The 44,349-nt window shown below is 36.1% G+C and carries 41 protein-coding genes, 8 tRNA genes, 1 rRNA gene and 3 riboswitches; of the genes, 16 read left to right on the forward strand and 34 right to left on the reverse strand.

Features of this window, described 5'->3' with window-relative positions:
* Nucleotides 1–35: 35 nt before the first annotated feature.
* Nucleotides 36–983: a helix-turn-helix transcriptional regulator gene (locus DN394_RS14470; RefSeq protein WP_097918264.1), complete on the reverse strand. Its 948-nt coding sequence runs from the start codon at nucleotides 981–983 to the stop codon at nucleotides 36–38.
* 190 nt (nucleotides 984–1,173) lie between these two features.
* Here DN394_RS14470 and modA point away from each other — a divergent pair, with 190 nt between their 5' ends.
* The 7 genes from modA to DN394_RS14510 all read left to right on the forward strand — a co-directional run bounded on the left by modA (nucleotide 1,174) and on the right by DN394_RS14510 (nucleotide 9,743).
* The gene (gene modA, locus DN394_RS14475) at nucleotides 1,174–1,980 is read left to right on the forward strand and encodes a molybdate ABC transporter substrate-binding protein (RefSeq protein ID WP_098705631.1); all 807 of its coding nucleotides are present in this window, start codon (nucleotides 1,174–1,176) and stop codon (nucleotides 1,978–1,980) included.
* Between the two features lie 5 nt (nucleotides 1,981–1,985).
* A complete protein-coding gene (gene modB, locus DN394_RS14480) occupies nucleotides 1,986–2,660 on the forward strand; it encodes a molybdate ABC transporter permease subunit (RefSeq protein ID WP_097918265.1) in 675 nt (224 codons plus the stop codon).
* 300 nt (nucleotides 2,661–2,960) lie between these two features.
* Nucleotides 2,961–3,812: a GRP family sugar transporter gene (locus DN394_RS14490; RefSeq protein ID WP_070140575.1), complete on the forward strand. Its 852-nt coding sequence runs from the start codon at nucleotides 2,961–2,963 to the stop codon at nucleotides 3,810–3,812.
* 212 nt (nucleotides 3,813–4,024) lie between these two features.
* Nucleotides 4,025–4,828: a pyrroline-5-carboxylate reductase gene (gene proC / locus DN394_RS14495; protein WP_098084909.1), complete on the forward strand. Its 804-nt coding sequence runs from the start codon at nucleotides 4,025–4,027 to the stop codon at nucleotides 4,826–4,828.
* Between the two features lies 1 nt (nucleotide 4,829).
* On the forward strand, nucleotides 4,830–5,663 hold the full coding sequence (locus DN394_RS14500) for an aldo/keto reductase (protein WP_060486400.1): 834 nt from the start codon (nucleotides 4,830–4,832) through the stop codon (nucleotides 5,661–5,663).
* A gap of 153 nt (nucleotides 5,664–5,816) precedes the next feature.
* A riboswitch (SAM riboswitch) is annotated at nucleotides 5,817–5,921 on the forward strand.
* A gap of 132 nt (nucleotides 5,922–6,053) precedes the next feature.
* On the forward strand, nucleotides 6,054–7,694 hold the full coding sequence (locus DN394_RS14505) for a peptide ABC transporter substrate-binding protein (protein ID WP_097918268.1): 1,641 nt from the start codon (nucleotides 6,054–6,056) through the stop codon (nucleotides 7,692–7,694).
* 408 nt (nucleotides 7,695–8,102) lie between these two features.
* The gene (locus DN394_RS14510) at nucleotides 8,103–9,743 is read left to right on the forward strand and encodes a peptide ABC transporter substrate-binding protein (protein WP_149293902.1); all 1,641 of its coding nucleotides are present in this window, start codon (nucleotides 8,103–8,105) and stop codon (nucleotides 9,741–9,743) included.
* 42 nt (nucleotides 9,744–9,785) lie between these two features.
* Here the strand turns inward: DN394_RS14510 and DN394_RS14515 are convergent, their stop codons facing one another.
* The 3 genes from DN394_RS14515 to DN394_RS14525 are packed head-to-tail and all read right to left on the reverse strand — an operon-like array spanning nucleotide 9,786 to nucleotide 11,232.
* The gene (locus DN394_RS14515) at nucleotides 9,786–10,133 is read right to left on the reverse strand and encodes an ABC-2 transporter permease (RefSeq protein ID WP_097918270.1); all 348 of its coding nucleotides are present in this window, start codon (nucleotides 10,131–10,133) and stop codon (nucleotides 9,786–9,788) included.
* Nucleotides 10,130–10,321: a hypothetical protein gene (locus DN394_RS14520; protein WP_060486396.1), complete on the reverse strand. Its 192-nt coding sequence runs from the start codon at nucleotides 10,319–10,321 to the stop codon at nucleotides 10,130–10,132. Before DN394_RS14520 ends, DN394_RS14515 begins: the two co-directional genes overlap by 4 nt.
* Nucleotides 10,322–10,332: 11 nt before the next feature.
* Complete coding sequence (locus DN394_RS14525) at nucleotides 10,333–11,232, reverse strand: helix-turn-helix transcriptional regulator (protein WP_097994273.1); 900 nt, start codon at nucleotides 11,230–11,232, stop codon at nucleotides 10,333–10,335.
* Between the two features lie 172 nt (nucleotides 11,233–11,404).
* Here DN394_RS14525 and DN394_RS14530 point away from each other — a divergent pair, with 172 nt between their 5' ends.
* On the forward strand, nucleotides 11,405–11,872 hold the full coding sequence (locus DN394_RS14530; RefSeq protein WP_001221563.1) for a YusW family protein: 468 nt from the start codon (nucleotides 11,405–11,407) through the stop codon (nucleotides 11,870–11,872).
* Nucleotides 11,873–11,888: 16 nt separating this feature from the next.
* Here the strand turns inward: DN394_RS14530 and DN394_RS14535 are convergent, their stop codons facing one another.
* The 5 genes from DN394_RS14535 to DN394_RS14555 are packed head-to-tail and all read right to left on the reverse strand — an operon-like array spanning nucleotide 11,889 to nucleotide 17,189.
* Nucleotides 11,889–13,499: a peptide ABC transporter substrate-binding protein gene (locus tag DN394_RS14535; protein ID WP_098705633.1), complete on the reverse strand. Its 1,611-nt coding sequence runs from the start codon at nucleotides 13,497–13,499 to the stop codon at nucleotides 11,889–11,891.
* Between the two features lie 13 nt (nucleotides 13,500–13,512).
* Nucleotides 13,513–14,286 carry an ABC transporter ATP-binding protein gene (locus tag DN394_RS14540; RefSeq protein WP_000205652.1) on the reverse strand — a complete coding sequence of 258 codons (774 nt, stop codon included), beginning with the start codon at nucleotides 14,284–14,286 and terminating at the stop codon, nucleotides 13,513–13,515.
* Complete coding sequence (locus DN394_RS14545) at nucleotides 14,283–15,293, reverse strand: ABC transporter ATP-binding protein (RefSeq protein ID WP_097918273.1); 1,011 nt, start codon at nucleotides 15,291–15,293, stop codon at nucleotides 14,283–14,285. Before DN394_RS14545 ends, DN394_RS14540 begins: the two co-directional genes overlap by 4 nt.
* Nucleotides 15,250–16,254, reverse strand: a complete 1,005-nt coding sequence (locus tag DN394_RS14550) for an ABC transporter permease (protein WP_097918274.1) — start codon at nucleotides 16,252–16,254, stop codon at nucleotides 15,250–15,252. The genes DN394_RS14545 and DN394_RS14550 overlap by 44 nt, the downstream gene beginning before the upstream one ends.
* 17 nt (nucleotides 16,255–16,271) lie before the next feature.
* Nucleotides 16,272–17,189 carry an ABC transporter permease gene (locus DN394_RS14555; protein ID WP_000289321.1) on the reverse strand — a complete coding sequence of 306 codons (918 nt, stop codon included), beginning with the start codon at nucleotides 17,187–17,189 and terminating at the stop codon, nucleotides 16,272–16,274.
* A 137-nt stretch (nucleotides 17,190–17,326) separates the two neighbouring features.
* A riboswitch (SAM riboswitch) is annotated at nucleotides 17,327–17,432 on the reverse strand.
* A 168-nt stretch (nucleotides 17,433–17,600) separates the two neighbouring features.
* On the opposite strand from DN394_RS14555, the gene DN394_RS14560 reads away from it, so the two are divergent.
* A complete protein-coding gene (locus DN394_RS14560; protein WP_048567286.1) occupies nucleotides 17,601–17,789 on the forward strand; it encodes a DUF3951 domain-containing protein in 189 nt (62 codons plus the stop codon).
* 45 nt (nucleotides 17,790–17,834) lie between these two features.
* On the opposite strand, the gene DN394_RS14565 is transcribed toward DN394_RS14560, so the two are convergent.
* The 6 genes from DN394_RS14565 to DN394_RS14590 all read right to left on the reverse strand — a co-directional run bounded on the left by DN394_RS14565 (nucleotide 17,835) and on the right by DN394_RS14590 (nucleotide 24,608).
* A complete protein-coding gene (locus DN394_RS14565; RefSeq protein ID WP_000756533.1) occupies nucleotides 17,835–18,338 on the reverse strand; it encodes a hypothetical protein in 504 nt (167 codons plus the stop codon).
* A 251-nt stretch (nucleotides 18,339–18,589) separates the two neighbouring features.
* Nucleotides 18,590–19,840 (reverse strand): multidrug effflux MFS transporter, encoded by a 1,251-nt coding sequence (locus tag DN394_RS14570; protein WP_080377454.1) that lies wholly within the window; start codon nucleotides 19,838–19,840, stop codon nucleotides 18,590–18,592.
* A 127-nt stretch (nucleotides 19,841–19,967) separates the two neighbouring features.
* Nucleotides 19,968–21,686 carry a DUF3981 domain-containing protein gene (locus DN394_RS14575; RefSeq protein ID WP_097918276.1) on the reverse strand — a complete coding sequence of 573 codons (1,719 nt, stop codon included), beginning with the start codon at nucleotides 21,684–21,686 and terminating at the stop codon, nucleotides 19,968–19,970.
* Nucleotides 21,687–21,764: 78 nt separating this feature from the next.
* Complete coding sequence (locus DN394_RS14580) at nucleotides 21,765–22,298, reverse strand: MFS transporter (protein ID WP_046960229.1); 534 nt, start codon at nucleotides 22,296–22,298, stop codon at nucleotides 21,765–21,767.
* Nucleotides 22,295–23,731, reverse strand: coding sequence for an FAD-binding oxidoreductase (locus DN394_RS14585; protein ID WP_098705634.1), 1,437 nt, complete (start codon nucleotides 23,729–23,731; stop codon nucleotides 22,295–22,297). Before DN394_RS14585 ends, DN394_RS14580 begins: the two co-directional genes overlap by 4 nt.
* Nucleotides 23,732–23,843: 112 nt before the next feature.
* Nucleotides 23,844–24,608: a hypothetical protein gene (locus tag DN394_RS14590; RefSeq protein WP_000720089.1), complete on the reverse strand. Its 765-nt coding sequence runs from the start codon at nucleotides 24,606–24,608 to the stop codon at nucleotides 23,844–23,846.
* 145 nt (nucleotides 24,609–24,753) lie between these two features.
* Here DN394_RS14590 and DN394_RS14595 point away from each other — a divergent pair, with 145 nt between their 5' ends.
* The 4 genes from DN394_RS14595 (at nucleotide 24,754) to DN394_RS14610 (ending at nucleotide 28,451) form a co-directional block, all read left to right on the forward strand.
* A complete protein-coding gene (locus DN394_RS14595) occupies nucleotides 24,754–25,662 on the forward strand; it encodes an NAD(P)-dependent alcohol dehydrogenase (RefSeq protein ID WP_098128079.1) in 909 nt (302 codons plus the stop codon).
* Nucleotides 25,663–25,742: 80 nt separating this feature from the next.
* Nucleotides 25,743–25,857, forward strand: a riboswitch (SAM riboswitch).
* An 85-nt stretch (nucleotides 25,858–25,942) separates the two neighbouring features.
* Nucleotides 25,943–26,755: a MetQ/NlpA family ABC transporter substrate-binding protein gene (locus DN394_RS14600; protein ID WP_046956629.1), complete on the forward strand. Its 813-nt coding sequence runs from the start codon at nucleotides 25,943–25,945 to the stop codon at nucleotides 26,753–26,755.
* Between the two features lie 12 nt (nucleotides 26,756–26,767).
* Nucleotides 26,768–27,808 (forward strand): methionine ABC transporter ATP-binding protein, encoded by a 1,041-nt coding sequence (locus tag DN394_RS14605; RefSeq protein WP_097918278.1) that lies wholly within the window; start codon nucleotides 26,768–26,770, stop codon nucleotides 27,806–27,808.
* Nucleotides 27,783–28,451 (forward strand): methionine ABC transporter permease, encoded by a 669-nt coding sequence (locus DN394_RS14610; RefSeq protein ID WP_000527133.1) that lies wholly within the window; start codon nucleotides 27,783–27,785, stop codon nucleotides 28,449–28,451. The genes DN394_RS14605 and DN394_RS14610 overlap by 26 nt, the downstream gene beginning before the upstream one ends.
* A 37-nt stretch (nucleotides 28,452–28,488) precedes the next feature.
* Here DN394_RS14610 and DN394_RS14615 read toward each other — a convergent pair whose 3' ends face one another.
* Nucleotides 28,489–29,265, reverse strand: a complete 777-nt coding sequence (locus tag DN394_RS14615) for an SDR family oxidoreductase (RefSeq protein ID WP_141545467.1) — start codon at nucleotides 29,263–29,265, stop codon at nucleotides 28,489–28,491.
* 386 nt (nucleotides 29,266–29,651) lie between these two features.
* Between DN394_RS14615 and DN394_RS14620 the strand changes: the two genes are divergently transcribed.
* The 3 genes from DN394_RS14620 (at nucleotide 29,652) to DN394_RS14630 (ending at nucleotide 31,807) form a co-directional block, all read left to right on the forward strand.
* Nucleotides 29,652–30,143 carry an RNA polymerase sigma factor gene (locus DN394_RS14620; RefSeq protein WP_000514142.1) on the forward strand — a complete coding sequence of 164 codons (492 nt, stop codon included), beginning with the start codon at nucleotides 29,652–29,654 and terminating at the stop codon, nucleotides 30,141–30,143.
* Nucleotides 30,143–31,060: a sigma factor regulator N-terminal domain-containing protein gene (locus tag DN394_RS14625; protein WP_097994267.1), complete on the forward strand. Its 918-nt coding sequence runs from the start codon at nucleotides 30,143–30,145 to the stop codon at nucleotides 31,058–31,060. The genes DN394_RS14620 and DN394_RS14625 overlap by 1 nt, the downstream gene beginning before the upstream one ends.
* Nucleotides 31,061–31,300: 240 nt before the next feature.
* Nucleotides 31,301–31,807 (forward strand): DoxX family membrane protein, encoded by a 507-nt coding sequence (locus DN394_RS14630; RefSeq protein WP_097994266.1) that lies wholly within the window; start codon nucleotides 31,301–31,303, stop codon nucleotides 31,805–31,807.
* A 73-nt stretch (nucleotides 31,808–31,880) separates the two neighbouring features.
* On the opposite strand, the gene DN394_RS14635 is transcribed toward DN394_RS14630, so the two are convergent.
* The 18 genes from DN394_RS14635 to rrf form a co-directional block, all read right to left on the reverse strand.
* Nucleotides 31,881–32,447: a DUF4256 domain-containing protein gene (locus DN394_RS14635; protein ID WP_097994265.1), complete on the reverse strand. Its 567-nt coding sequence runs from the start codon at nucleotides 32,445–32,447 to the stop codon at nucleotides 31,881–31,883.
* A 151-nt stretch (nucleotides 32,448–32,598) separates the two neighbouring features.
* Nucleotides 32,599–34,563, reverse strand: coding sequence for a S9 family peptidase (locus DN394_RS14640; RefSeq protein ID WP_097994264.1), 1,965 nt, complete (start codon nucleotides 34,561–34,563; stop codon nucleotides 32,599–32,601).
* A gap of 286 nt (nucleotides 34,564–34,849) precedes the next feature.
* Nucleotides 34,850–36,652, reverse strand: coding sequence for a glutamine--fructose-6-phosphate transaminase (isomerizing) (gene glmS, locus DN394_RS14645; protein WP_000334153.1), 1,803 nt, complete (start codon nucleotides 36,650–36,652; stop codon nucleotides 34,850–34,852).
* A gap of 12 nt (nucleotides 36,653–36,664) precedes the next feature.
* Nucleotides 36,665–36,850 carry a hypothetical protein gene (locus tag DN394_RS14650; protein WP_001208183.1) on the reverse strand — a complete coding sequence of 62 codons (186 nt, stop codon included), beginning with the start codon at nucleotides 36,848–36,850 and terminating at the stop codon, nucleotides 36,665–36,667.
* 286 nt (nucleotides 36,851–37,136) lie between these two features.
* The gene (glmM, locus tag DN394_RS14655; RefSeq protein WP_000521485.1) at nucleotides 37,137–38,483 is read right to left on the reverse strand and encodes a phosphoglucosamine mutase; all 1,347 of its coding nucleotides are present in this window, start codon (nucleotides 38,481–38,483) and stop codon (nucleotides 37,137–37,139) included.
* A complete protein-coding gene (locus DN394_RS14660; protein WP_097994262.1) occupies nucleotides 38,476–39,945 on the reverse strand; it encodes a CdaR family protein in 1,470 nt (489 codons plus the stop codon). The genes glmM and DN394_RS14660 overlap by 8 nt, the downstream gene beginning before the upstream one ends.
* A complete protein-coding gene (gene cdaA, locus DN394_RS14665; protein WP_001115707.1) occupies nucleotides 39,938–40,759 on the reverse strand; it encodes a diadenylate cyclase CdaA in 822 nt (273 codons plus the stop codon). Before cdaA ends, DN394_RS14660 begins: the two co-directional genes overlap by 8 nt.
* Before the next feature lie 248 nt (nucleotides 40,760–41,007).
* Nucleotides 41,008–41,901: an arginase gene (gene rocF, locus DN394_RS14670; protein ID WP_097918285.1), complete on the reverse strand. Its 894-nt coding sequence runs from the start codon at nucleotides 41,899–41,901 to the stop codon at nucleotides 41,008–41,010.
* Nucleotides 41,902–42,110: 209 nt separating this feature from the next.
* Nucleotides 42,111–43,256 carry a glycerate kinase gene (locus DN394_RS14675; protein ID WP_098705636.1) on the reverse strand — a complete coding sequence of 382 codons (1,146 nt, stop codon included), beginning with the start codon at nucleotides 43,254–43,256 and terminating at the stop codon, nucleotides 42,111–42,113.
* A gap of 105 nt (nucleotides 43,257–43,361) precedes the next feature.
* Nucleotides 43,362–43,437: transfer RNA gene (locus DN394_RS14680), tRNA-Ala, on the reverse strand.
* Nucleotides 43,438–43,528: 91 nt separating this feature from the next.
* A tRNA-Lys gene (locus tag DN394_RS14685) sits at nucleotides 43,529–43,604 on the reverse strand.
* A gap of 5 nt (nucleotides 43,605–43,609) precedes the next feature.
* A tRNA-Gln gene (locus DN394_RS14690) sits at nucleotides 43,610–43,684 on the reverse strand.
* 65 nt (nucleotides 43,685–43,749) lie between these two features.
* Nucleotides 43,750–43,833: transfer RNA gene (locus DN394_RS14695), tRNA-Tyr, on the reverse strand.
* Between the two features lie 17 nt (nucleotides 43,834–43,850).
* Nucleotides 43,851–43,926 (reverse strand) — tRNA-Val (locus tag DN394_RS14700).
* A gap of 5 nt (nucleotides 43,927–43,931) precedes the next feature.
* Nucleotides 43,932–44,006 (reverse strand) — tRNA-Glu (locus tag DN394_RS14705).
* A 22-nt stretch (nucleotides 44,007–44,028) separates the two neighbouring features.
* Nucleotides 44,029–44,101, reverse strand: a tRNA-Thr gene (locus tag DN394_RS14710).
* Nucleotides 44,102–44,105: 4 nt separating this feature from the next.
* Nucleotides 44,106–44,180 (reverse strand) — tRNA-Asn (locus DN394_RS14715).
* Between the two features lie 9 nt (nucleotides 44,181–44,189).
* Nucleotides 44,190–44,305, reverse strand: a 5S ribosomal RNA gene (rrf, locus tag DN394_RS14720).
* Nucleotides 44,306–44,349: the final 44 nt, after the last annotated feature.

Below are 44,349 nucleotides of genomic sequence, written 5' to 3' on the forward strand. Positions count from 1 at the left end.
CGTTTTCAGGGTTCACTTCATAGACAAGCAGCTTTTTAGTTTGTTTCATATATAATTTGACCTGTTTTCGTCATATCGTATCCGCCAATCGCTTTTAATTCATTATGAAATTCTTCCGATTGCAAAATATCTTTCACGACATCAATCAGCTCTTCATTTTCTTTATTCTTCAAAATCACTAAATCATACTGTTCCTTCATGATTGGAATAAAGTCTACATTTACAATCTGTGAAACCTTTTCTGAACCTACTCCTACATCAGCTTTTCCATTTGCGACTTGCGTGGCAACACCAAGGTGATTTGATTCTTCCCATTCATATCCACTAATACGTTCTTTATTTAACTTTTGAATTCGCAATTGTTCATCCACTAATACCCTAATACCTGAACCTTTTTCTCGATTTACAAATCGTATAGATGATTGAGATAAATCATCCCATGTTTTTATATTTTTCGGATTTCCCTTTTGCACATAAAACCCAACGTTCCTTGCTAATAAATTAATCATCGTACATGGTTGTCCAACTAAAATACGTTTTACATACGGAACATTATATGTACCCGTTTCGCCATCAAACAAATGAAGACTAACAATACTTCCTTCTCCTTGATACATTTTTATTAAACTCGTTAAACTACCTTGATATGCCCGTAATATATTTGAACCTATCAGGCGATTTTCTATACGTTTTGCCAACATATCTAACGTTAGTTCTTGTCCGCTAATAATACATGTATCCAAGCCCCTACTATCTTCGCTCTTTACAGGAGTCCCTTGTATTTTCCCTGTTTTCATTTGCTCTATATATTGTTCTAAATCCGTTGCATCAATGCGCATCTGTCTACCAATTCTATAAGAAGGTAGTTCTCCTTTTTTAATTAGATCGTATACAGTTAATTTTGATACTTTTAATCGCTTCGCTACTTCTTCCGTTGTGTAGGAATGATGATCCATAGACGATTCCTCACTTTCTTCCTTCATTGTAACAAAGAAAAGAATATTTCTCCTATATTAAAAAACAACTACATCGTTCAAATTATATTCAATTATAACTAATTGTTATCTATATTTAAAAAGGAATAATTCAATATGACAAAACGAAATTATAACTAATTATATCTAGTTATAATTAGTTATAATTGAATATGTCAAAACGAAAGGGGATTTTTTTATGAACAAGTTTACATTACGATCCATCGGAGCACTTATACTTTCTTTTCTTCTTATATTTAGTGCTGCATGTACAAGCGGCGAAAAGAAAGAGAAATCAACTGCTAAAGAAGGAAAAGCAGTAGAACTTACTATATCAGCTGCTGCAAGCTTACAAGATGCACTAAAAGAAATTGAAACAAAATATAAAGAAAAAGAACCTAATATTAAACTTTCTTTTAACTTCGGTGCTTCTGGTGCACTTCAACAACAAATTGAACAAGGCGCGCCTGCTGATTTATTCTTCTCAGCAGCCGAAGATAAATTCCAAACCCTTGTTAAAAAAGGATTCATTAATAAAAAAGAAGGGAAAAATCTTCTTGGAAATGAACTCGTTCTAATTGTCCCAAAAGATAGTTCTCTTACGAAAATTCAAGATTTAAAAGATGAAAAAATTAAGAAAATCGCGCTTGGTACACCTGAATCAGTACCTGCGGGAAAATACGCAAAGGCTTCTCTCACGCATGAAAATCTATGGAATGACATTCAAAATAAAATCGTATTTACAAAAGATGTTCGCCAAGTGTTAACATATGTAGAAACAGGTAATGTCAATGCTGGTATTGTATACAAAACAGATGCTCTTATTTCAAACAAAGTAAAGATTGGTGAGACAGCAGCAGCTACTTCTCATGAGCCAATTCACTATCCTTTAGGTGTTATAAAAGAATCTAAGCACAAGAAAGAGGCGACTTCATTTTATGAGTATTTGCAGTCAAAAGATGCACAATCTATCTTTAAAAAATATGGATTTACAGTCCTGTCATAATTGCCATGAGCTTTGATGCTATTTTGTCACCAATCTTTCTATCTATACGAGTAGCTGCATGCGCCACCATTATCGTTACAATTTTAGGGACGATTATCGGACGGGCGTTAGCACGCTCCTCATGGAGATATAAAGTACTATTAGAAACTATTTTCTTATTACCAATGGTACTTCCACCAACTGTAATCGGCTTTTTTCTCATTATCATTTTTGGAAATAATAGTCCCATTGGAATGTGGATAGAATCAATATTGCAGCAGTCCATTATGTTCACATCTACTGCTGCAATCATCGCTTCTACAGTTGTTGCATTTCCGCTCATGTACCAATCAGCAAAAACAGGATTTTCTATTGAGAATGTACAAATTGAAGAAAGTGCTCGTGACCTTGGTGCCAGTGAATATCAAGTTTTTCTACACGTCACACTTCCGCTTGCATTTCCCGCCTTACTAAGCGGAATGATTTTGAGCTTTGTTCGTGCGCTCGGTGAGTTTGGTGCTACACTCATGTTTGCTGGGAACATTCCTGGTAAAACACAGACTATCCCAACTGCAATTTATATGGCGATTGATGCAAGTAATATGCAACTCGCTTGGACACTAGTAGTTATCACTATTAGTATGTCACTCCTATTTCTGCTATGTATTCAGCTTATTAATAAAAGAATTACTAACTCTTAAAGCAGCTTTTGTCGAAGCTGCTTCTTTATTTCTTAGGAAATAAAATATACCATCGGGAAATAACAGAATTTTACCTTTTATTAAAATATACATTTTATTTGAATTCACTTTCTAAAATAGGCAATTTCCTGTTATTATATGGAGGTGTTTCAAAAAATGAAGAAATGAAAACGCATTTATATCGTGAATTCTTCATCCTGTTTTAGCGATCGGTAATCTTCTACTCTAGTAGTGGGGCATTACCGATCGTTAGAACGATATGTAATTATATTGGTATAGAAAACCGAAGGGAGTCTTGTAATGGACATTTTATTAGCGCTTCTTCCTGCAATTGCATGGGGAAACATCTTATTAGTAAGCGTAAAAATGGGCGGTGGTGCATATAGCCAAACGGTAGGTATGACAATCGGTGCTCTATTCTTCGCAACAATTATGTATGTATTTACTCAACCAACTTTAACAATGACAGTCTTAATTGTTGGTTTTATTTCAGGTTTATTCTGGGCATTAGGACAAGTAAACCAATTAAAAACAGTTGAAAAACTAGGTGTTTCAACTACTGTAACAATTTCTACTGGTATGCAACTTGTTGCAACTTCTATCTTTGGGGTTATCGCTTTCCGTGAGTGGACTACTACAACAACGATTGTTCTGGGAACGATTGCAATCCTATTAATCGTAGTTGGTGTTGTATTCACATCACTAGATGACAAAGAAAATGCACAGCCACCAGGACAATTGAAAAAAGGACTTCTTACTTTAATTGTTTCTACTTTCGGCTACCTTGTATATGTAATTATTATTCGTTGGTATAATATCGATGGTTGGTCTGCTATTTTACCACAAGCAGTTGGTATGTTTGTTGGTGCGGTTGTATTGACATCTAAACATAAACCATTTAACAAATATGCAATCCGTAATGCTTTATCTGGTTTACTATGGGGAACTGGAAACTTATTCTTACTTCTTTCATTACCACGTGTCGGAGTAGCAACAAGCTTCCCATTATCTCAAACTGGAATCGTTATCTCAACATTCGGTGCGATTGTCTTCTTAGGTGAAAAGAAAACAAAACGTCAATTGATCTTTATTGCACTAGGTAGTGTTTTAATTATCGGCGGTGCTGTATTGTTAGGTATGACAAAAGCATAAACTTATAATCTATTAAGCCCTGAAGCAGTTATGCTTCAGGGCTTTTTTATTACAACTATTTTTTAAGTATAATAATTTTTATAACCTTATTTATATTAACCCTCCTCCCTACATTTCCATCCTTTTCACAATAAGTCTTTTCTTTTTACAAAATTCTCTTAAAAATGGTATCGTTTTTTATAACATATCTCCACTAGAAAGGAATAAAGGATATGCTAACTAAACATCGAATTTTATTTATTGGTGCTGGTCGTATGGCAGAAGCTATATTTTCCGGATTACTTAAAACAAGCAAAGAATACATCGAAGAAATTATCGTTTCTAACCGAAGCAACGTAGAAAAGCTAAAGGAATTACAAGGGCGATATAATGTGTCTACTACAACAGATTGGAAGCAGCATGTTTCATCTGTTGATACGATTGTTTTAGCAATGCCGCCTTCTGCACATGAAGAATTATTAGCAGAATTATCTCCGTTACTATCGAATCAACTTGTCGTAACGGTAGCTGCTGGCATTGGTCCATCTTATTTAGAAGAAAGACTTCCCGAGGGGACACCTGTTGCTTGGATTATGCCAAATACAGCTGCTGAAATTGGCAAGTCTATCTCCTTATATACAACGGGACAATCAGTAAACGAGATGCATCAGGAAACCTTGCAACTCCTTTTAAGAGGCATTGGTACTTCGCAACTTTGTACTGAAGAAGAAGTTCATCAGCTTACTGCAGTTACTGGAAGTGCACCAGCTTTCCTTTATTACTTTGCTGAAAGCTTAATTGAAGCAACAAAAGGTTATGGAGTCGATGAAGCAACTGCAAAACACCTTGTCATTCAAATGATTTCTGGCTCTGCTTCTATGCTTGAACAAACGCAAGATCCAGCTAACCTCCGCGAACAAGTAACAACACCAGGTGGTTCCACAGCTGAGGGTCTCAAAGCTTTATATGAATATAATTTTTCAGAGGCAATTCAAAAAGCAGTAGAAGCAACAAACAAAAAAGCTAGGGGGAAATAATATGAATTTAACAAGTTTAAAAGACTATACAACATTACATAACGGTGTAAAAATGCCTTGGTTCGGTTTAGGTGTTTTTAAAGTAGAAGATGGTTCAGAAGTAATTGAATCTGTAAAAGCAGCAATTAAAAATGGCTACCGCAGCATCGATACTGCAGCAATCTATCAAAACGAAGAAGGCGTTGGACAAGCGATCCGTGAAGCAGGTGTTTCACGTGAAGAATTATTTATTACATCAAAAGTATGGAATAGCGATCAAGGATATGAAACAACACTTCAAGCATTTGAAACTACATTAGAAAAATTAGGTCTAGAATATTTAGATTTATATTTAGTACATTGGCCTGTAAAAGGGAAATATACTGAATCATGGAAAGCGTTAGAAAAACTTTATAAGGATGGCCGTGTTCGTGCTATCGGTGTGAGTAATTTCCACATTCACCACTTACAAGACGTATTTGAAATCGCTGAAATTAAGCCAATGGTCAATCAAGTGGAATACCACCCACGTTTAGCACAAGAAGAATTACACGCTTTCTGTAAAGAACATAACATCCAGCTTGAAGCTTGGTCACCATTAATGCAGGGACAACTACTGGATAACTCCACATTACAAGACATTGCGACAAAATATAATAAATCAACTGCACAAATTATTTTACGCTGGGATTTACAAAATGAAGTTGTAACAATCCCTAAATCTATTAAAGAACATCGCATTATTGAAAATGCAAATATATTCGATTTTGAATTAAGTGCTGATGACATGAAAGCAATTCAAGCTCTAAATGAAGATCGTCGCGTCGGTCCAGATCCAGATAACTTTAACTTCTAGTAGAAAAACCACTGCCATATGCAGTGGTTTTTCTCGTTAAATAAAACTGAAAATTTAAACTATATTCCAATTGGTTGACACTTCATCATCCAAGGTGTAAGATTTTGAATTATCAAAGAAACACAAAAATTAATAAAATTTATTCGTTTACTCATTGTATCAAGAGAGGTGGAGGGACTGGCCCTTTGAAACCTCGGCAACAGGTTCATTTTGAATACTGTGCCACTTCCTGCAAGCATTGTGCTTGAAAGATAGAATGAGGGACTTCGTTTATATACGGGTGCATAACTTGTACGTAAAAATCCCTCTTTCTCAATATGAAAAGAGGGATTTTTTATTTTTCATTTCCCTCATCATCATCCAAACTTAATTATTTAGGAGGAAAATCAAATGAAAAAGAAGTTTGTACCCGGTATTGCATCAGTTGTAGGAGTAAGTATTTTATTAACTGGTTGCGGTAGTTATAAAAACGAAGCAAGCGGAGCAAATGCAAAAGACGAGGCGCCTAGTAAACAGGTTTTAAACTTATCTTCACCTACTGAAATACGAACAATGGATACAGCTCGTGCTACAGATACTGATTCTGGTCAAGTAATGAGAAACGTATTTGAAGGTTTGTATAATCTTGGTGAAGGTAACAAACCTGTCCCTGGCGTTGCAAAATCTCATGAAGTAAGTGGCGATAAAACGAAATACACATTCCACCTACGAGATTCAAAATGGTCAAACGGCACTCCTGTCACAGCAAAAGATTTTGTCTTCGCTTGGCAAAGAGCTGTTGATCCAGCAACAGCCTCTGAATATGCATTTCTATTCTTTGATATTAAAAACGCAACAAAAATTAACAACAAAGAACTTCCAGCCGATCAACTTGGTGTAAAAGCAATTGATGACCATACGTTTGAGGTAGAGTTGGAACGTCCTGTTCCGTACTTTATAAGCTTAACAGCGTTCCCAACATTTCTACCAATTAACGAGGAATTCTTTAAAGCACAAGGTGATAAGTATGCGTTAGAAGACAATACAATTTTGTACAACGGAGCTTTTACACTAAGCGATTGGAAGCATGAGCAAAGCTTTAAATTTAAGAAAAACCCTACCTATTGGGATAAAGATACTGTCAAACTGGAAGAAATCAATTTTAACGTCGTAAAAGAAAAATCTACAGAAGTAAATTTATTCGAGTCAAAACAATTAGATCGTATCAAACTAACATCTGACTTCGTTGATAAATATAAAAAGGATGCTAACTTTAAAGAACGGCCAAACGTAGGGGTACAGTTTCTACGTATGAATCAACAAAACAAAGTACTTCAAAACGTTTCTGCACGCCAAGCAATCGATCAAACAATTGATCGAAAATCCTTTGTAAATACGTTATTAAATGACGGCTCTACACCAACCTCTAGTCTCGTGCCGAAAAACTTTGCAAAAGGACCTGACGGAACAGACTTCCGTGCTGCAAACGGCGATTTAACAAAGGTTGATACAAAATCTGCTCAAGAATTATGGAAAAAAGCTAAACAAGAGCTTGGTTCTGAAAAGATAACATTAGAATTATTAACAAGTGATGCTGACCTTGATAAGAAAACTGGTGAGTTCTTAAAAGGACAACTAGAAAAGAATTTAGATGGATTAACAGTAAATATAAAGCCGCAACCACGTAAACAACAAGTTTCACTTTTATTAAAAGGTGACTACGAAATTGGAATTGACGGCTGGAGCCCTGACTTTGCCGATCCAATTACATTCCTTGAGCTATTTACAACGAATAACCCTTACAACTTAGATCATTACTCTAATAAGGAGTTCGATGAAACAATAGCAAAAGTGAAAACAACTTTAGCCGGTGATGAAAAAGCTCGCTGGGAAGCATTACTAGCATCCGAGAAAATATTATTTAAAGACTCTGTTATCGCTCCTCTTTACCAAAAAGGCGAATCTTATTTAGAACGTTCTTATGTGAAAGGGATTGTGCAAGTAGACTTTGCAGGTCAATTAAACTTCAAATGGGCAAAAATTGAAAAATAAAGCGAAACTTTAATCAGTGGGTTTTTCTTCATCCCCCACTGATTATTAGCCCACACCAATTGTTTTTTTAGCAAAACATATTAAAAGCAGATTCCCTAATACGAGGAAATCTGCTTTTTTAATATATTATTCTAAGAAATTAACAATCTATTTTTATTATTGACATATAGTTCTTTCCAGTGTTAATATTCTAAATAATCAAAGAAACAAAATATTTCACCATCAAAATATAACGTCTACTACGTTGAAACATATAACGATAGATTATAGTTCAACATGTATATACATATAGAACACCTGATTACCTACATACATATATCCATAATAGGTTTTCTCTTCTTCTATAGCTACACTTCAAAACGTGGACATTACGACGTTACGAACAACACATTTAGGGAGGAACGAACAATGAAGAAAAAAGTTGTACCTGTTGTTGCATCTGTTTTAGGGGCAAGTCTATTACTAACTGCTTGCGGGGGAAATAAAGATCATGCAAGCGGAGCGAAAGCAAATGATAAAGCACCTGATAAGCAGGCAATTAACTTATCATTCGCTTCAGAAATTCCAACAATGGATGTTGCAAAAGCAACGGATGGGGAATCCATGAGCGTAATGCGAAATGTTTTTGAAGGTTTATATGCAATGGGAGAAGATAACAAACCAATTCCTGGTGTTGCTGAGTCGGTTGACCTTAGTCCCGATAAAACAAAATATACATTCCACCTGCGTGATTCAAAATGGTCAAACGGTACTCCAGTTACAGCAAAGGACTTTGTCTTCGCTTGGCAACGTGCCGTAAATCCTGATACAGCAGCTGAATATGCATTCTTATTCTTCGATATACAGAATGCGAAACAAATAAGCCAGAAACAATTACCAATTGATCAACTAGGGGTCAAAGCTCTTGATAATAAAACGTTAGAAGTACAACTAGACCGTCCTGTTCCCTACTTCTTAAGCTTAACGACATTCTCAACATTCTTACCAATTAATGAAGATTACTTAAAATCTCAGGGCGATAAATATGGTTTAGAAACAAATCATTTAATTTACAACGGTGCTTTCACATTGGATAACTGGAAACACGAGCAAAGCTTCCAATTGAAGAAGAACCCTAACTATTGGGATGCTAAAACTGTAAAATTAGAAGAAATCAACTTCAATGTCGTTAAAGATAAGTCTACAGAAGTTAACTTATACGATTCAGGACAAATTGATCATGTTGCTTTAACTGCAGAGTTTGTTGATAAATATAAGGGGGATCCAAACTTCAAGGACCGCGCTGAAGTTGGTATTCAATTTTTACGACTTAATCAAAAAAATGAAACATTAAAAAATCAACATGCACGCCTTGCTATTAACGGAGCAATGAATAAAAAAGCATACGTAGAAACAATTTTAAATAACGGTGCTGTCCCAGCTGAAGGAATAGTTCCTGCGAAATTCGCGAAAAGCCCAGAAGGCACTGACTTCCGTAAAGAAAATGGAAACCTAGTCAAAGATGATGTGAAAATAGCAAAAGAAAACTGGAAAAAAGCGAAACAAGAACTTGGTACTGACAAAGTAACAATCGAACTATTAACAAGTGATAATGCTTTAGCTAAAAAGACTGGTGAATATTTAAAAGGTGAACTAGAAAAGAATCTAGATGGATTAACAGTGACGTTAAAACCACAACCACGTAAACAACAGCTGAAACTACTATTAAGTGGTGACTATGAAATCGGTATTGATGGCTGGGGCCCTGACTTCGCTGATCCAATTACATTCTTAGATTTATTTACAACAGATAGTGCTTATAACTTCGATAAATACTCTAACAAAGAGTACGATGCGCTCATTCATAAAGTGAAAACAGATTTAGCTGGCGATGAAAAGGCTCGCTTTGAAGCAATGAAGCAAGCTGAAAAAATCCTGCTACAAGACGGTGCTGTCGCTCCTTTATACCAACAAGGTCGTTCTTACCTACAACGCGGATTTATTAAAGGGCTTGTAACAACTGACTTCGGCGGTGAGTTTAACTACAAGTGGACAGAAGTTGCAAAATAATAAAGTAAAAAAGGTATCCAATCGCAGGATACCTTTTTTATTTTATACTTCTTTAACTACATGACTTCTTCTCTTTACTATTCCTTTTATAGATACAGTAATTACTGCTACCAATTGTGTAACTAATATAATGACTAATAATGAAATAATATTTTTCCCTAAACTTACTCCCCCAAATATTATTGTATAATAGCCATTCGCTGCATATGTTGCGGGAAATAATTCACCGATTGTTTCATATGTTTTAGAAAGCATCTCATGTAGTACAATTACACCCGAACTTACAAGTTGTAATGATAGTGAAATTATATTAAAGATCATACCTGCATTTCCGAAAACAGTTATGAACATTTGTGTTAATGAAAGAAAGGCGAAGAAAACTATTGTCAATAATCCTCTTCCCCTTCTTTTTGCATCGAACTAAAACTCATCATAAATATAAACATAAACATCAAATATGTTCTCCACGTCAAAGAAGGTATATGCCCTGACCACAGATAGCTAATGAAATAGTTAATTCCCATAATACAAGACGATACTACTAAACTAATACATATTAGTTTTACATATTTGAGCATATCTTTTCTCCTTACTTTTCTATCTCTTCAAATTGCAGATTTACCGGCTCTTCTAGGAGTGTTTCATAAAAGTTTTCAGCCAAATCTGTTGAAGGAATTTTTTCATCCACTTCATCAAATCGAATACTATCTAGCCACACACAACCTTCCCCTGATAATAAGACACCAAATGCTATACCAAGTGCTCCTTCTTTTATATCTAATACAACCGAGTACGATTGCCAGTTATTCGTATTTTTAATTGGGCGATTTTGCATGTTATCCATAGCGAGTGGTTCTGTATCTTTTCCGTCTACTCTCATCCACAATCCCGCCCAATCTCTTACGTTCTCACTCTTAACAAATGCTGTTAAACGTAATCTTTTACCTACATATTTATCCGCTCGAAACATTTGCATTAATGTTGAAAATCCTCCGTGTGTAACATTCTCTTTTGCTTTTATGTATGCAGATACTTTTCCTTGATGTGCAACTTCATAATCTAAACCCATCTCATATTCAGCAGGATGACTTCCACTTAAGATCCATCCTTTCGGTATACCTTTTTGCATTGAAATACCCTCTCTTTCTATATAAAATGACTGGAAGTACTTTCGATATTTCTTCGGTGGCAATTGAAACATTCTTTTAAAAGCTCTCGTAAATGCCTCTTGTGAGGAAAAGCCGTATTGTACTGCAATATCAATAACAGCCCTCTCCGTTGACACTAAGGCTTGCGCAGCATGAGTTAACCTTCTCTTTCGAATATAATCCGTTACACTCATCCCAACATATCTTTGAAAGATGCGATGAAAATGGTACATCGATACTGCACTGTGAGACGCCACTTTTTCTGTTGTAAGCTCCTCATGTAAATGCTCCTCTATATATTCAATTGCTTTTTTTATCATCTCTTTATATTCTTCATGCATTTTAGTACCTCCTCACAACCTTAATTTACCATATACATACAAATCATTTTTGATTTAAATTGCGGATTAGCACTTGTGGTTACAGGATAATAATTTATTTTCAGCACATACATAATTACATGATTTTGGGAAAAACTTGTATAGAACGAATTTACATAAGGAGGAATTTATAATGAGAATTTTACTATCAGTTTTATTAGCTCTTATGCTAGTACCTGTATTAACAGGATGTAAAGCTCCTGTTAAAGAAGACACAACTTCTAATAAAAAAACTACAGAAGAGGCAAAAAACGAAGCTCCTGCTGATTTAAAGCTAGACTTCAATAAATTTGATTTAAAGGCAGACTATCAGGATACGAAGAAAGACTATGAAGCAGATTATAAAAATGTAGCAGCAGATAAAAAAATGGAAGCAAAAATTGAAGATCATAAAGCAGATGTAAAACTAACAGGAGATGAGGCTATTACAAAATTAAGCCCACTTCTACAAGAATTAAAATTCAATAAAGATACTCCTGATCAAGAAGTAATCGATCAAGTAGTGAACGTGTTCAAACTTGATAAAGACTACCAAAAATTCGATTTAGAAGTTGTCTTCTCTGATGGAACGAAAAAAGAATATAAAAGAGAAATAAAATAAAGAAGTAGGCGGTTGCCTACTTCTTTATTTTTGCATATCTTAAATCTGGTTTAGATCCAACATAATATTGAAGTCCAGATACTGATTCTTTTTGTAAATAAGAGTCGGAAGGGAATATAATTGGAATTAATGGTGAATCTGTAAACATAATATCTTCTGCTTTATGCAATAAGTCAAAACGTTTGTCTTCGTTTTGTTCAACTTCTGCTTCTTTTACTAAAGCATCAAATTCTTTATTATGCCATTTCGCATAGTTATTCGGACCATCACCTGCATATAAATCTAGTTTAGTAATTGGATCTAATAAAGAACCGCCCCATCCCATATAAGCTAATTGGAAATCACTTTGCTTATATGTGTCGATGTAACTCTTCCACTCTTTATTTTCTAATTTAATGTCTACGCCAAGATTTTTCTTAAACATTTCTTGCATTGCTTCTGCTACTTTTTTATGTTGTGTATCTGTAGTGAATTTTAATGTTACTTCAGGTAATGTAGACCATCCTTGTTCTTTCATACCTTCTTCTAGTAATTTTTTCGCTTCCGCTGGATCAAATTTTACGTAACCACCTTTTTCTTTACGGAAATCACGACCACTTTGTGTTTTTGCTCCTTCTGGAACGAATGCATTTGCTTCTTCTGCATTGTTTTTATACAGTTTTTCAACGATAAACTTACGATCAACTGCTAATGAAAATGCTTTACGTACTTTCGCATTTGTAAATGGCTCTTTTTCTACGTTAAATGAATAAATATAAGATGAAAATCCTGCAACTCGCTTATATTCTTTATTTCCTTTTTCTTTCTCAATCATTTCTTGTGGTAAACCACTTAGTAAATCTAATTCTTTTGATTTATATAGTTGATACGCAGTTTTAGAATCTGGAATAATACGAAACTCAATTTCTTTTAATGCTAGCTTTTTATCATAGTATTCTTTATTTTTTTGTACTGTAATCGCTTGGTTATGCTTCCATTCTTTTAACGTGAATGGTCCGTTCGTAATTAATTCTTTTGGATCTGTTTTTAATTTATTATTATCATCAATTGATTTTTTAGATAATGGAATAAATAAAGAACTTGCTAATTTTTGTTTAATAGAAGAAACAGGGTGCTCAAGTGTTATCTTTAATGTTTGAGAATCAACAACTTGAATACCAACTTGGCCTTCTTCACCTTTTCCAGTATTATATGCCTCTGCACCTTTAATAAAATACATTTCTGTCGCATTCATAGAACCCGTTTTCGGATTTAATAGTCGCTTCCATGCAAATTCAAAATCATTTGCTGTAATAGGAGAACCATCTGACCATTTAATATCTTTCTTTAAATGGATTGTATATTCAGTTCCATCAGCATTTACTTCTTCTTTCTCTGCTAATTCATTTTGATATTTCCCATCACTATCTTGCGTATATAGACTTGAGAATAAATGTCCAATTACATAACCTGACGTGCTATCTGTTGCAATAGCGGAATCAAGTGTATATGGATCGCTACCAATATTCGTTACTAATCGATCTCCTTCTCCCTTACCAGCACTTGCCTTTTGCGTCTCTTTCTTACCACAAGCGACAGAAGTAATTGCTAATACGGTCATAATGACAAACAGTAAAAACTTCTTCATCTTTCATTCCCCTTTACCCTGAAATTTTTGGTGTTGATGCTAATAATGTTTTTGTATAAGAATGTTGCGGATTACGAAATACTTCGTCCGTATTTCCAAATTCAACAAGTTCTCCTTTATATAAGACAGCCACTTTTTCACATAAGTAGTGAACCATCGGTAAATCGTGTGCGATAAATAAATATGTATAGCCTTGTTCCTTTTGAATTTTTTGCAACAGATGTACAATTTGAATTTGCAATGAAACATCTAATGCTGAAATTGGTTCATCAAGGATCAATACCTCTGGCTCACATAATAAGGCTCTTGCAATAGCGATACGTTGACGTTGCCCTCCGCTAAATTCATGCGGGTAACGATCAATATATCGTCTATCTAATCCAACACGCTCTAATGCATCACCTGCGACTTTATCCTTCAACCTCTTATCGCCTAAACCGAATGAAATATAGCCTTCTGTTACAATATCGCGTACTTTCCAGCGCGGATTTAATGCAGCTGTTGAATCTTGAAAAATGAACTGTACTTTCTGTAAGAAATCACGCTTATGAGCTGCCTTCAACTTATGAACAACTTGACCGTTATAATCAATTTCACCAGACGTTGGTTTCTCAATCCCAGCTATGAGCTTACCAAGTGTTGTCTTTCCAGAACCACTTTCTCCAATAATTCCAAGCGTTGTTCCTTTCGGAATAGAAAGTGTTATATCTTTTAACGCTGCGATTTCTTTATCTTTACTTCCATATGTTTTCCTTACTTGCTTTACAGTAATTAAATCTGTCGTCATGAGGCGTTCACCTTCTCTTTTGATTTCGCTTGGTTATGCTCAAGAACATGCTGCCAGCAATGTGAACTATGCTCCTCAGAATATGTTGTTCTCTCTGGGAAGCGATGAATGCATTCCTTGATCGCTACTGGGCAACGATTCACAAAAGGACAACCAAAGCTATTTAATGTTTCAATAGAGGGTGTCGTTCCTTCTATTGCACGTAATATTTTTTCGGAATCATCCATATTCGGAATTGCTTGTAATAAGCTTTTTGTGTATGGATGTTTAGGGGAACCTATTACTTCCTCTATCGTTCCTTTTTCAACGACACGTCCCCCATACATAACAACTACTCGGTCAGCTACTTCACGTACAAGTGCCAAATCATGTGTAATTAATAAAATACTCGTATTTTGTTTTTCTTTTCGTTCTTTTAACAACCCCATAATTTGCTTTTGAATCGTTACATCTAACGCTGTTGTTGGTTCGTCTGCAATAACAAGCCTTGGATGACAAGCAAACGCAATTGCTAAACAAATACGCTGCCTCATACCTCCACTTAATTGATGTGGGTACTGTTCAAAGCGTTTCTCTGCTTCATGTATCCCTAAATCATTTAATAAGTTAATTGCAATTTCTTTTGCTTCTTTTTTCGATTTTTTCTCATGTTGCAAAATTACTTCTGTAATTTGTCTTCCTACTTTCATCGTTGGGTTTAAAGATGAAAGTGGATCTTGAAAGATAAAAGAAATATCTTTCCCGCGAATTTGATTCCATTCTGATTCTTGTAAATTCGTTAATTCCTTTGATTGGAAAGATACATTTCCACCTTCGATATGAATGGATTCTTGATTTAAACCGATAATAGATTGTGCTGTAACGCTTTTTCCTGAACCACTTTCTCCTACAAGTGCAACTATTTCACCTTCGTTAATAGAAAAGGAAACATGCTTCACAATCGCTTGCTTACTAGTCTCTTTTTCAACGACTAACGTTACGTTTTCTAAAGATAAGATTTGTGCCATGTTTTTTCTCCTTTCGATTCCGTTTTACGATTTTTGGATCAATTGCATCTTGCAAACCATCACCAATTGCATTAAATGCGAACATGATAAGTGCAATCATGATTGCCGGGAAGAATAGTTGCCACCACTCTCCGCTTAGTAATGTCCCGAGTGCATCGTTCGTCATCGTGCCCCAGCTTGCCGCTGGTGATTGCACTCCAAGGCCAATAAAGCTTAAAAATGATTCTGAGAAAATAGCTGCTGGAATTGTAAATGATAAATTTACGATAATAATACCTGTTAAGTTCGGAATTAAATGCCCATATATAATTTTCATATGAGACGTGCCTAATCGTTCTGCCGCAATAACAAACTCTCTTTGTTTTAAAGATAAGACTTGAGCTCGAATGAGACGTGCCATTCCAATCCATCCTGTTAATGCAAGAGCGATAATGATGGTAAAAAGACCTGGTTTCATAACAATTAATAGTAAAATAACAATTAATAAATATGGGATACCATATAACACTTCAATCCCTCTTATAATCCACTCATCAATTAACGTTCCAAGGCGACTGCGTCCTCTCACATATCCACTAAAGCCACCGATTAGTACACCTAGCCCTATATCAAGAGCTGCTGCTACCAATCCAACCGTTAGTGAAATTTTCCCGCCAGCCCATGTACGTGCCCATATGTCTCTACCTAAATCATCTGTCCCGAACCAATGCTCACTACTAGGCGGTAAGTTTGTTGCCTCTTTTATTTGCTCACTCGCAATAAATGGCGTTAAACTTTCACCAATAAGAGAGAATACAATAATTAGTAATAACGTCACTGATCCTAAAACTGCGATTGGATTCGATATAAACTTACGAAGCACTTCCTTTTTTCGGCTAATCGTTTGCTGATCTTTATTTATCGTTAATTCTTTTTTCTCTTCATTCGTTAATAACTGTTTATTAATTTCATAAGCCCCCATTTAAATATCCCCCCTCCTTACGTAATAGAACGAATACGCGGATCTACGATGCGATGAATAATATCTGTAATGAAAATACAAGAAATTAATAATGCACTATAGAAAATCGTTGTTCCCATAATCACCGGATAGTCTCGATTAAAAATACTATCTACAAAATATTTTCCTAGACCAGGAATTGAAAAGATTTTTTCAATAACGAAAGTCCCTGTTAACAGTCCAGCCATTAATGGTCCAACAAATGTAAGTACTGGAACAATCGCATTTCGAAGGGCATGTCTTATAATGATTTTCTTAATTGGTATACCTTTCGCTCTCGCTAGCTTAATATAATCACTCTGTAATACTTCGATCATATTAGAACGAACAAATCTTGTAATAACCGCGATTGGGCCTAGCGCCAATGCGAAAGATGGTAATACCGTATGTTCGAATGTTCCCCAAGACGCTACTGGTAAAAGTTCAAATTGGATAGCAAATACTTGTATAAATAATGGTGCTAAAATAAAGCTTGGAATAGATATGCCGAGAATTGCAAGCAAACTCACACTATAATCAATTACTTTCCCATGATATAGGGCTGCAAATGTACCTGCTGCAATTCCGACTAACAATGAAATAACAAGTGCTTGTAAACCAATAATCGCCGATGGACCAAAGCCTGTCGTTATAATTTCTGATACGCCTTGCCCTGTCGATTGAACAGATTCGCCAAAATCAAAATGAACTACGCCATCTAAATAAGCAACATATTGATTCCATAATGGTTCATCAAGGTGATATTTTGCTCTCATGTTTTGTATTACTTCTTCAGGAAAAATTTTCGCATCCGATGAAAATGGATCCCCTGGAATAATGTGCATAATTAGAAATGTCACTGTCGTAATAACCCATAAGGTGAACACCATAACCGATAACTTTTTAATAACATACATCCTCATAACCCCCTAAACGCATGAATTTACTTTGTTTTATTAACGTATTTTTCCCATTACTCCCTTTTCCGCTTCTTAAAACACAAAAAGCCTTGATCTTAAAAAATAAGATCAAGGCTTAATAAACGAAGGCCCATCACTTATCTTTCAAGACTTGCTTGCTGGAATTAGCACGGTGTTCCTGTTACAGAACCCGCTGCTGAGGTGTCATAGGGCCAGTCCCTCTACCTCTCTGGATAAGTAAATTGCTATATTATTATTTGGTTCAAATTGTATATTTTGAATTATAATTCTGAAAAAATGAAAAGTCAATCAAATTGGATATATTTAGAAAAATCAGTTTTTAATTCTTTTATCGAAATTACAGTTTTCTCTTATAATAAAAAGGAATAATATTAAAGAAGTTATAAGATCGATCCCTTACTTCTTGCTACTATAGAGTTACCCTTAACAATCGTTATACTTGTCATCATCAGCTTCTATAAACTCTTTATTAAAAAGAAACGTATCACTTCTTTTTATACTCCATTCGATAATATTACCGGACAAACAATCTCTGAATTTCACGAAGAACAGAAGGTATTAGTATCCGATGGTTAAGACGGAGATGGTAAGAAGAAAAAATAACCTTGCGCGTACGCAAAGTTATTTTTTCGTTTCTGCTTGAAAACGTTTATAGTATGTTGATGCTGTTGCAAAGTTAATTTCTATATCACGAATCAATGATGAGTCTTCTTCTTTAGCTAACTTCTGTAATTTTTTCATTGCTTGTTCCGATTCATTCAAGAAACCAGCGTATACCTCATGTTCTTGCTCTTTCGACTTTGGAACACGAATTTCTTTACGTATATTATCAATATCTTCTAACATGCTAGTCGTTACCTTTTGTACATCTTCTTTATATGTAGCATTCGTTATTTCCTTACCGCCCTTTTCTTTTGCCACTTCAAATAACTGTAGTGCTTTATTAATTTCTTTATTCATTTTCATATCGTATTTTTCATGTACTGCACGGTATTCTTTCATCTCTTCTGTTTGCTCAGTAGATTGCTCTACCTTTTCTTTCGGTTCTTTCGTATCTTTATTTCCATTACATCCTGCTAGAAGGATCATACTTCCCATTACAGCAATACCCAAAACCTTCTTCATCTCTTCTTCTCCTTTTATCTACAGCTACTACTCATTATAGTTTCTTTTATCTCCACTTGTTATTATACCGAGAACATCCTACTTTTTACACTTAAGACGCTACCTTAATATACATGCCTACATTTTTGTCACAGTATCGTCACTTTATGCAAATAACTTTTGCATCACCTTACAAAGCTGTATGAGTTATTTCAAAGAAATGAAAAAAAGAGCTGATTCAACACATGTTGGAATCAGCTCTTTTTTATAAATTAAGCCTCTAAGTTTTGTCTTTGTTGCAGTTCAAACTGCTTTTCACTTCTTCTGGCCATAAATAGATAACATAACACAGCACCAATTTCACAAAGAGCTATCACAACCCCCATCGGTAATGCGGTGTTGCTTCCACCAATACCTACTAACGGTGCAACAAGTGCTCCTGAAATGAACTGTAATAAACCTAATAAAGCCGATGCCGTTCCTGCAGCTTGTTTCTGATTTCTCATCGCTAATGAGAACCCAGTTGTTGATACAACCCCGACACTTGATACAACAAGGAATAACGAGCATAAAACACCAATTAAACCTATTCCTAGTAAGATTGTCAGTAGTAAAGATAAACCGCCAACGGCTGCAATAATAATACCGGAAACGAATAACGTTTTCTCATTCACTTTCCCTGCTAAACGGCCCGTAACCTGACTAGCAATAATAATACCGATACCGTTAATCGCAAAGAATAAGCTAAATTGCTGTGGTGATGCTCCGTATATGTTCTGCAACACAAATGGTGAGCCTGAAATGTAAGCAAACATCGCCGCCGTTACTAGCCCTTGTGATAATGCATATCCCATAAACAAACGATCTTTTAACAGTTTTCCATACGTCGCCAATGTCCCTGACAAACCACCTGTTTCTCTTTCTTCAGGAGGTAATGTTTCACGTAATACGAAAGTAGCTGATATTAACATGAATACACTAATTGCTCCGAGAACGATGAAGACACCGCGCCATGTTGTGAACTGTAGTAATTGTCCCCCAATAATCGGTGCCAAAATAGGTGCTGCTCCGTTTACTAACATGAGCAGTGAGAAAAACTTCGTCATTTCAGAACCTGAATACATGTCACGTACCATTGCACGTGATATAACAATCCCGGCCGATCCTGAAGCCCCTTGTAAGAAGCGCAATAACACTAAACTCCAAATAGATGGTGCAATAGCACAAAGTAAAGAAGAAGCAACATAAATAATAAGAGCGATAATAAGAGGTTTGCGCCTTCCGTAAATGTCACTAATTGAACCAACAAATAATTGTCCTACTGAAAGCCCAAGCAAACAAGCTGTCAATGTAAGCTGTGCAAGAGATGCACCTGTTTGTAAATCATCTGTTAATTTTGGTAAAGAAGGCAAATACATATCAATAGATAATGGCCCAATCGCCGTAAGTGTCCCTAATACAAGAATCATCCATAACCTATTTGTCTTTACAGGTTTATATATTTCGTGATTAACTCCATTCACTTTTTCCGTTCACCCTTTCCGATAAATACTAAATCGTAACAATTATAGTTACAACATAAACATACGTCAAGTATAGTGCATTTTCCTGTTTCATACCGTAAAAAAAAGCGATAGAATTTCTATCGCTTTACTTTTTCAAATTGCTATTTGTAAATTTAGATACGGAAGACATCGCCTCTCCTGTATCTAAATACGTGATTTGAATTGGATCTCCCACTTCTGTAAACATAGCATATGGGAATTTCTTCACCGGTATCATAAATACTTTTTGTTCATTCTCTAACAGTACATACACAATTGTATTTTCACCTGATTTTTCTTTATATACACGTTGTACAACGCCTTCTTTTTGTGCCTCTTTACCACTTGAAGTTGGTCTAAATGAATCTCCACTTCCGCTCAGCGCATTTTTATAATTCTCAAGCGCTTCTTTTTGCGTCGAACCTGTTGCAAATATTTTCGCATTAGAAGCATAGATAACTGTATGAGCACGTACTAATCCCCCGTCATCAATAACAGGTACAATCCAAGAAGGTTTACCATACACGTTATAAATAACCGGCATCGTTCCATGCCATTTCTCTCTCTTAAAGGAATTATCCACTACTTCCGAAGCAGCTGAACCATCCATAATCCCCTTCACTTCTTTTCCGTTATAGTAATACAACTTACCTGTACGCGCATCGATAAGCGAGTAACCTAACGCAGAATCTACTCCCTCTTTCGGAGAGGTGAAATCAGTAAAGTAATATAACGTTCCATCCTTACCGAAGATTGGTGTAACTCCTTCTTTCGTTCCCCACTCAGTCGGAATCTTCATATCCGTTTGTGAAAATTTTGTATTCCAAAATCCGTGAATATATTTACCGAAATACGTATTTAATGTAGATGCGGTCTCGTGATTTAGTACACCATCAACAAATTTAGGTGCCTTTCCTTTATCATATCTTTTCACTTCACCTGTTTGTGCATCTACTACTACAACGCCCTCTACCTCAAATCCAGATCTTCCTGAGATAAATTCACCATACGTCATTGTATAATAAGGTTTCCCTTTATCATCAACTTCGAATTTAGGTTTCCCTTTAAAAATTAAATCCGGTTCTGCTTTTCGAACGACACGTTCTAATTTATTACCAAAAAACATGCTTGGCACATATTTCATTTTATAACCAAGATGCAGTTTCGCTTCCGCATCAGGATTCGTACCTGACATCGTTACGTACCCTGGAATTGTCTCAGCTTTACGTGCTTTAAAAAATCCTGAAACTTCAATTGGTGCTACATATAAAGCCTCACCATTTACCATTTGTGGCGTTAACTCTCCTAGCTCAAAATAAGCTACTTTCGGAATGTCCCCAAATACTTTTTTCATTTTATTCTCCGCTGTCTTTGGCGGCACTGTAAACGGCTGATCATTTTCAGTAAATGGCTCTGAAATATCTTTCTCTACCTTTACAACAGAATCATATTTCTTTTGCGAGATTACTATATCGTGCAAATAACCAAAATAGCCGTAACTTGCGAGTAAAACAAACATTAGAAGTCCTTTTAACGTACCTTCTAATTTCCCTATTTGATCTTGTGAAAATAAAACAAGCCCAATTAAAATTGCTACTGCAACAGAATAATGAGTAAGAATCGAGTCTGCTCGATCATCAATTAGCCAAAAATATTCATAGATTGCAATACCTATCCAAAATAAAACAGGAATAACTAAAATGGATGATTTCTTACCCTTTACAACCTTCTCATCCCCTTTCTTATCCACTGCTCGAAGTTTACTACCGCTTCTTGTCCATGGAATCAAAAACAAAGTGAGAATAGCTAAAATTAAAAATTTCATCAAAGGCAATGTCCCCTTTTCTTTTGTCTTCCCTTTTAGTATAACAAATAAAGGGGATTCAGGTAAAAATGGGAATGATTATATTTTTTTACTACTTAATACAACTCCGCTTACTACATATAAGATAGATGCAATATAAAAAATCGTACCAATCGTAAAGAAATCTACTAAATATCCCGTTGCAATAATTGCTACTGCTCCTCCAATCGATGTCCACACATGATATTTTCCAATCTCATAACCAGCATTTTCTTGCACAACCTTTCGCGCTAACGATGTCTTCTCCGTATTACGCTGCACAGCACCTAAAACCCCCATTACAATTTGAAGAATGTACACATGCCAGACTTCTGTGGCAATCGGGAAACAAAGCATTAATATTGCCATGGACCAAGCATATATAATTAATAATTTCCGATCACCTACTCGATCAGACACCTTTCCTACTAATGGATATACAAGTGCTGAAGTTAAAGCAAATAAGCCATACGCCCAGCCAAACTGCGAGAAGCTATTCCCAACATTCCGAAGCAATAGAATGTAAAAAGGAAATACCATACTTCCCGCCATCATAATTATGCTTTGTGACGCTACAAATCTTCTATATGTCATTTCGTATACTCCCTATAAAATAAATTCACAAATCTCCCTTTTGGATCCGCTTCTTTTTTCTTCTGAAGAAATTCTTCTATACGAGGATACGCCCTCTTTAACTGCTCCTTCGTTGGATACGAATAGTACGGTAAATAATAACTCCCATTATGTTTTAAAGTAACATCAATCATTTTCTGAATGACATCTTCTGTTTTCTTTATTTCACCCTCTGAGCGTCCTTGGTTAATTAAAAGAACTAGCGCAAACATATCATCTTTCGCATAGGATAAAACTGCATTTTCATTCTTTTCCACATAACGAATCGTAATATTGAGCAAATTAAACTCTTCTTCATTTAATACGTTACGTAAATCATCTATGTATTCCGTGAAGAAATCTATAGGCACAAAGTATTCTTGTAACACTTCTGTTCTATTCGGATTTTCATATTCCATAAAGGCACTATCTGACCTCATAACATTATTTCGCGTCTCATACGCTCCATCTGTACGCTCAAAATAACTTCTTTGTATATCCCAAAATGTATTCTTTCCCCAATCGCTATAACGGGATAATCCGAGTAAAAATTTCGGTGCAGCTATAATAGTTTCCTCTTTTAATTCACTGTACTCTTCCCTCATATTTTGATTTTTAGCCAATGTATAATCTGTCACATACATCTCTTTTAAAAATGAATTGGGGGCAACAGAAATACGGGCTAAGTGCATACGAACATTTTCATCTCTTTTCACTTTATCTTTGAAATAAGATGTGTATTCTTTATAATCTATCATTCTCGTATGCATTTCATATAATTCATCATCAGTTAACTTTAATGTCACATCTAAAATGACACCAAATAACCCGTAACCACCTATGACATATGGAAATAGCTCTGCATTTTCTTCTCTACTTACATTACGTACCGTACCATCTGCCATTAACAATCTGAATGACTCTACTGTATCAATCAATGCTTCATGACGAATATCACGCCCATGTACATTCACACTTAATGAACCACCAACAGTAAAAATGTTTTGAGATTGCATTACTTGAACCGCAAGACCATATGGATTGATTTTCTTTTGAATGTCATTCCATGTGACACCGCTTTGCACCCTAATCCTCTTCTCCTCCGGATCAAATTCTAATATTTTATTATACCCTTTCATATCAAGCATCGTGCCGTTCGGATAATACGTCTGTCCTCCTTGGCTATGTTGCATACCTGCAATGGAAATTTTCTCTCCAGAAGTATTTGCATCTTGCACGACCTGTTTTAATGAACGTTCATCCTCAGCATTTTCAACACGTTTAATTTTCGTTGGAAGCAACTTTCCTACATCGCTCATAATAGGGTGCTTTAGTTGCTCTTTATATGTATTTACAGATGTTGCAAGCAACACTGTATAAGCCACAATGACCACCGCTATCTTTCTTTTTTTCAAATGACACTCTCCTCTTCTACAGTTTTCCCTCTTCATATTGTACCTATTTTCCTATGAAGAAAGTATACAAAAAAGAGGGCACCTTATTTTAGGTCCCCCCTCATCAAAACTGTTACTTTGCTGCCGGCAATTGTATTGGGTCAAACTTTTCGTACGACGTATATTTTGCGTTCGTAATAATGTGTGCTTTATCCTTGCCGTTACTACTCATAATCATGTCTATCTTTGCTGATTCATATTTAAAATCTTTTGTAATGATATATTCTGCATCCACTTCTTCTATCTTCGCATTTTGTGCTTGTAACATTTTCTTCTGTGTTTCATCCATGCTAGTTAACATACTTTCTGTTTCTTGCCCTTTTAATGTAAATTTCAGTTTATATTTATCTCCGCTTTTCTCCATCTTCATTTTATCTAAAACTACTGCTGGTACTTCTAACTTATCTATAATATCTTGAGTCGCTTTCATTCCACCAGCGTTTAATTGCTCCTCCGGTACGGTTATAACTTCTCCTGTATTAGGGTTTTTTACCTCACCAGCAACTTTACCATCCACAGTATACACTACAACATCTGTACCGGAAATATTCATTTCAGAACGAGAATTCTTTGTCTTTGGCTCTAATTGCATCTTAGCCTTTAATATATCCATCTCTGTTCCCTCAGCTTTTACCCCTACACCATATGTCATCGTTACATGCTCTTCATTTTTAAAAGCTTCGTTCGTTTTCTTGAAAACATCCTTCGCTGCTAATTCCTTTTCTTTTTGAACTGATTCTTTTTTCGGTTCATCCGTCTTTGCTGTTTTCTCATTACTACACCCTACCCCTAGACTGATTGCAAGTACTAAACTTGAAACAAAAATAATTTTTTTCATAATGTCGCCCCCTTTCCCAAAATAATATCACCTCCTTTCCTATGAAATCTATATAATTTTTAATCTATATTCGCTATATAGCGACATGTTTAATGAAGGTTTTAAATATGATGTAAATAACAACAACTCATTTCAGGAGGTCATTATGAAGGCGATCATTTGCACACAGTATGGACCACCTAACGTTCTTCAGCTTCAAAATATAGAGAAACCTACGCCTAAAAAGAACGAAGTATTAGTTAAAATTCACGCAACAAGTGTATCGACTGGAGATTGTAGAATACGCGGTTTTAATAGTCCCCTCTTATTTTGGATTCCTATGCGGATCATATTAGGTTTCAGAAAACCGAGAAACCCTATACTCGGCGTAGAGTTATCCGGTGAAATCGAAGAAATAGGAACAGATGTAACTCAATTTAAAAAAGGAGATCCAATTTTTGCATTAACAGAACTAAACCTTGGTGGTTATGCCGAATACACATGTGTACATGAAAGTGGATTAATAACATTAAAACCTACCAATGTGACGTATGAAGAAGCGGCAGTTATTTCTTTTGGCGGAACTTCAGCATTACATTTCCTGAGAAAGGGCCGTATAAAAAAAGGGCAACAAGTGCTCATATATGGCGCCTCCGGATCAGTAGGAACAGCTGCTGTACAACTTGCTAAATATTTCGGCGCGACCGTTACGGCTGTTTGTAGTAATTCAAATTTTGAACTCGTGCAATCTTTAGGAGCCGATAAAGTAATTGATTATACAAAAGAAGATTTTACTAAGCTGGGTGAACGCTACAATATTATATTTGATGCAGTTGGAAAACATAAAAAATCCCTTTGTGAAAAGGCATTAACACCTAATGGGAAATATGTATCTGTGAATGGAATGATGGCAAAAGTAAGTAAAGAAGATATGATTCTACTAAAAAAACTAACTGAAGCAGAACATTTAAAGCCTGTTATTGATAGAACTTACCGATTAGAAGAAATTGCTGAAGCTCATATATATGTAGAAAAAGGGCATAAAAAAGGTAATGTTTCGATTGCCTTAAAATAAAATATATTCAGAAAATAACATTGACAATTCTTTTTGTAAGATTTACTATTAGTACCATATTAAAAAACTACATACACATACTCTTATCAAGAGTGGCGGAGGGACTGGCCCGATGATGCCCGGCAACCGAGCTTATGACATATAAGCTAAGGTGCTAATTCCTGCAAAACGAGTTTTCGTTTTGGAAGATAAGAGAGGAACCTATTTCGTCTATTCGGCACCTCTCTTATTTTTGAGAGGTGCTTTTTATTTTGGAACGTATATGAAGGGGGAACTATAGATGAAAAAAGTATTATTGAGCATTGTAAGTGGAGCGGTATTATTGTTAGGTGCATGTGGTGCTAATTCTGATAAAGAGGTAAAAGCATTAGATGAGAAAAAGATTACTGTCGGTGTAACGGGTGGACCGCATGAACAAATTTTTGAAAAGGTAAAAGAAGTGGCAGCGAAAGACGGTCTCGAAATTGATGTAAAAGTATTTAATGATTATGTAGCACCAAACGTATCCCTAGATGAAAAAAGTCTTGATGTAAATAGCTATCAAACGAAATCTTATTTAGACGTATTTAAAGCTGAACGCAATATGAAATTAACGGAAGTATTTTCAACAGTAACATTCCCTATGGGCGTATATTCTAAAAACATAAAAGATGTAAAAGATTTAAAAGAGGGCGACGCAATCGCTGTACCAAATGACCCAACGAATGAACTTCGAGCTTTAAAGCTATTTGAAAAAGCAGGTGTTTTAAAAGTGGATCCGAAGGCTACAGAAAAAGCGACTGCAAAAGATGTAATTGAAAACCCGAAAAATTTAAAGATTGTTGAATTAGAGGCATCTCAATTACCAACACAGCTAGGTGAAGTGAAAGCAGCTGCAATTAATACAAACTTTGCATTAGGTGCAAAATTAAGCCCTGCGAAAGATTCTATTTTCCGTGAAGGAAAAGATTCACCATATGTAAACTGGGTCGTTGTTCGTACTGAAAATAAAGATGATGCTGTTGTAAATAAATTAAAGAAAGCGTATCAATCTAAAGAAGTAAAAGAATTTATCGAGAAAAAATTTGATGGTTCAGTTTTACCATCTTGGTAGGAGCTGACGATAATGATTGAATTAAAAAATGTATCCAAAGTATTTACAACAAAAAAAGGGAACGTAGAAGCTCTTAAACCTACTTCCCTTCAAGTAAAAAAGGGCGAAGTATTTGGAATCATTGGATATAGTGGCGCTGGTAAAAGTACATTAATTCGATGTGTAAATTTATTAGAAAAACCAACGACAGGAACTATCATTGTAAACGGCCAAAACTTAACAACTTTATCAGCAAAAGAACTAGCAAAATCGAGACAAAAAATCGGAATGATTTTTCAAGGATTCAACTTACTTAAAACTGTGACAGTTTATGAAAATATCGCATTACCTTTACGTCTATCTGGTCTTCCCAAAAATGAAATTGAAAAAAGGGTAGAAAAGTATTTACGTATTGTCGATCTTTTTAATCGAAAAGATGCCTATCCGAGCGAACTTTCTGGCGGCCAGAAGCAGCGTGTTGCCATTGCACGTGCACTATCACATGAACCGGAAGTGTTATTAAGCGACGAAGCAACGAGCGCTTTAGACCCAGAAACAACGGATTCTATTCTCGACCTATTATTAAAGATTAATGAAGAAATCGGGATTACAATTTTATTAATTACACATGAAATGAATGTCATCCAGCGTATATGTGACCGAGTTGCTGTTATGGAACATGGAGCAGTAGTCGAAAGCGGGACTGTGAAGGATATCTTCACAAACCCACAACATGTAACAACGAAAAAATTTGTAAACAGTGCATTTGCAGCTAAAATTCCAGGAGAGGTACAAAAAGAACTACAAACTACCGGTGAAATTGTAACTCTCTCCTTTATAGGGAATGCTTCAGGAGAGCCAGCATTAGCTGTTGCTACAAAACGTTTTCAAGTGTATCCAAATATTTTATCTGGTAATATTACACAGTTAAAACATGAAGCTTATGGGAAACTAGTCATTCATATGCAGGGTGAGAAAAATGAAGTAGACCGCGCTTTATCCTTTTTACAAGAGCAAGGGATCATCGTAGAAGGAGGTAGAACAGACTATGGGAAACAAATCCTTTTTGGATGAATGGGGTAAAGTCATATGGGAAGCAACCATTCAAACATTTCAAATGACATCTATTTCACTATTCATCTCTATCCTTATTGCATTACCACTTGGCGTTACACTTGTTTTAACGAGACCTGGTGGACAGCACGAAAATAAAATCATTTATCCAATCCTTAATACAATTATTAATATAATTCGCTCTCTTCCATTTATCATTCTATTATTCTTCATTTTACCTTTTACAAAGTTTCTAATGGGAACATCCATTGGCGTGCAAGGAGTTATCGTACCACTTGTCGTATTCACAGCTCCTTATATTGCACGATTAATGGAGACAGCTTTATTAGAAGTAGATCGTGGTGTTATTGAAGCTTACCAAGCGATGGGCATTTCTACTATAAAAATCATTTGGCACGTTATGGTGAAAGAAGCTCGTCCCTCCCTTATACTCGGATTAACAATTGCAACGATTGGTTTAATCGGTGCAACAGCAATGGCTGGACTTGTAGGTGCTGGCGGCCTTGGTGATTTAGCATATCGATTCGGACATTTACGCTACGAACCTGAAGTAATGTATGCAACTGTCTTTATTTTAATTATCCTCGTTCAAGGGCTACAATCTTTAGGGAATGGTGTTGCACGAAGATTGAAGAAAGATTAAAAAAGAAGGTATCTCACTAGGGTGAGATACCTTCTTTTTACCTTTTAAATCCACCTTCAGAATGAATAACTTGTCCAGTAATCCATTCTGCTTCTTCACTTACTAAAAACTTAATAAGTCTTGCTGCATCCTTTGGCTCACCAATTCTTCCAAAAGGAAACATTGGTTTTAATCCTTGCTTTATCTCTTCAGTCATCCAGCCTGTATCAGTTGGACCTGGGTTAATTGCATTCACTGTTATTCCTAAATGAGCTACCTCAGCTGACAACGTACTAGTAAGAGCATCAATAGCTCCCTTCGTTGTTGCATATGCTAGTTCTCCTGCCATAGGTCCTTTAAATTGTCCCGATGTCATATTCACAATTCTACCACCAGATTTCTTATCAAACCCTCGGGCAAATTGACTACTTAACAACGTAGTCGCACGAACATTTACCATGTAGTGCTTATCTAATTCTTCAGCAGTCAAATTAGAGAAGTCATTATTTGTGGAATACGCTGCATTATTAATTAATATATGAGGGTAGCCTAGTTGTTCAGTAACTTTATGTATAAGCTCTTTCGGTGCACCATTCTGAGTTAAATCTAACTCCATACTCGATACTTTAACACCGCTTTTTAGTAACTCTTCTTTTAATTGTATTTGTTCACTTTGATCAACGCCCCAAGGCATCTCTTTATCGTACGCTATCCAATACGTAAAAAATATATCGTATCCTGCTTCAGCTAATTCTTTACAAATTGCTGCGCCTATACCATCTAGACGACTTACACCTGTAACAACTGCTATTTTATTTTTTAATTGATTCATCATATACTCCTCCAATTTTAAAGGACGCATATTTTATATAAGAGATATGAATTTCCCTACGCATTAGCCTTACAAAAGGGATGTACAAGCCAAATATGCAGTCCTTGAATGATTTATAGACAGCTAAATAAGCCCTCACTTATGAGAGAAAAATTTATCTATCTAAATTTCGAATCATCACAAGTTCATCCACATATCGAGTCTTTATCCCCTCTCCATATATCTCCAAATTTTATTTTAGCATTAAAGATTTAATATTTCAAAAATAAAATAACCACTCCTATTTATAAAGTATCATGTACTATAAACCATAGTTAATAACTAATTTAAGTTTAAGTGTATACATTTACCATTACCTGTTCGTTGTATAAGTGTAGGGAGGAAAAATGATGGGAAAAGAAAATATATTGACCTCCTATCTTATCAATTTAGGAGAGGAAGTGTTCAAACTACTATTAGCGAAAGGAGCTATAAAGGAAGATGCAGAAGACATCATCCAAAATACTTTCTATAAAGTATACACATTGCTAGATGACTTAACCGAGAGTAACATTCGTCCGTGGTTTTTTAGAGTCGCATTAAATGAATACATTGATTTAAAACGAAGAAAAGAACAGCAAAATATCTACTTAACTGAAGAAATTTATTCAAAACTTCAATATACAGACCGAGAATTGGATGCAGTTTTAAATAAAGATGAGATTTTCTATTTATTAAAAGATATAAAACTAGAATACAAAGAAGCCTTCTTTTTAAAATATTACTACGATTTTACATACGAAGAAATCGCTCTAATACTAGATATTCAAGTAAACAGCGTCAAACAAAAGTTACAGCGAGCACGTAAAGCAATTCACTCAAAAATAGGAGGAACACCTTAATGGATACTTCTTTAAAAGATGCATTAAAAAAGGCTAAAAGAAAACAGTTACTTAAAAACATCATTACCTCTATTATCGTTGTCATGGTGCTTATCCCTATCATTTATAAAGTTGGCAATTACTTTGCAGCGAAAAGCTCTACAAAGCTTCACGAACGACTCTTTTTACATAATGCAATTGCAGAGCCCAATGTCCATATTGATTCTCAAGTTACGAGTAATTCCTCTATGTTTGGTGGCAATATCGTATCTAATCGTTCTAAAAACATTAACGGTTACTTAGTGCGATGGAATACACTGACAAGCTCTTACGACTGGTTTCGTTCTAACATCGATTACAACGAGTTAATACCAGGTTCTTATTGGTCTAATTCTAGTACCGAATCTTACAATTATGATAAACAAACGAAAAATAAAGTTGCTACATTTTATAATCCAGCCATCAAGAAATATCATGATGGCGTCAAAAATGAATTAAGTGCAGTTTCAACAATGGATAACTATGTAGCAGAAGTTGCTATCTCTTTCGATAAAGCTTATACATTAAAAGAAATTCAAAAGAAACTACCAGATACCTTAAATATCGTATGGCTATATATGGTCTCACCTATTAAAGATGAAAGCAGAGGTCCTTCCGGTATGCCAGTTTACGGATTTAATCCAGAAAAATCCCCTGAAGAAGCATACAAAAGGTTCTTTGATTCACTTAAACAATTCGATGACGATGGATATGACGAAGATATCCAAAAGTTTTTAAAATCAAACAAGAACAAACCATTCGATCAAGTGAAAATTTTAGGTGTTATGCTAACTGGGAGAACGGAAAACTTTAAGGCGTTAGAAAACCAAGACTTTATTCGCGGTGCTTCTGTAGGGGTGACTGCACAAGTTGTTCCTTATATAAAGCCAGAGAAATAATACGGAATGCCCATATGAACTTAAAGAGCATACATGAACCTGTTTACTACGGGAGCTATCCGCTACAATAGATAGCTCCTATCCCTGATTTATTGCTTAATTTTCTAAAATAAACTTCACAATATTGTATGTGCAATTTTATAAATAAAAAATCATAAATTTGTTCACATTATATCCATTGTGAATTTTTTCACAATGGATATATAATAAACGTGTAAATACAATATTGGAGGGATTTCAATGGTTATCAATTTTCTAAGAACTGATAAACGTGCTACTTTCATATTATTACTTTTACGGCTTTATATAGGATATACATGGCTCGCTGCTGGGATAGGCAAAGTCTTCGGACAATCTTTTGACGCAAGTGGTTTTCTAAAGGGTGCTATTGCTCAAGCATCAGGTGACCACCCTGCAGTACAAAGTTGGTGGGCAGATTTCCTTCAACATTTTGTCCTTCCAAACGCAGACCTATTTAGCTTTTTAGTTCAATGGGGAGAAATTTTAGTAGGTCTAGGTTTGATTTTAGGTGGATTAACAAAAACAGCTGCATTTTTCGGAATCATAATGAATCTTTCATTTTTATTAAGCGGAACTGTTAGTGTAAACCCAAACCTGCTTATTTTAACTATGTTCATTTTAGTTGCAGGGCAGAACGCTGGACGTATTGGATTAGATGGCTATGTTTTCCCTAAACTTTTCCGTAAAAACAACCATGAAACATATAAATTAAGTAAAAGTGCGTAATAACAGTTTATTTTTAAAATATAAGTAAGAAACAGAGCCTAAGTATAGGCTCTGTTTCTTACTTACTCCAAATTTAAACTCTTAACGAACCGCGAAATCCTCTAGCAGCATAATAAGAGTCTGCTCCATTGTGATACACGAAAACATGTCCGAAGCGATAATCGCAAAATAGAGCACCACCGAGTTCTCGAATATCTGAAGGTGTTTGTACCCAACTTGATGATTTCATGTCAAAATCCCCAAGTTGTTGCAATTCCCGATATTGTTCTTCCGTTAATAGTTCAATGCCCATAGCATTTGCAACATCAATAACGTTATTTTCTGGTTTATGTTTTTTTCTTGATTCTAACGCTTCAAGATCATAACAAAGACTTCTGCGGCCTTTAGGACTCTCCTTTGAACAATCATAGAAAGTATACTCGTCCTTCTCTTCATTATAACCAACAACATCCGGCTCACCGCCAGTTACTTCCATTTCATGAATTGACCACAATTTTTCAGTATTAGTAGCCAGCTTCGCTTCAATCTTAGCCCATTCAAGACCTTCATGGCGGTTCATGTTTTTCTCAAAACGAGCTTGTAATACTTTTAGTAGTTCTTCGCGTTGTTCTACAGATAACTCATTTTTATTCTCTGTCATATTAGTCCTCCGAATTACGTTTCCTTATAATCATTTACATTTTTCCAATACTGGTTTGCATGCAGTTTACAATAAATTATATAATTTGTTGTATCTCTTTTTCAACAATCTGACACGATTGCACAACGAAAAATCCCTGTGTGGATATCCATTATATAGTACTAAAATCTTTCGTACTATCCCCAAGAATATAGTGTGAAAACCACATCAAATTCTGCTTCATAATAGCCATATGAACTCCTGGGTGGTCAGAACTATATGCCATTCCTTTAAATATAATTAACTCTGTATCGACTTCCATATCTCTTAACCCTTTATATAGCTCATATGCATTTGTAGTTGGAATTCTTGCATCCTTTTCCCCATGTTGAATTAAGGTAGGCGTACAGGCTGATTTAATATATGTCATTGGTGATGTTTTCCTATATATATCCGGATCATTCCATGGAGTATTTCCTAAATACATGCTAATAAAGTAAGGGATATCCGTATTTACATAATGGGTACTCCAGTTAGTGATTCCGCCCCCAACTGAAATAGCTTTAAATCTATCACTAAATGTAGAACAGAAAGCTGATATATATCCTCCGTTACTCCATCCCATAACTCCTACTCTCTCTTTATCTACCATCCCCTTTTCAACTAGTTCATCCACTCCAGATATAATATCATCATAATCAGCAATTCCTTGTTTTCTATAGTTTGCTTTTAAAAATTCATTACCATAACCAGAACTTCCCCTGTAGTTTGGCTCTAAAACGATAAAGCCTTTTTCGATAAATTGTTCAATCGGATATTTCTCATTAAAACAGTCTGAAAATATCGGAAAGGATGCCCAAGCCGGACCACCGTGAATTACTACTAATAAGGGATATTTTTTATTTGCGTCAAACTCTACTGGAGTTGATAGAACACCCTCTATTTCAAGACCATCACTACTTTGCCATGAGATGATGTCCCTGTTGCTTTTAAGCTTGTCTTCGAAAAAGCTATTTTCATTCGTTATTTTTTTATAATCCAAATAGATTTCAAAGGTTTCATTTGTTATAGCCTTAGTATATGTTATATGATTTCCATCCCTTGTTATAGAGGCATCCATTATAAAGCTATCTACTTTTTCGCTTAACATTTCCACAGCGCCATCCTCACATAGCAATCCAATACGGTAATTCGTTTTATCCTGCCATCTAATTAAAATTCCTTTAGCTGTCCACTGTAATGGCATAACCGTACTATCAAAATTTGTTAAAGGGACAATTCGTTCTCCAGTATTCAGATCATATATCTCTAATGTACTTTCTTGTATATGGTTTCTATAATACTCCTTCTCTCTTATGCTTGCTGAGTAACATATTTTATCGCCCTCAGGAGAAAAGCAGACGCTCGCTCCTAACAACTTATCTATATTCATCTTTTGTAGTTCCCCAGCTTCAACATCTAATATGTATAGATCACCATTCATATAATCGTTTAAACTTGGTGTAGCCATACATACAACCTTTTTCCTATCATTTGAAATATCAAAGTTATGTATATAAAAATCCTTACCGTCCGTTAGTTGATAAACACCGCTAACCTTCCGTTCCTGTTTATCGTTTTGTTTCACTTTTTCTATTTCAATGTAGTATAAACAATTATTCTGATGTTCCTTACCTACATGATGGAAATCTCCATATCGTTCCTTACGTTTCTTTATCTCCTCACATTCTTTTGACTGTGCAATATAATAAAAACCTTTACCAGTAGGCTCCCATTTGAATGTATTAACTCCTTCCTTCTCATCCGTAATTTGAACCTCACTACAACCGTCTATTGACTTAACAAAGATCTGATTTTTATTATCCCCGTCACCACCTGGGCTAAGGTATGCAATGCTCTTAGAATCTGGAGACCATACTGGATGTGTACTATCTATATCCCCATTTGTTAGTCGGTAACTCTGCCCTTTATTTGTTTCATATATCCATACATGATTTCTATACGTATTGTCTTCCCAGTTAGCGCTCTTCTTAACAAATGCTACGTTTTTGCCATCATCACTTATGTTTGTACTTGATACGGCCGGTAATGAAATAATCTCTTCTATACTTAAATATGTTTTTGCTTTCACTTTCATATAATAAGCCCCCTTGTAATGTCCATGAATCTATCGTCCCTTCTCTTCATAATAAAGAAAATTGTTCACTGATACTTAAAATAGTAACGGAAAATTCAGATAAATAAAAGTGGTTCTATTCCAAATCCGATAAAGTAAAACTTTCATTAGTAGAGTGCTATCCACTTAGCAATTTTAGATGTTCTTTTTTGGCACAAAAATACCCCTTTAGATAACATATCTAAAGGGGTGCAGATTCGTAAATTTATTTCAAATCCACAACTATATTTATTAACCTACTAATCTCCTACTCAACAGTAACAGACTTAGCTAAGTTACGTGGCTTATCAACGTCACATTCGCGGTGAAGTGCCGCGTAGTATGAGATAAGTTGGAATGGAATAACTGCTACTAGCGGTGCTAGCGCTTCGTGTACAGCTGGTAATACGAAGCTGTCACCTTCCATTTCTAAGCCTTTCATTGAGATGATACATGGGTTAGCTCCGCGTGCTACTACTTCTTTCACGTTACCACGAATTCCAAGGTTTACGTGCTCTTGTGTAGCAAGTGCGATAACTGGTGTACCGTTTTCGATTAAGGCGATTGTACCGTGTTTTAATTCTCCTCCAGCAAATCCTTCTGCTTGGATGTAAGAGATTTCTTTTAGCTTTAACGCACCTTCTAATCCTACGTAGAAGTCTACGCTACGTCCGATGAAGAAACAGTTACGAGTTGTTGCTAAAAATTGTTTTGCTAATGCGTCCATTTCTTCTTTTTGATCACAAAGTTCTATCATTGCATTTGCTACAAGTCCTAATTCGTGTGTTAAATCGAAATCAAGAACTTCGCCTTTTGCTTTAGCAATGTCCGCAGCTAAAATTGAAAGTACTGCAAGCTGTGCTGTGTAAGCTTTCGTTGATGCAACTGCGATTTCTGGTCCCGCGTATAACGGAAGTGTGTAATCAGCTTCACGAGAAAGTGTAGAACCAGGTACGTTTGTAATCGTTAATGCTTTATGCCCCATTTCATTTGTTTGCACAAGTACTGCACGGCTATCAGCTGTTTCACCACTTTGTGAAATATAAATGAAGAATGGTCTTTCTGTTAATAATGGCATGTTATAAGAGAATTCACTTGCTACATGCACTTCAACTGGCATTTTTGCAAACTTCTCGATAAATTGTTTTCCAACAAGACCTGCATGATAACTTGTTCCACATGCAATGATGTAAATACGATCGCTATCTAAAATCGCATTGCGGATGTCTGCATTCAGTTCAATCTCGCCATTTTCATCTTGATACTTTTGAATTATATTACGGATTACAAGTGGTTGCTCATCGATTTCTTTAAGCATGAAATGAGGGTATGTTCCTTTTTCAATATCACTTGCGTCTAATTCCGCTGTAAACGGTGCACGTTCAATCGTTTCACCTTGTAAGTTTTTAATTGTAATACTTTCTTTCGTTACGATTACGATTTCTTTATCCATTAACTCAATAAATTGATCTGTAACTTGTAACATCGCCATAGCGTCGCTCGCCACAACATTAAAGTTGTCACCAACACCTACTAATAGCGGGCTTTTGTTTTTAGCAACATAAATCATGTTTGGATTTTCAGCATCAAGTAATCCGATCGCATAAGAGCCATGTAAAAGAGATAGCGTATTACGGAACGCTTCTTCTACACTTAGTCCTGTGCTCACTTGTTGTTCCATAAGCTGTACGATAATCTCTGTATCCGTTTCACTTACGAACGTTACATCTTGTAAATATTCTTTTTTCACTAATTCATAGTTTTCAATTACACCGTTATGAACTAGTGTAAAGCGTTTTGATGTACTTTGATGCGGATGCGCGTTTACTTTGCTTGGAACACCATGTGTAGCCCAGCGTGTGTGACCGATTCCCACGCTTGCTGCTACATTCTCATCTACGATTTCGCGAAGTTTTGCAATACGACCTTTTTCTTTGTATACAACAACACCGTTCTCTGCTTGTACTGCAATACCTGCTGAATCATATCCACGATATTCTAGCTTTTCTAAACCTTTTAATAAAATTTCCTTTGCATCTTGCTCTCCAATAAATCCTACGATTCCACACATGTTTAGTCGCCGTTACAAATGCTTACATTGCTCTGCGAACATGTAACGACATAGTCCGATACCATTTTTATTTATACTAAAAAACGGATTACATATTGCTAGCCCTGTAAGCTTGTAACGGCTTTCACCTTCCTCTCGATTGGGTTTAAGTCCGTATATACTTATACAGCTAGTTTGTATCCGTTCCTTTTCTCTCATCACACTTTCACCTTTGTCCACTAAGTCACCTTAATGATTTAAGTAAAAGCTTGCGGTTGTGATGAACAACCGGGAGTCATCCGCCGAAATCTCGATAAACTCCACCTCGTCAACTACACTACTTGTAGTTCTGGCGCTTCTATAATTTACAATATTTCCTTTGAGAAAAAGAACAAGACCATCTTATAACAAACATAGATAAACCGTCAATGAAATTTTTTTCATCGTCTATAAAACATATGAAAAAGGAGCACTTCTTGTGCTCCTTTTCAATAAATTTATCAAATTATTCAGCGCCAACTTCAGCTTTCACAACTTCTACAATGCGATGTACATATGCGTCACACACTTCTTGTGTTGGTGCTTCTGCCATTACACGAATAAGTGGCTCTGTTCCAGATGGACGAACAAGAATGCGGCCATCACCGTTCATTTCTTCCTCTACAACACGAATAATTTCTTTAATTTTTTCATTTTCTAATGCTAGCTTTTTATCTGTTACACGAACGTTTACTAGTAATTGTGGGAATTTTGTCATCTCACCTGCAAGCTCAGATAATGGTTTTTTCGTCATTTTCATGATGTTCACCAGTTGAAGTGCACTTAACATTCCATCACCAGTTGTAATGTAATCAAGTAAGATAATATGACCCGATTGTTCCCCACCTAAGTTGTAACCACCACGCTTCATCTCTTCCATTACGTAACGATCACCAACTGCTGTTTTATCACTTGTAATATTATTAGCTTCAAGTGCTTTGTAGAAACCTAAGTTACTCATAACAGTTGAAACGACTGTATTATGCTTTAGTTGACCAGTTTCTTTCATGTACTTCGCACAAATAAACATAATTTGATCGCCATCAACGATGTTTCCTTTTTCATCTACAGCGATTAAACGGTCACCATCACCATCAAAGGCAAGACCGATATCAGCGCCTTTATCTTTTACTAATTTAGCTAATACTTCTGGATGCGTAGAACCTACTCCATCGTTAATGTTCATGCCGTTTGGTGAAGTTCCCATTGTTGAAATATCAGCCTCTAAATCCGCAAATAAGTATGGAGCTAAAGAAGACGTAGCACCATGCGCACAATCTAAAGCGATATGTAAACCAGAGAAATCTTCCTCTACAGTTTGTTTAATATATTGTAAATATTTTTGTCCGCCTTCAAAATAATCACTCACTTGTCCAAGGTTCGTACCTGTTGGACGTGGTAGTTCATCAACTTCTTTGTCTAATAAAGCTTCGATTTCTGCTTCTTGCTCATCTGTTAATTTAAAACCGTCTGAACCGAAGAACTTGATTCCGTTATCCTGTACTGGATTATGAGATGCAGAAATCATAACACCTGCTTGTGCATCTAACGCTTTTGTTAAATAAGCAACACCTGGTGTAGAAATAACACCAAGGCGCATTACTTCTGCTCCAGTTGATAATAGACCTGCTACTAAAGCTCCTTCTAACATATGTCCTGATATACGTGTATCACGGCCGATAATTACTTTTGGACGATCTGTATCTTTTGTTAATACATAACCACCAAAACGTCCAATTTTGAACGCTAATTCAGGTGTTAACTCCTGGTTCGCAACCCCGCGTACTCCATCTGTACCAAAATATTTACCCATTATGATTCGCTCCTTTTTCTGGCTCTTTTTGATTATCTACTGTTGGCTCTTGACTAGTTTCTTTTTCTTTATCTTTATTTTGTTCCTGTTCCGTGTCAGGCTTAGGTTCAGGTTCAGGATTTTTTGGTTTTTCAGTTTGATTATCTTGGTTATTATTTGAATCTGGTTTTTCACCGTTACCCTGTACTTCTTTATCTGGATTTTCTTTCTTCACAATTGTGACTTTGGCACTTTTTTGCTTTGGCTCTATTGAAATATTACCAGGACCGCTCACTTGAATAGAAACATCCTTCGTCCCCGGAGATACATTTTGCAGATTAATGGCTGCTGTTATTTGAGCAGCTGTTATTTTATCTACTATACTTGTTTCTCCTGAAATATCAACGCTTATCTTCCCATCTTGCGGTGAAAGTAGCTGGGCCGTAGCATCTTTAGAAAGTCCATTTTTTTGAATTGATATACCATCAATCGTTCTTGTTTTCGTTTGTTTTGTTTTTTGCACTCCTACCGAAACCTTCACTTGATTCGGTTTTGCACTTGTTACACCCTTTGGCAATAAAACAGAGGTATCGAATGTTGTAGACTCTGTCAATTGACTAAGATCTACTTCGACCCCCTCTATCGATTGTATATTATCCAAGATATCTTTTGGACCTGCTATTGTTACTTCTCTCGGCTCAATGCTAATATTTGTAACGGCCAATCCTTCTGGCAAACTCCCCTTTTTCGTATACGTTACAGGAACAGTTTTTTCAGTATTATTGGCCGTAGCTTGCGTCGCCACATTCAATGTTACACTAATTTTAGATGGACTCGTTCTTACATTTAAACGTTTTCCTTCTCTATTGTATAATGTAACTTCGGCTGTTTTTGTAACAGTTTTATTAACACCTTTTAAATCAATATACGCCTTAGCAGATGAAATACTTTCAATTTCTTCTTTCGTCCCAACTACCTCAACAGTATCAGGTTTAATGTTTGATTTTTCAAGAGTTGAACCCGCTGGCATTTGATCCTCATTTGATAATTTTAAGTCTACATGAACGTATTTTCTCGCTTTTTCATGTAGAGTAATTTTAATTGTTGATGGCTGAACTGTTCCTTTCACATCATCTGGAAGCCCGTTCGTTTTCAAAGAAACTTCATAAGTTCCTTTTTCGCTATCTCTCAAATCAACTGGTATATCAAATTGTTTTTTCGCTTTTGCTGTAGCAACTGCTGCTTTTGGGCCCTCTAACTTCACCTTAACGCCCTCTGACGGAATACCACTTACAATATATTTCTCTTCATCATACTTAAGGTTAATGGCATAATTAGTTAAGGTTTCTTTCGCATCATTTGCGAAAGGTAGTATCCCCGATGTCGTATTTTTTTCAGTTAAAGTCGCTGACATAAAAAGCATACACGCCAATAGTAATGAGATCCCTTTTAAAAACCAATGATTCTCCATTAACTTATCCATGACGCTTTCTCCTCCAATTCCATAAAGACGAAGAAGTCGTTTTTTCGCTCGCACTAAATTCAGCTAACAACATATCTTTCAGTTGTTCTGTCTTCAAATCACGATGCAACTTACCATTTTTCGTTAAAGAAATTTGGCCAGTTTCTTCCGACACAACTACTGTAATACTATCAGTAACTTCACTAACTCCCATTGCAGCGCGATGCCTAGTTCCTAGTTCCTTAGAGATAAACGGACTTTCCGATAACGGAAGATAACACGCTGCTGCTTTAATGGTACTTCCTTGCATAATAACCGCTCCATCGTGAAGAGGTGTATTAGGAATGAAAATATTAATAAGTAATTCCGATGATACGTGTGCATTTAGCGGAATACCTGTTTCCACATAATCACCCATACCGGTCTCTTTTGACAAAGTAATTAATGCACCAATTCTACGTTTCCCCATATATTCCGTTGCTTTCGCTATCGCTGTTGCAACGATTTCAGGTTCATCATCCTCATGAGTTCCAACACGCGAAAATAAACTCCCGCGTCCTAGCTGCTCAAGTGCTCTTCGCAATTCTGGCTGGAAAATAATAATAACGGCTAAAAATCCCCACGTTAATACTTGCTCAGTTAGCCAATAAAGCGTATGCAATTCAAGAAAAATACTGATCATCCGAACGACAATAATAACTGTAATCCCTTTTAAAAGTTGAACAGCTTTCGTCCCTCGGATTATGAGAATTAGCTTATATATAATAAACCATACAACGGCAATATCTAATACCGTACTAAGATATTTCAAAATGGTCGTATCTTCAAAAGGCATGCTAACCCTTCCTCCTACTTACGAGCAATTCTATCCATATATTGAAATATTGTTTTATGCTCTATCTGTATGTATTTCCAACAACTAGTTAATTATACCATACATGAAACAAACGACAATTACAAACAACCCCCCTTAGTCTAAATTGGCAAGATGTCAAACATTATTATCGTACAGTATAATATAAATCATTATTATACGCTTATTTTCAAATAAAAAAAGCAACTTCTCAGTTGCTTTTCTTACATTTATTTTAGTTTTTCACCGAATAAAGAACCCATTAAAGCAACTGCCGTTGTTGCCGTTCTGTTTCGCTCATCTAAAATGGTATTTACTTCAACAAACTCAGCAGATGTGACAATATCAGCTTCCGCTAACATTTCCATTGCTAAATGGCTTTCACGATAAGATAGGCCACCAATTACAGGCGTTCCAACTCCTGGTGCATCATGAGGATCAAGACCATCTAAATCTAATGATAAATGTACACCATCAGTATGAGATAAATAAGCGATTGTTTCTTCCATAACAGCCGTCATACCCATACGATCAATCTCGTGCATCGAGAATACTTTAATACCTTCCTTGCGAATAAAGTCTTTTTCTCCTTCATCTAATGCACGTGCACCGATAATTACAACATTCTCTTTTTTCACCTTTGGATATGCCCCGTATAAATCTACAAGCGTTTGATGTCCATACCCTAAACTTGCTGCAAGTGACATGCCATGAATATTTCCAGATGGTGAAGTTTCTTCTGTATTTAAGTCACCATGTGCATCGTACCAAATAACACCTAAATTTTTATAATGTTTCGCAACACCAGCTAATGTACCAATTGCGATACTATGGTCACCACCTAATACAAGTGGAAAACGTCCCTCTTCTATAATATGATCCACCTTACTTGCTAATTCGTTACATACAGTTGCAACTTGTGTAAGGTTTCTTAAGTTTGTATTTACATCTACTTCTTTTTCTCTCTCTATACATATATCTCCTATATCTTTAACGTCATATCCAATTTCTTCAATTCTTTCAATTACGCCTGCATAACGGATTGCACTCGGCCCCATATCTACCCCGCGACGCATCTGTCCTAAATCCATTGGAACTCCAATAACTGAGATTTCTTTTTTCATAGATAGTATCCCCCTTTTATGCCTTCACTAAATATTTTAAATCTTTTATATAGTCTGACTCAACTCGACATTTTTCTGTATGGATATACAAATTATTCACTTATATTCGCTTTAAAAACCAAATTTCAAGACTATTCTATGTATAAAGTTAACTTAATGAAACAACTACCATCATTATTATTAAATAATAATAAAAAACACTCCTACATTTAGAAGTGTTTTTCTGATGCTATTTTCCATACTGTGGCAATATTCTTTGTTGTCATTTCGATATTCTCTTCCGCTACTTTATATGCCTCTTCTAATGTCATAGGACTCGCTGTAATACTAAATACTGCATCGATTCCTTTTTCATGAACAGCTGAATAATTCGGAGATACAGATCCTCCAATAGCAATGACAGGAATACGAAAATGCTTTGCACGCTCCGCAACACCTACAGGGGCCTTTCCATATGCTGTTTGTTCATCTATTCTTCCTTCGCCAGTTATAATTAAATCTGCACCTTCTATATGCTTATTAAAATTTGTATAGTCTAATACAATTTCAATTCCTCTCCGCAAGCTTCCCTTTAACACTGCAATAACAGCTGCTCCCATTCCTCCTGCGGCTCCTGCGCCAGGTATTTCAGATACGTCGCAAGATAAGTATTGTTTAAGGATATTCGCATAATGCTTTAAATTCTCATCCAGCTCTTTCATCATCTCTGCATTCGCACCCTTTTGCCTCCCAAATACGAAAGATGCTCCCCTTATTCCAACTAACGGATTATCTACATCACATGCTGCTTCTATCTTTATATGCATTAAGCGTGCATCCATGCATGAAAAATCAATAGCGACAATCGAATGTAACGTCCCTCCAGATGGCTCTATTACTTCCCCTTTTCCATTTATAAACCTGACTCCTAAAGCTGACAACATACCTGCTCCGCCATCATTTGTAGCACTTCCGCCAAGTCCTAAAATAATGTGCTCAGCTCCTTCGTCTAGCGCATGTAGTATAAGTTCTCCTGTTCCTTTAGTCGTTGTAATAAGTGGGTTTTGCTTTTTAACCGGAACATGTTGTAATCCTGATGCTGCTGCCATTTCAATAAACGCTGTCTTTTTATCTTTAGACATACCGTAAAAGGCTTGTACACGTTCTCTAAGCGGTCCTGTCACATGAAGGGGTATCATTCTTCCATCAGTAGCATCCACAAGTGAATCAACCGTTCCTTCACCTCCATCTCCAATTGGTATTTTTACGTACTCTGCTTTAGGAAAAATTGCTCCAAATCCTCTTTCAATAGCTTCACATACTTTTATAGCTTTTAAGCTTTCTTTATATGAATCAGATGCAATAACAACTTTCACAATTATCCCCCATCCTTTATTTTTACATTAACTTAAAATTAAAAAAGTATGAGACAGTTATCTAGTTTTCAAAGAACATACCATTTGCTATTTAAAATAGCTTTTTGGTGGAGCCTAGCGGGATCGAACCGCTGACCTCCTGCGTGCAAGGCAGGCGCTCTCCCAGCTGAGCTAAGGCCCCAAAAGTTGTATGGTGGGCCTAAATGGACTCGAACCATCGACCCCAACGCTTGGCAAGGTTGTATTCTACCACTGAACTACTTCCGCGAAAATGGTGAGCCATGAAGGATTCGAACCTTCGACCCTCTGATTAAAAGTCAGATGCTCTACCAACTGAGCTAATGGCTCGTAAATGGCTGGGCTAGCTGGATTCGAACCAGCGCATGACGGAGTCAAAGTCCGTTGCCTTACCGCTTGGCTATAGCCCATTAATATTTACTAGTATGGTTATCTTTTCAAAAAAATAAACCCTCTCAGGTTATTTTAAAGAAAATGGTGGAGGGGGGCAGATTCGAACTGCCGAACCCGAAGGAGCGGATTTACAGTCCGCCGCGTTTAGCCACTTCGCTACCCCTCCGACATTTAAAATATATATGGTGGAGGATGACGGGATCGAACCGCCGACCCCCTGCTTGTAAGGCAGGTGCTCTCCCAGCTGAGCTAATCCTCCAAAAGTGGTGACCCGTACGGGATTCGAACCCGTGTTACCGCCGTGAAAGGGCGGTGTCTTAACCACTTGACCAACGGGCCAAAAATTTTAAAACTCTTCCCAAGCTTCCAACCGGGCTTGAACCGGTGACCTCTTCCTTACCATGGAAGTGCTCTACCAGCTGAGCTATGGAAGCATAATGGCTCCGCAGGTAGGACTCGAACCTACGACCGATCGGTTAACAGCAAATAGCACAACCACTGAGCTACTGCGGATTAATAGTTGCTTGGCGACGTCCTACTCTCACAGGGACAAGGTCCCAACTACCATCGGCGCTAGAGAGCTTAACTTCCGTGTTCGGTATGGGAACGGGTGTGACCTCTCTGCCATCATCACCAAACTATGAAGGCATATTCCTTCAAAACTAGATAACATTTGCTTCAT

The organism is Bacillus sp. BB081, assembly GCF_008368895.1.
GTDB classification, from domain to species: domain Bacteria; phylum Bacillota; class Bacilli; order Bacillales; family Bacillaceae_G; genus Bacillus_A; species Bacillus_A wiedmannii.

What these genes read in the sequence shown, in the direction of transcription:
- DN394_RS14470 (WP_097918264.1), bottom strand. Translation starts at nt 983, where the DNA reads ATGAAGGAAGAAAGTGAGGAATCGTCTATGGATCATCATTCCTACACA.
- modA (WP_098705631.1), top strand. Translation starts at nt 1,174, where the DNA reads ATGAACAAGTTTACATTACGATCCATCGGAGCACTTATACTTTCTTTT.
- modB (WP_097918265.1), top strand. Translation starts at nt 1,986, where the DNA reads ATGAGCTTTGATGCTATTTTGTCACCAATCTTTCTATCTATACGAGTA.
- DN394_RS14490 (WP_070140575.1), top strand. Translation starts at nt 2,961, where the DNA reads ATGGACATTTTATTAGCGCTTCTTCCTGCAATTGCATGGGGAAACATC.
- proC (WP_098084909.1), top strand. Translation starts at nt 4,025, where the DNA reads ATGCTAACTAAACATCGAATTTTATTTATTGGTGCTGGTCGTATGGCA.
- DN394_RS14500 (WP_060486400.1), top strand. Translation starts at nt 4,830, where the DNA reads ATGAATTTAACAAGTTTAAAAGACTATACAACATTACATAACGGTGTA.
- DN394_RS14505 (WP_097918268.1), top strand. Translation starts at nt 6,054, where the DNA reads ATGAAAAAGAAGTTTGTACCCGGTATTGCATCAGTTGTAGGAGTAAGT.
- DN394_RS14510 (WP_149293902.1), top strand. Translation starts at nt 8,103, where the DNA reads ATGAAGAAAAAAGTTGTACCTGTTGTTGCATCTGTTTTAGGGGCAAGT.
- DN394_RS14520 (WP_060486396.1), bottom strand. Translation starts at nt 10,321, where the DNA reads ATGCTCAAATATGTAAAACTAATATGTATTAGTTTAGTAGTATCGTCT.
- DN394_RS14525 (WP_097994273.1), bottom strand. Translation starts at nt 11,232, where the DNA reads ATGCATGAAGAATATAAAGAGATGATAAAAAAAGCAATTGAATATATA.
- DN394_RS14530 (WP_001221563.1), top strand. Translation starts at nt 11,405, where the DNA reads ATGAGAATTTTACTATCAGTTTTATTAGCTCTTATGCTAGTACCTGTA.
- DN394_RS14535 (WP_098705633.1), bottom strand. Translation starts at nt 13,499, where the DNA reads ATGAAGAAGTTTTTACTGTTTGTCATTATGACCGTATTAGCAATTACT.
- DN394_RS14540 (WP_000205652.1), bottom strand. Translation starts at nt 14,286, where the DNA reads ATGACGACAGATTTAATTACTGTAAAGCAAGTAAGGAAAACATATGGA.
- DN394_RS14545 (WP_097918273.1), bottom strand. Translation starts at nt 15,293, where the DNA reads ATGGCACAAATCTTATCTTTAGAAAACGTAACGTTAGTCGTTGAAAAA.
- DN394_RS14550 (WP_097918274.1), bottom strand. Translation starts at nt 16,254, where the DNA reads ATGGGGGCTTATGAAATTAATAAACAGTTATTAACGAATGAAGAGAAA.
- DN394_RS14555 (WP_000289321.1), bottom strand. Translation starts at nt 17,189, where the DNA reads ATGTATGTTATTAAAAAGTTATCGGTTATGGTGTTCACCTTATGGGTT.
- DN394_RS14565 (WP_000756533.1), bottom strand. Translation starts at nt 18,338, where the DNA reads ATGAAGAAGGTTTTGGGTATTGCTGTAATGGGAAGTATGATCCTTCTA.
- DN394_RS14575 (WP_097918276.1), bottom strand. Translation starts at nt 21,686, where the DNA reads ATGAAATTTTTAATTTTAGCTATTCTCACTTTGTTTTTGATTCCATGG.
- DN394_RS14580 (WP_046960229.1), bottom strand. Translation starts at nt 22,298, where the DNA reads ATGACATATAGAAGATTTGTAGCGTCACAAAGCATAATTATGATGGCG.
- DN394_RS14590 (WP_000720089.1), bottom strand. Translation starts at nt 24,608, where the DNA reads ATGAAAAAAATTATTTTTGTTTCAAGTTTAGTACTTGCAATCAGTCTA.
- DN394_RS14595 (WP_098128079.1), top strand. Translation starts at nt 24,754, where the DNA reads ATGAAGGCGATCATTTGCACACAGTATGGACCACCTAACGTTCTTCAG.
- DN394_RS14600 (WP_046956629.1), top strand. Translation starts at nt 25,943, where the DNA reads ATGAAAAAAGTATTATTGAGCATTGTAAGTGGAGCGGTATTATTGTTA.
- DN394_RS14605 (WP_097918278.1), top strand. Translation starts at nt 26,768, where the DNA reads ATGATTGAATTAAAAAATGTATCCAAAGTATTTACAACAAAAAAAGGG.
- DN394_RS14610 (WP_000527133.1), top strand. Translation starts at nt 27,783, where the DNA reads ATGGGAAACAAATCCTTTTTGGATGAATGGGGTAAAGTCATATGGGAA.
- DN394_RS14615 (WP_141545467.1), bottom strand. Translation starts at nt 29,265, where the DNA reads ATGATGAATCAATTAAAAAATAAAATAGCAGTTGTTACAGGTGTAAGT.
- DN394_RS14620 (WP_000514142.1), top strand. Translation starts at nt 29,652, where the DNA reads ATGGGAAAAGAAAATATATTGACCTCCTATCTTATCAATTTAGGAGAG.
- DN394_RS14625 (WP_097994267.1), top strand. Translation starts at nt 30,143, where the DNA reads ATGGATACTTCTTTAAAAGATGCATTAAAAAAGGCTAAAAGAAAACAG.
- DN394_RS14630 (WP_097994266.1), top strand. Translation starts at nt 31,301, where the DNA reads ATGGTTATCAATTTTCTAAGAACTGATAAACGTGCTACTTTCATATTA.
- DN394_RS14635 (WP_097994265.1), bottom strand. Translation starts at nt 32,447, where the DNA reads ATGACAGAGAATAAAAATGAGTTATCTGTAGAACAACGCGAAGAACTA.
- DN394_RS14640 (WP_097994264.1), bottom strand. Translation starts at nt 34,563, where the DNA reads ATGAAAGTGAAAGCAAAAACATATTTAAGTATAGAAGAGATTATTTCA.
- glmS (WP_000334153.1), bottom strand. Translation starts at nt 36,652, where the DNA reads ATGTGTGGAATCGTAGGATTTATTGGAGAGCAAGATGCAAAGGAAATT.
- DN394_RS14650 (WP_001208183.1), bottom strand. Translation starts at nt 36,850, where the DNA reads ATGAGAGAAAAGGAACGGATACAAACTAGCTGTATAAGTATATACGGA.
- glmM (WP_000521485.1), bottom strand. Translation starts at nt 38,483, where the DNA reads ATGGGTAAATATTTTGGTACAGATGGAGTACGCGGGGTTGCGAACCAG.
- DN394_RS14660 (WP_097994262.1), bottom strand. Translation starts at nt 39,945, where the DNA reads ATGGATAAGTTAATGGAGAATCATTGGTTTTTAAAAGGGATCTCATTA.
- cdaA (WP_001115707.1), bottom strand. Translation starts at nt 40,759, where the DNA reads ATGCCTTTTGAAGATACGACCATTTTGAAATATCTTAGTACGGTATTA.
- rocF (WP_097918285.1), bottom strand. Translation starts at nt 41,901, where the DNA reads ATGAAAAAAGAAATCTCAGTTATTGGAGTTCCAATGGATTTAGGACAG.